Origin of the sequence: Pseudomonas caspiana (genome assembly GCF_002158995.1) — a bacterium.
GTDB classification, from domain to species: domain Bacteria; phylum Pseudomonadota; class Gammaproteobacteria; order Pseudomonadales; family Pseudomonadaceae; genus Aquipseudomonas; species Aquipseudomonas caspiana.
Genome location: NZ_LOHF01000027.1, coordinates 15,185 through 72,503, shown reverse-complemented (window position 1 = coordinate 72,503; position 57,319 = coordinate 15,185). Strand labels below are relative to the sequence as shown.

54 protein-coding genes and 1 pseudogene (1 of these 55 only partly in view) are annotated in these 57,319 nt (G+C 58.0%); 19 read left to right on the top strand and 36 right to left on the bottom strand.

Annotated elements, in window-relative coordinates; genetic code table 11:
* On the bottom strand, positions 1–326 hold the beginning of the coding sequence (locus tag AUC60_RS23935; protein WP_087273531.1) for an MFS transporter. Its footprint begins 880 nt before the window's first position; the window shows 326 of its 1,206 coding nt (coding positions 1–326); its start codon is at positions 324–326; its stop codon lies beyond the left edge, outside the window.
* A 106-nt stretch (positions 327–432) separates the two neighbouring features.
* Here AUC60_RS23935 and AUC60_RS23930 point away from each other — a divergent pair, with 106 nt between their 5' ends.
* Both AUC60_RS23930 and AUC60_RS23925 read left to right on the top strand, forming a co-directional pair.
* A complete protein-coding gene (locus AUC60_RS23930) occupies positions 433–1,008 on the top strand; it encodes a TetR/AcrR family transcriptional regulator (RefSeq protein WP_087273529.1) in 576 nt (191 codons plus the stop codon).
* Between the two features lie 3 nt (positions 1,009–1,011).
* The gene (locus AUC60_RS23925; protein WP_087273527.1) at positions 1,012–2,304 is read left to right on the top strand and encodes a leucine-rich repeat-containing protein kinase family protein; all 1,293 of its coding nucleotides are present in this window, start codon (positions 1,012–1,014) and stop codon (positions 2,302–2,304) included.
* A 58-nt stretch (positions 2,305–2,362) separates the two neighbouring features.
* Here the strand turns inward: AUC60_RS23925 and AUC60_RS23920 are convergent, their stop codons facing one another.
* Positions 2,363–3,067, bottom strand: a complete 705-nt coding sequence (locus AUC60_RS23920; protein ID WP_087273526.1) for a YebC/PmpR family DNA-binding transcriptional regulator — start codon at positions 3,065–3,067, stop codon at positions 2,363–2,365.
* A 336-nt stretch (positions 3,068–3,403) separates the two neighbouring features.
* On the opposite strand from AUC60_RS23920, the gene AUC60_RS23915 reads away from it, so the two are divergent.
* Entirely contained in the window at positions 3,404–5,383 is a 1,980-nt protein-coding gene (locus AUC60_RS23915; RefSeq protein ID WP_158099152.1) for a type VI secretion system Vgr family protein, read from the top strand.
* A gap of 5 nt (positions 5,384–5,388) precedes the next feature.
* Here the strand turns inward: AUC60_RS23915 and AUC60_RS23910 are convergent, their stop codons facing one another.
* The 4 genes from AUC60_RS23910 to AUC60_RS23895 form a co-directional block, all read right to left on the bottom strand.
* Positions 5,389–6,162 carry an enoyl-CoA hydratase gene (locus AUC60_RS23910; RefSeq protein WP_087273523.1) on the bottom strand — a complete coding sequence of 258 codons (774 nt, stop codon included), beginning with the start codon at positions 6,160–6,162 and terminating at the stop codon, positions 5,389–5,391.
* A 71-nt stretch (positions 6,163–6,233) separates the two neighbouring features.
* Positions 6,234–7,442: an acetyl-CoA C-acyltransferase gene (locus AUC60_RS23905; protein WP_087273521.1), complete on the bottom strand. Its 1,209-nt coding sequence runs from the start codon at positions 7,440–7,442 to the stop codon at positions 6,234–6,236.
* A 104-nt stretch (positions 7,443–7,546) separates the two neighbouring features.
* Positions 7,547–8,314, bottom strand: coding sequence for a 3-hydroxyacyl-CoA dehydrogenase (locus AUC60_RS23900; protein ID WP_087273519.1), 768 nt, complete (start codon positions 8,312–8,314; stop codon positions 7,547–7,549).
* Positions 8,315–8,373: 59 nt separating this feature from the next.
* The gene (locus AUC60_RS23895) at positions 8,374–9,429 is read right to left on the bottom strand and encodes an AraC family transcriptional regulator (protein ID WP_087273555.1); all 1,056 of its coding nucleotides are present in this window, start codon (positions 9,427–9,429) and stop codon (positions 8,374–8,376) included.
* Between the two features lie 163 nt (positions 9,430–9,592).
* Here AUC60_RS23895 and AUC60_RS23890 point away from each other — a divergent pair, with 163 nt between their 5' ends.
* Entirely contained in the window at positions 9,593–10,072 is a 480-nt protein-coding gene (locus AUC60_RS23890) for an LEA/WHy family protein (protein WP_087273517.1), read from the top strand.
* 33 nt (positions 10,073–10,105) lie between these two features.
* Here the strand turns inward: AUC60_RS23890 and AUC60_RS23885 are convergent, their stop codons facing one another.
* Positions 10,106–10,360, bottom strand: a complete 255-nt coding sequence (locus AUC60_RS23885; protein ID WP_087273515.1) for a hypothetical protein — start codon at positions 10,358–10,360, stop codon at positions 10,106–10,108.
* Between the two features lie 163 nt (positions 10,361–10,523).
* Between AUC60_RS23885 and AUC60_RS23880 the strand changes: the two genes are divergently transcribed.
* A complete protein-coding gene (locus AUC60_RS23880; protein WP_087273513.1) occupies positions 10,524–10,844 on the top strand; it encodes an ElaB/YgaM/YqjD family protein in 321 nt (106 codons plus the stop codon).
* 114 nt (positions 10,845–10,958) lie between these two features.
* Here the strand turns inward: AUC60_RS23880 and AUC60_RS23875 are convergent, their stop codons facing one another.
* Both AUC60_RS23875 and AUC60_RS23870 read right to left on the bottom strand, forming a co-directional pair.
* Positions 10,959–11,459 carry a hypothetical protein gene (locus tag AUC60_RS23875; RefSeq protein ID WP_087273511.1) on the bottom strand — a complete coding sequence of 167 codons (501 nt, stop codon included), beginning with the start codon at positions 11,457–11,459 and terminating at the stop codon, positions 10,959–10,961.
* Between the two features lie 111 nt (positions 11,460–11,570).
* A complete protein-coding gene (locus AUC60_RS23870) occupies positions 11,571–11,921 on the bottom strand; it encodes an SPOR domain-containing protein (RefSeq protein WP_087273509.1) in 351 nt (116 codons plus the stop codon).
* Between the two features lie 504 nt (positions 11,922–12,425).
* Between AUC60_RS23870 and AUC60_RS23860 the strand changes: the two genes are divergently transcribed.
* The 8 genes from AUC60_RS23860 (at position 12,426) to AUC60_RS23825 (ending at position 21,200) form a co-directional block, all read left to right on the top strand.
* Positions 12,426–13,493, top strand: coding sequence for a M4 family metallopeptidase (locus AUC60_RS23860; protein ID WP_087273506.1), 1,068 nt, complete (start codon positions 12,426–12,428; stop codon positions 13,491–13,493).
* Between the two features lie 20 nt (positions 13,494–13,513).
* Complete coding sequence (locus AUC60_RS23855; protein WP_087273504.1) at positions 13,514–13,813, top strand: protealysin inhibitor emfourin; 300 nt, start codon at positions 13,514–13,516, stop codon at positions 13,811–13,813.
* Positions 13,814–14,123: 310 nt separating this feature from the next.
* Entirely contained in the window at positions 14,124–16,235 is a 2,112-nt protein-coding gene (locus AUC60_RS23850; protein WP_087273502.1) for a putative bifunctional diguanylate cyclase/phosphodiesterase, read from the top strand.
* Between the two features lie 241 nt (positions 16,236–16,476).
* The gene (locus tag AUC60_RS23845; protein ID WP_238599633.1) at positions 16,477–17,097 is read left to right on the top strand and encodes a paraquat-inducible protein A; all 621 of its coding nucleotides are present in this window, start codon (positions 16,477–16,479) and stop codon (positions 17,095–17,097) included.
* A complete protein-coding gene (locus tag AUC60_RS23840) occupies positions 17,094–17,708 on the top strand; it encodes a paraquat-inducible protein A (protein ID WP_087273498.1) in 615 nt (204 codons plus the stop codon). Before AUC60_RS23845 ends, AUC60_RS23840 begins: the two co-directional genes overlap by 4 nt.
* Positions 17,701–19,383, top strand: a complete 1,683-nt coding sequence (locus tag AUC60_RS23835; protein WP_087273496.1) for a PqiB family protein — start codon at positions 17,701–17,703, stop codon at positions 19,381–19,383. Before AUC60_RS23840 ends, AUC60_RS23835 begins: the two co-directional genes overlap by 8 nt.
* Complete coding sequence (locus tag AUC60_RS23830; protein WP_087273494.1) at positions 19,380–19,991, top strand: PqiC family protein; 612 nt, start codon at positions 19,380–19,382, stop codon at positions 19,989–19,991. Before AUC60_RS23835 ends, AUC60_RS23830 begins: the two co-directional genes overlap by 4 nt.
* 396 nt (positions 19,992–20,387) lie before the next feature.
* Positions 20,388–21,200 carry a class I SAM-dependent methyltransferase gene (locus AUC60_RS23825; protein WP_087273493.1) on the top strand — a complete coding sequence of 271 codons (813 nt, stop codon included), beginning with the start codon at positions 20,388–20,390 and terminating at the stop codon, positions 21,198–21,200.
* A 2-nt stretch (positions 21,201–21,202) separates the two neighbouring features.
* On the opposite strand, the gene AUC60_RS23820 is transcribed toward AUC60_RS23825, so the two are convergent.
* From AUC60_RS23820 to AUC60_RS23790, 7 genes are all read right to left on the bottom strand, one after another.
* A complete protein-coding gene (locus AUC60_RS23820; RefSeq protein ID WP_087273491.1) occupies positions 21,203–22,468 on the bottom strand; it encodes a Zn-dependent hydrolase in 1,266 nt (421 codons plus the stop codon).
* A gap of 86 nt (positions 22,469–22,554) precedes the next feature.
* Positions 22,555–23,736: an amidase gene (locus AUC60_RS23815; protein WP_087273488.1), complete on the bottom strand. Its 1,182-nt coding sequence runs from the start codon at positions 23,734–23,736 to the stop codon at positions 22,555–22,557.
* Positions 23,733–24,740 carry an ABC transporter ATP-binding protein gene (locus AUC60_RS23810; RefSeq protein WP_087273486.1) on the bottom strand — a complete coding sequence of 336 codons (1,008 nt, stop codon included), beginning with the start codon at positions 24,738–24,740 and terminating at the stop codon, positions 23,733–23,735. The genes AUC60_RS23815 and AUC60_RS23810 overlap by 4 nt, the downstream gene beginning before the upstream one ends.
* Positions 24,737–25,780 carry an ABC transporter ATP-binding protein gene (locus AUC60_RS23805; RefSeq protein WP_087273485.1) on the bottom strand — a complete coding sequence of 348 codons (1,044 nt, stop codon included), beginning with the start codon at positions 25,778–25,780 and terminating at the stop codon, positions 24,737–24,739. Before AUC60_RS23805 ends, AUC60_RS23810 begins: the two co-directional genes overlap by 4 nt.
* Positions 25,781–25,782: 2 nt before the next feature.
* Positions 25,783–26,676 (bottom strand): ABC transporter permease, encoded by an 894-nt coding sequence (locus tag AUC60_RS23800; RefSeq protein ID WP_087273483.1) that lies wholly within the window; start codon positions 26,674–26,676, stop codon positions 25,783–25,785.
* 2 nt (positions 26,677–26,678) lie between these two features.
* The gene (locus AUC60_RS23795; protein ID WP_087273481.1) at positions 26,679–27,632 is read right to left on the bottom strand and encodes an ABC transporter permease; all 954 of its coding nucleotides are present in this window, start codon (positions 27,630–27,632) and stop codon (positions 26,679–26,681) included.
* A 156-nt stretch (positions 27,633–27,788) separates the two neighbouring features.
* On the bottom strand, positions 27,789–29,462 hold the full coding sequence (locus tag AUC60_RS23790) for an ABC transporter substrate-binding protein (RefSeq protein ID WP_087273480.1): 1,674 nt from the start codon (positions 29,460–29,462) through the stop codon (positions 27,789–27,791).
* A 326-nt stretch (positions 29,463–29,788) separates the two neighbouring features.
* Between AUC60_RS23790 and AUC60_RS23785 the strand changes: the two genes are divergently transcribed.
* The gene (locus AUC60_RS23785) at positions 29,789–30,811 is read left to right on the top strand and encodes a LacI family DNA-binding transcriptional regulator (RefSeq protein ID WP_087273478.1); all 1,023 of its coding nucleotides are present in this window, start codon (positions 29,789–29,791) and stop codon (positions 30,809–30,811) included.
* Between the two features lie 170 nt (positions 30,812–30,981).
* On the opposite strand, the gene AUC60_RS23780 is transcribed toward AUC60_RS23785, so the two are convergent.
* The 7 genes from AUC60_RS23780 to AUC60_RS23750 form a co-directional block, all read right to left on the bottom strand.
* On the bottom strand, positions 30,982–31,932 hold the full coding sequence (locus AUC60_RS23780; RefSeq protein ID WP_087273476.1) for a FecR domain-containing protein: 951 nt from the start codon (positions 31,930–31,932) through the stop codon (positions 30,982–30,984).
* Entirely contained in the window at positions 31,929–32,444 is a 516-nt protein-coding gene (locus tag AUC60_RS23775) for a sigma-70 family RNA polymerase sigma factor (protein WP_087273475.1), read from the bottom strand. Before AUC60_RS23775 ends, AUC60_RS23780 begins: the two co-directional genes overlap by 4 nt.
* 266 nt (positions 32,445–32,710) lie before the next feature.
* Complete coding sequence (gene araH / locus AUC60_RS23770) at positions 32,711–33,676, bottom strand: L-arabinose ABC transporter permease AraH (RefSeq protein WP_027902022.1); 966 nt, start codon at positions 33,674–33,676, stop codon at positions 32,711–32,713.
* A 63-nt stretch (positions 33,677–33,739) separates the two neighbouring features.
* Entirely contained in the window at positions 33,740–35,266 is a 1,527-nt protein-coding gene (gene araG, locus AUC60_RS23765; protein ID WP_087273474.1) for an L-arabinose ABC transporter ATP-binding protein AraG, read from the bottom strand.
* Positions 35,267–35,438: 172 nt separating this feature from the next.
* Entirely contained in the window at positions 35,439–36,455 is a 1,017-nt protein-coding gene (locus tag AUC60_RS23760) for a substrate-binding domain-containing protein (protein ID WP_087273472.1), read from the bottom strand.
* A 219-nt stretch (positions 36,456–36,674) separates the two neighbouring features.
* Positions 36,675–37,553 carry an SMP-30/gluconolactonase/LRE family protein gene (locus tag AUC60_RS23755; protein ID WP_087273470.1) on the bottom strand — a complete coding sequence of 293 codons (879 nt, stop codon included), beginning with the start codon at positions 37,551–37,553 and terminating at the stop codon, positions 36,675–36,677.
* A 76-nt stretch (positions 37,554–37,629) separates the two neighbouring features.
* Complete coding sequence (locus AUC60_RS23750; protein ID WP_087273468.1) at positions 37,630–38,352, bottom strand: FadR/GntR family transcriptional regulator; 723 nt, start codon at positions 38,350–38,352, stop codon at positions 37,630–37,632.
* A 342-nt stretch (positions 38,353–38,694) separates the two neighbouring features.
* Between AUC60_RS23750 and AUC60_RS23745 the strand changes: the two genes are divergently transcribed.
* Positions 38,695–39,843 (top strand): aldose epimerase family protein, encoded by a 1,149-nt coding sequence (locus AUC60_RS23745; protein ID WP_087273466.1) that lies wholly within the window; start codon positions 38,695–38,697, stop codon positions 39,841–39,843.
* Between the two features lie 133 nt (positions 39,844–39,976).
* On the opposite strand, the gene AUC60_RS23740 is transcribed toward AUC60_RS23745, so the two are convergent.
* The 13 genes and pseudogenes from AUC60_RS23740 to AUC60_RS23685 all read right to left on the bottom strand — a co-directional run bounded on the left by AUC60_RS23740 (position 39,977) and on the right by AUC60_RS23685 (position 53,368).
* Positions 39,977–40,870 (bottom strand): metal ABC transporter substrate-binding protein, encoded by an 894-nt coding sequence (locus AUC60_RS23740; protein WP_087273464.1) that lies wholly within the window; start codon positions 40,868–40,870, stop codon positions 39,977–39,979.
* A gap of 16 nt (positions 40,871–40,886) precedes the next feature.
* Entirely contained in the window at positions 40,887–41,756 is an 870-nt protein-coding gene (locus AUC60_RS23735) for a metal ABC transporter permease (protein ID WP_087273553.1), read from the bottom strand.
* A gap of 148 nt (positions 41,757–41,904) precedes the next feature.
* On the bottom strand, positions 41,905–42,648 hold the full coding sequence (aztA, locus tag AUC60_RS23730) for a zinc ABC transporter ATP-binding protein AztA (RefSeq protein ID WP_087273462.1): 744 nt from the start codon (positions 42,646–42,648) through the stop codon (positions 41,905–41,907).
* Positions 42,645–42,776, bottom strand: coding sequence for a hypothetical protein (locus tag AUC60_RS28295; protein ID WP_274521403.1), 132 nt, complete (start codon positions 42,774–42,776; stop codon positions 42,645–42,647). The genes aztA and AUC60_RS28295 overlap by 4 nt, the downstream gene beginning before the upstream one ends.
* Positions 42,777–42,851: 75 nt before the next feature.
* A complete protein-coding gene (gene metC, locus AUC60_RS23725) occupies positions 42,852–45,620 on the bottom strand; it encodes a cystathionine beta-lyase (protein WP_087273460.1) in 2,769 nt (922 codons plus the stop codon).
* A 209-nt stretch (positions 45,621–45,829) separates the two neighbouring features.
* Positions 45,830–46,426, bottom strand: a complete 597-nt coding sequence (locus tag AUC60_RS23720) for a cysteine dioxygenase family protein (RefSeq protein WP_087273458.1) — start codon at positions 46,424–46,426, stop codon at positions 45,830–45,832.
* Between the two features lie 126 nt (positions 46,427–46,552).
* Positions 46,553–47,389, bottom strand: coding sequence for an amino acid ABC transporter ATP-binding protein (locus tag AUC60_RS23715; RefSeq protein WP_087273456.1), 837 nt, complete (start codon positions 47,387–47,389; stop codon positions 46,553–46,555).
* Positions 47,376–48,167, bottom strand: coding sequence for an amino acid ABC transporter permease (locus tag AUC60_RS23710; RefSeq protein ID WP_087273454.1), 792 nt, complete (start codon positions 48,165–48,167; stop codon positions 47,376–47,378). Before AUC60_RS23710 ends, AUC60_RS23715 begins: the two co-directional genes overlap by 14 nt.
* Positions 48,157–48,891 carry an amino acid ABC transporter permease gene (locus tag AUC60_RS23705; RefSeq protein WP_087273452.1) on the bottom strand — a complete coding sequence of 245 codons (735 nt, stop codon included), beginning with the start codon at positions 48,889–48,891 and terminating at the stop codon, positions 48,157–48,159. Before AUC60_RS23705 ends, AUC60_RS23710 begins: the two co-directional genes overlap by 11 nt.
* Positions 48,888–50,105, bottom strand: coding sequence for an aminotransferase class I/II-fold pyridoxal phosphate-dependent enzyme (locus tag AUC60_RS23700; RefSeq protein WP_087273450.1), 1,218 nt, complete (start codon positions 50,103–50,105; stop codon positions 48,888–48,890). Before AUC60_RS23700 ends, AUC60_RS23705 begins: the two co-directional genes overlap by 4 nt.
* Positions 50,102–51,542, bottom strand: a pseudogene (locus AUC60_RS23695) (FAD-binding oxidoreductase). Before AUC60_RS23695 ends, AUC60_RS23700 begins: the two are co-directional and overlap by 4 nt.
* A complete protein-coding gene (locus AUC60_RS23690; RefSeq protein ID WP_087273448.1) occupies positions 51,539–52,378 on the bottom strand; it encodes a transporter substrate-binding domain-containing protein in 840 nt (279 codons plus the stop codon). The pseudogene AUC60_RS23695 and the gene AUC60_RS23690 overlap by 4 nt, the downstream one beginning before the upstream one ends.
* A 156-nt stretch (positions 52,379–52,534) precedes the next feature.
* On the bottom strand, positions 52,535–53,368 hold the full coding sequence (locus AUC60_RS23685; protein WP_087273446.1) for a transporter substrate-binding domain-containing protein: 834 nt from the start codon (positions 53,366–53,368) through the stop codon (positions 52,535–52,537).
* Between the two features lie 245 nt (positions 53,369–53,613).
* On the opposite strand from AUC60_RS23685, the gene AUC60_RS23680 reads away from it, so the two are divergent.
* From AUC60_RS23680 to AUC60_RS23665, 4 genes are all read left to right on the top strand, one after another.
* Positions 53,614–54,483: a LysR substrate-binding domain-containing protein gene (locus tag AUC60_RS23680; RefSeq protein ID WP_087273443.1), complete on the top strand. Its 870-nt coding sequence runs from the start codon at positions 53,614–53,616 to the stop codon at positions 54,481–54,483.
* Between the two features lie 268 nt (positions 54,484–54,751).
* A complete protein-coding gene (locus AUC60_RS23675; protein ID WP_087273441.1) occupies positions 54,752–55,972 on the top strand; it encodes a putative DNA modification/repair radical SAM protein in 1,221 nt (406 codons plus the stop codon).
* Positions 55,969–56,811 carry a TIGR03915 family putative DNA repair protein gene (locus AUC60_RS23670; protein WP_087273439.1) on the top strand — a complete coding sequence of 281 codons (843 nt, stop codon included), beginning with the start codon at positions 55,969–55,971 and terminating at the stop codon, positions 56,809–56,811. Before AUC60_RS23675 ends, AUC60_RS23670 begins: the two co-directional genes overlap by 4 nt.
* 123 nt (positions 56,812–56,934) lie before the next feature.
* Positions 56,935–57,276, top strand: a complete 342-nt coding sequence (locus tag AUC60_RS23665) for a helix-turn-helix domain-containing protein (RefSeq protein ID WP_087273436.1) — start codon at positions 56,935–56,937, stop codon at positions 57,274–57,276.
* The last annotated feature ends 43 nt before the right edge of the window (positions 57,277–57,319 follow it).

Genomic DNA, 57,319 nt, shown 5'->3' with positions numbered 1-57,319 from the left:
ATCCTTGCCGCCAGTAACCAACCGACATCAACGGCAAAAATGAACAGCAGCATGGAGACACTCTCCAACAGCAACGCCGCAAAGATCACAGGACGTCTGCCCAGATAATCGGACAGCGATCCAACCATCAGTAACGCTACCAGCAACGTAAACGCATACACCGCAAAAATCAGCGTCAGCATCGCTGCAGAAAAACCCCAGCCCTGCTGATACAAATGGTAGAGCGGCGTCGGCGCACTGGACGCTGCGAAAAAACACAGCGTCGTCAATGCCAGGAACCCCAAGGCGCTGTTTCCCCGGTCAGGGTTCTGCAATAGACGGGACATGGGTACACTCTCCGATCAGGCACATCATTAAAGCTAAGGTTTAGCGTTTCCGGATTGTGCGAGCTGACGCAGCTTAAAGCAAATACTTTGTGTTAAGGTCCGCCTCATGGCTATAAAAGAAGGAATACGCACCGGCGGTCGCAGCGCCCGCGTGCAAGAATCAATTCACAGCGCGGTTCGTGACTTGCTCGGCGAACACGATCGTGCCGCCTTGAGCGTCCCGATGATCGCAGCACGTGCGGGCGTCACACCATCCACGATCTATCGCCGTTGGGGCGACCTGACCACATTATTGGCTGATGCTGCCGTGGAGCGCCTGCGCCCGGACGAACCCATTGATTGCGGCAACCTGCGTGACGATCTGCGCACGTGGACCGAGATGTATCTCGATGAAATGAATTCCGCGCCAGGCCGGGAGATGATGCGCGATGTCGTGGCCAGCAGTGCGGCGACGTGTTCGGGCAAATGTGCAGGCATCACCCGTGATCAGTTGCAGATCATCATCGACCGGGCTCTTGCCCGTGGCGAGGCCGCCCCCGATGCCAATGAGCTCATCGATATGGTGGTTGCCCCCATGATCTATCGCATCTTGTACGCAGAAGCGCCCCCCAGCCTTGAGCGCGTTCATGTGTGGGTCGAGCGTTGCCTCAGCCTCCCTGCTGACACTACGGGTCTTCGCTAATCCATGCATACACTCGCGGACCTGCGCAGTGGCAAACTGGCCGGTATCAAACGTTTGGACCTGTCTTGCGGGCTGAGCGAGTTTCCAGTGGAAATCTTCGACCTGGCTGATTCGCTGGAAGTCCTCAATCTAAGTGGTAACGCTCTGACCAGCTTGCCCGATGACCTGTATCGGTTATCACGCTTGAAGGTGCTGTTCTGTTCCGACAACCCTTTTACTGAGCTGCCTGCCGCGATAGGTCGTTGTGAGAGTTTGCAGATCGTCGGGTTCAAGGCTAACCAGATCTCGCACGTCGCGGCTGCTGCACTGCCGCCTCGGCTGCGCTGGCTGATCCTGACCGATAACCAGATAGAGCAATTGCCGCAAGCGCTGGGCGAGTGCCGGTCGCTGCAAAAATTGATGCTGGCCGGTAATCGCCTGACCAGCCTCCCCGCGAGTCTTGCCCAGTGTCATCAGCTTGAGCTTCTGCGCATCGCGGCCAACCAGCTGACCGAACTGCCGGACTGGCTGCTGCAACTCCCCTCGCTGGCTTGGCTGGCCTTTGCCGGTAATCCGCTCTGCGCCGCGCTTGAGTCAAAGCCTGTCCGGCAAATCCCGTGGGCAGAACTGAGTATTCAACAGCAACTGGGCGAAGGCGCTTCCGGGGTGATCCAGCAAGCCGTGTGGCAACCGCCACAGCAGGCGGCCAGAACTGTCGCCGTCAAACTATACAAAGGCACTGTGACCAGCGACGGCTCGCCGCTCAACGAAATGGCCGCATGCATCGCTGCGGGGACTCACCAGAATCTCATCAAGGTTGAAGGCCAGATATTCGATCATCCTCAATCATCCGCGGGATTGGTCATGCAACTGATTGAACCGAACTTCGTTAATCTGGCAGGTCCACCGAGTCTGGATTCCTGCTCCAGAGACGTTTACCCAACGGGTTTGCATCTGACCAGAGACACTACATGGCGACTGGCGAACGGCATCGCGTCAGTCACTGCGCACCTGCATCGAAACGGTATGACTCACGGCGACCTGTACGGCCATAACATTCTCTGGCACGACGACGGCGATTGCTTACTGGGAGATTTCGGCGCGGCGTCGTTTTATTCCACGCCGGCACAGAGCCATGCCCTGCAACGCATCGAAGCGCGGGCGTTCGGGATTTTGCTGGGTGAGTTGCTGGAACGCTGTTCCGAGCCTGTAGAGGATGCCTTGTGGGCACTGCAGACTAGCTGTGTTCAGCCAACGGTCAGTCAGCGACCGACGTTGCAGGAGATAGAGCAGAGACTGGGTCAAGCCTTGCAATAAGTGCTCGCTCTGCAGGGGATCACGAGCCCCCACAGAGAAAGCGTTTACGCGAGTTTGCTTATCCCGCCAGACCTACATAAACGTTCTGCACGTCGTCGTTGTTATCGATGGCAGCCAGGAACGCTTCAACTTCGGCCATTTGCTCATCGTTGAGGCCATTAACGGTGCTTTTCGGGCGGTAGCCCAACTGAGCTGACTGCACGGTAAAACCGAACTCCGGAAGCTTTTTGCAGACTGCATCCATGTCGGTAGGCTCGGTCAGAAACAGGGTTGCGCCCTCTTCGCCCGGCTCACAATCCTGAGCGCCTGCCTCGATAGCCGCTTCGTCAGGATCAGCATCCGGGTTGATCGGCATCGCTTCGATCATGCCCTGATAGTTGAAGTCCCAGGACACCGAACCTGCTGCGCCCAACTGGCCCTTGCGGAACAACACGCGGATTTCAGAGACCGTGCGGTTGATATTGTCGGTCAGGCACTCAACGATCACCGGCACACGATGTGGCGCAAAGCCCTCGTAGGTAAGGCGTTCGAAGGTAACGTTTTCGCCCAGCAGGCCTGCACCTTTCTTGATTGCGCGTTCCAGGGTTTCCCGCGGCATGGAGGCTTTCTTTGCCTGCTCTACCACCAATCGCAGGCGCGGATTCATGTCCGGGTCTGCTCCGGCGCGCGCTGCAATCATGATTTCCTTGGACAGCTTGCCGAAGATACGTCCCTTGGCATTGGATGCTGCTTCTTTATGCTTGACCTTCCACTGTGCGCCCATGCTTGCTCTCTTGATCCGATTGCGTCTTGCCCGATGCGCCAGTACCGGTAAACGGAATGACTGCAAACCACGGCAAAACGTTGAAAATGAGGTAACCGATACGTCGCGATCGATGCTCGACGCCGCGCATTTTATACCCGATGACGCCAGATGAAACCCCTGCTGTCGCCCGATTGCACATCGAGGTCATCTCTCACCGGGGTTAGTGCACTGCAAAGCAACTAGCGACATTCCTCTTTAACCTGTAGTCCCTTTCTGAAAAATGCTGAAGCGATGCCTATGGCCCGTGGCATTTCGTACCCTCTGCCCCCTCAAATCAAGGTGGGAGCGATGTGGATGTCCGAAGGCCAACGTATGCCGATCACTCTGGCGATTGGCGATCACAAGACCAATCTTCCCGTTATCACCGTCAGCGGGCGGGAAGCTTTGAATGCTCCCTATCGTTTCGTTATTGATGTGCTCAGTACCGATCCGAATCTGCAATTGAAGGCGCTTGAGCAAACAGCAGCCTATCTGGCACTTGGCCCGGATCAAGGGGTGCACGGCAAGATAAGCAGCGCTGTCCAGTTGCATGCGGGGATCAAGACGAGCCTGTACCGCGTCACGCTTGGCCCTGCTTTGCTTGATCTGGAACAGCGTCGTCAGCGCAGGGTGTTCCGGGAACTGAGCGTGCCACACATCATTACCCGGCTTCTTGAGGAGCACCGCATTGACAAGGCCACTTGGCGCTTTGAGCAACTGGTGGGAATCTATCCGCCGCGAGAAGTGTGCGTACAGCACGATGAGACCGATCTGGAGCTGCTTTTACGGTTGTGTGAAGAGGAAGGCATTCATTTGCGTTTTGAACATCAGCATTTCTGTCATCTGCTGATCTTCGCCGACGACCCTGCCTGCTTCCCTCATCGATCATCTGCGGCCCAATTCAAACCTCCCGTATTGCAAGCAGTACATGCTCCTGCCATCTCGTACCTTGCCGAACAATGGGCGCTGCAGCCAGTCACCGCTGACCATAACGTCTTCTCACACCATCACCGGGCTCTGCCCACCCCGAAACTCGCCCGCGTTAATGAGCGGGATGCGAGCAATCAGCGCCTCGAGGCCAGCGTGCTTTCGCGTCTGCCCACCGAGCGCCAGGCCCATGAGCGGCAAATTGGCGCCCGCGTCCTGGAGCGTCAACGTTGCGAGCGGCGCACAATCCTCGGCCTGAGCACCGACTTGCCGATGACGCCAGGTCAGATAATCCAGGTACAGGCCCATCCCGAAGCGCGGTTCAACGACCAATGGCTGTTGGTTGAGGTCACTCATTTCGCCAGTCAACCTCAACTCTTGCCAAGCCGCGCGACAGAAGATGCTGCGCAGATTATCGAGGTTATCAAGTCCCTGGCGGCACGCTCGGAACCGGAGCTGAAGGACTTCAACGCAGAGTCTCATCGCGATGGCTATAGCAACAGCTTCCGCGTGCTGCCTTGGGAGATGCCTTTCCGGCCAGCGTTGAAGCATCGTAAACCTGCAGCCGGTGTTCAAACCGCAACCTTGCTGAGCCAGTGCAAGCAGACAAAAGATCAGCGACTGGACGGACGGCTACCCATTGGCTTCGACCCCGACTCTGCCGAGGCCAGCGCTGAGTTGTACGCGCATGCTTGTATTTCTTTGCCGCAGCTAAAGGCGCTGCGCATTGGCGCGACGTTAAGTGTGGGGCACTTTGAGAGCGACCCGCAGCGACCGATTATTCTTGGCGTGCCTGACGAGCATGGCGCATCTTTGCCCAGTCAATCTATGGACAGCTTGCCGAGCGCTGAACAGGTTCATCTGGACCTGCCGCAAACCCTGCACCTGAGTGCCGGGCGGGAACTGCAACTCGCCACGGTAGATGCCAGATTCAGACTGACTGCCACACGCATCAGCATGACGGGCGCACCGCCTTTACTGGTCGCCAAAGACCGTTCTATGACAATGGACGCTCACAGGCAACATGCTGCGCTGACTTTTCTTGATGCCGATTTGCGCCTGACCGAACAGCCAGGCCTGCGCGGTGCGCCATTGGCCCATTGCTTGTGGTACATCGTGCGGATGCGCGACGCGGGACTGCAATTCCTCGCCAGGCTGCAACCCGAGCATTTCCTGTTCGAAGGCAAGACCGACAAACACGGTTATTGCGGACTCGGCCCTCAACAGTTACGTGAGCTGGCAGATGCTTACCGCAAGAGCCCGGATGACCTTTGCCTGGTCCACCCGGGGCAATGCATCAAGCTGCAGACCTGGTTTGAGCAGAACTGGCCGAAACGGTTGCATCAAGCATTCCGTCAGCATCGCTGACGGATTTATCGCCCCTTGAAACGGGGCTCGCGCTTCTCAATGAAGGCAGCCATGCCTTCTTTTTGGTCTTCGGTCGCGAAAGCAGCATGAAACACCCGGCGTTCGAAGCGGATACCTTCGGCGAGACTGACCTCGAACGCCCGATTGACGCTTTCTTTGACCATCATCGCCACGGGCAGCGATTTTTCCGCAATGGACGCGGCGACTTTCAACGCCTCACCCAGCAACTCGTCGAGCGGCAATACGCGCGCCACCAGCCCGGCGCGCTCGGCTTCCTGAGCGTCAATCAAGCGGCCGGTCAGGCACATTTCCATGGCCTTGGCCTTGCCTACCGCGTGAGTCAAACGCTGGGTGCCGCCCATACCCGGCAAGACACCGAGCTTGATTTCAGGCTGGCCGAACCGGGCATTATCCGCCGCCAGAATGAAGTCGCACATCAAAGCCAGTTCGCAGCCGCCACCCAACGCAAATCCGGCAACGGCAGCGATCACTGGCGTACGTCGGGAAGCAACGCGATCACTGTCGCTAAACAGGTCGTCCAGATAAATTTGCGGATACTTCAGTTCAGCCATTTCCTTGATATCTGCGCCTGCGGCAAAGGCTTTGCTGGAACCGGTCAGCACAATACAACCGATATCACGATTAGCGTCCAGATCGTCCAGAGCGTGGTTCAGCTCGCTGATCAATTGCGCGTTGAGCGCATTCAAGGCCTGCGGACGGTTAAGCGTAACAAGCCCCACCCTTCCTCGAATCTCTATCAGGATACATTCGTAACTCATTGATTGTTCGCCCCTTTATCCAATTATCTATTCTAGAATCTACATTAACTTTGAATCATGACTTATTGCTTTTAATCGACTAGTTCCAATGCCATAGCGGTTGCTTCGCCGCCACCAATGCAAATGGCGGCAACGCCTCGCCGCAGCCCTTGTCGGCGCAAGGCACCCAGCAACGTCACAAGAATGCGGGCACCCGAAGCGCCAATGGGATGCCCGAGGGCACAGGCGCCGCCATGCACATTGACCTTGTGATGCGGCAGATTCAGTTGGCTCATGGCCGCCAGCGTTACGACGGCGAAGGCCTCATTGATTTCGAACAGGTCAACCTGCTCCAGCGTCCATCCAGTGCGCTGCATGAGGTTGGTGATCGCCCCGATGGGCGCCACGGGAAACAGTCCCGGCTCATCAGCAAAAGCGCTATGGCCGTGGATCACTGCCAAGGGCTTGAGGCCGTGCAGTGCAGCTGCAGAACGACGCATCAAGAGCAACGCGGCGGCCCCGTCGGAAATGGAGCTGGAATTGGCCGCGGTCACAGTTCCGCCCTCGCTAAAGGCAGGTTTAAGTGTCGGGATCTTATCCGGCCGGGCCTTTGGCGGCTGCTCATCGTGACTGACCAGCCGCCGTTCCTTACCCACGGTGACGTTCAGCGGGATTATTTCATCCGCGAACCAGCCATTGTTGATCGCATCCTGTGCTCGGCTGAGTGATGCCTGCGCAAATGCATCCTGTATTTCCCGGGTAAAACCGTGGCTCTGTGCGCATTGTTCGGCGTAAGTCCCCATCAGCCGACCTGGCTCGTAAGCATCCTCAAGGCCGTCGAGAAACATATGATCGAGCACTCTGCCGTGCCCCATGCGGTAGCCGCTGCGTGCCCGGTCCAATAAATACGGCGCGTTGGACATGCTTTCCATCCCGCCCGCCACCACCACTCGGGCGGTACCGGCCAGCAACTGGTCATGGGCCAGCATCACCGCTTGCATGCCTGACCCACACATCTTGTTCAGCGTTGTGCATAGCGTCGATTTGGACAGCCCTGCACCCAATGCCGCTTGCCTCGCGGGGGCCTGGCCCAACCCGGCGGGCAACACGCAACCAAACAACACCTGTTCGACCTCCTCGGGCGATATACCTGCACGGGCCACGGCAGCGCGAATCGCTGCGGCACCCAGCTGAGGCGCCGTCAGGCTCTGCAACTCGCCCTGAAAACCGCCCATGGGCGTGCGCATGGCACTGACGATCACTATAGGGTCGTCGTTCAATGATGAGCGTTCTGAAGTCATGATTAATTACCTTTCAAAAGACGCCTAACCAATTGATTTATTAATGATAAGTATGGATTACGGGCAGTCGCAGCCGTCGACAGCCCTACAGACAGCTGCGTCGCCTATCGCGCCGCCATACGCAAGGCACCATCCAGACGAATCACTTCACCATTGAGCATAGGATTTTCGATGATGTGCCGGACCAGCGCGGCGTACTCGTCCGGTTTACCCAGCCGTTGCGGGAACGGCACGCCTGCGGCCAGGGACTCGCGCACCTGAGGTGTCATGCCCGCCATCATCGGTGTTTCGAAAATACCGGGGGCGATGGTCATGACACGGATCCCGAAACGCGCCAGCTCTCGGGCTGCGGGCAGGGTCATGCTGACTATTGCGCCTTTGGAGGCGGCGTAAGCGGCCTGGCCGATCTGGCCGTCGTAAGCCGCTACGGAGGCGGTGTTGATGATTACGCCACGTTCGCCGACCTCATCTGCGGTATCGCGAGACATGGCTTCACTCGCTAGTCGCAAGAGGTTGAAAGTGCCTATGAGGTTGACGTCGATCACCCGACGAAAACCGGATAGATCGTGGGGGCCTTCTTTGCCAAGGATTTTCTGCGCACCCACAATACCGGCGCAATTGACCAGCCCATGCAGTGCACCGAATGCCTCGATACAGGCTTGCACGGCAGCCTGCGCGGACGCCTCCTGGCTGACATCGGTGACAACGGCCCGAACATTTGCGCCCATCTTGTCCGCCTGAGTGGCCAAGGCCTCGGCATTGAGGTCGGCTAGCACCACCCTGGCCCCGGCATTGACCAGCATCTGTGCAGTGGCGGCGCCCAGCCCGGATGCACCACCACTGACCAGGAACACTTTGTCGCAAATATCCATGAGTGACCTCTATTCGGCATTTTGTTTTTGTTACCGAAATAGTCGCGCTGCACTTCCCTTCAGGCAATGGCCAAAGTGCTCAGTGTGGATGACCGGTTTTGACTCGTGCTGCCCAAAACGACGTCCCGGTAATGGCCAGGATTACTCCCCGACCATTTGCGAAAGGCTTTCTGGAATGAACTGGCGTCAGCGAAGCCCAGGCGACTGGCAATAGTGGCGAAATCCAGCTGTTCGTCGGTCAACCAGCCAATGGCCAGATCCTTGCGCACCGAATCCTTGAGTGCCTGATAGCTCTGCGCCTCTTCAGCCAACCGACGGCGTAAGGTCGAGTTCGACATGAACAAGCTGGCAGCCAGCTCGGCACTGGTCGGCCATTGCTCGGCGGGAAGGCTGCGCAAGTGCTGACGGACTCGGCTGGCCAGACTCTGCGGGTCACGGTACTTGACCAGTAGATTGCCGGGGAGCGCTGCGAGAAATGCTTGAAGTTCGTCGACGCTGCGCCGGATAGGTAAATCAAGGCAATCCGCCGCAAAGATCATTCTTGAGCGCGGCCGCTGAAAACGCAGGTTTTCGGAGAACATCACTTTGTAGTCATCAATGTAGTCCGGCTGCGCGCAACGCAGTTCAATGCCCAGAATGGGCACCCGTCGCCCGCACAGCCAGCAGGCGACACCGTGCACAATCATCCAGAACGTGAAGTCTGCGAATGCCCGGGATACCGGATCGCCCTCCTGACCAATGACGATCTCGGCCACGCTTTGCTGACGAATTAGCTTCGAATCGAAATGCTTGAGCATCAATCCGAGAAAATCCAGCGCTGACTCAAGCCCCGCGGTCAGGGTCGGTTGAGCGATGGCCGAACGGCAAAGAAACGCAAGGCTGCCCTGGCGCAGCGGGCGTGGATCCATGCCAAAGAACAAGTCGTCGCTGCCCTGCTCCAGCGTCCGCCACAAAGCCGCGTAGGCGCTGACCGACACTCGGGCATCGCAGTCAGCGAGCACATCAGGAGCAATGCCGGCCTGGGTCAAAAGCACTTGTCGGTTGCGCACGGACAGGCCGCTTTGCAGCAATGCTTCGCGCACCATTTCGACGGAGATGGTGTGCTTTGCAGTCAAAGCTGCAACCGGTGGCGCTGTTTTTTGGTAGTTGGGCATCTGCGACTCGTCGACATGCAGGTCCCGCAGCATAAGCCAGCGCCAGCTGAAAACGAATCTCTGCGCATGCGTGGGGTCTGACACGGATAGTGCAGGTCCTGTCACGAATGCAAGGAAAACACCGATGCCCCTACGCCCGACTCGTATGTTGTTGGTCAGCTTGTTGCTGTTGACCCTGAGTGCCTGTGCACTGCTGCCCAACCGCGATCCGCTGAACATTAACGTCGTCGGTATTGAGCCTTTGCCAGGCCAGGGGCTGGAGGTGCGATTGGCGGTCAAGTTGCGACTGCAGAACCCTAACGAGACCGCCATCGAGTACAACGGCGTTGCCCTGGACCTGGATGTAAACGGCAAGCTGTTGGCGTCGGGCGTAAGTGATCAGCAAGGTTCCATCGGACGGTTTTCCGAAACGGTGCTGGTGGTGCCGGTCAGCGTTTCAGCCTTCGCCGCCCTGCGCCAGGCCGTTGGCCTGACGCAAACCCAGAGCCTCGACAACCTGCCGTACACACTGCGCGGCAAACTGGCCGGTGGGTTATTCGGCACCATGCGCTTCAAAGACAGCGGAGTATTGAACCTGCCGCAGCCCGTCGATGGGAGCTGGTAAGTCCCAGCAGTAAACGGGAATAAGAAGACGTGCTTACTTGTTGGCTGCCATGAGCCGATTGACTTCACTGCGGACCATGTTGGCGTACTCAGGCGGGCTCATGGCATCAAGCTCGGAGCGGACCCATTCGGACCATTTGCCCTTGCGCTTGGCGCGTTCCCCGAATAACCGGGCAGCGTCGCCTTTGGCCTTGCCCAGATTGCTCTGCCATAGATCAAAGAGGCGGGATTTCTCGTCTTCGAGCGCAGCACGCTCCGGGAGCGGCCGATTGGCCAGATTGAAACTCATAACGGTCACCTGTGACTAAAAACCGGAAGCATCTTACACCCGTATGGGTATATTTCCGGCAAATTCCACAAGCAAAATGACGTGCGTCGCACAGACTTCTGCAACTTTTCGTCAGCCGCAAGACTCCATTGCTCACTGCCATCATCAACGAAAGGAAAACATCATGGCTCGTAAAACTGCCGCTCAAAACACTGCAGAACAGATCAAGGACCAGGCTTTCAGCGAACTGCAGGCCCTGATTGAAGAGTCCGACAAGCTGCTCAAGGACAGTGCCGCACTGGTCGGCGAAGACGCCGAAACCCTGCGCGCGCAACTGAGCCTGAAGCTAAAACAGGCGGCCGAATCCGTAGCCAGCGTACGCGAGCGTACCAAGCCAGTGGTTGAAGCGACTGAAACCTATATCGGTGGCCACCCATGGCAGACCGTAGCCATTTCCGCAGGCTTTGGTCTGGTGGTGGGTTTGTTGCTGGGTCGTCGCGACTAAGCCTGGACCACTAACGGTCAAGCCTTGAAATGTGTTGAACCTGTCGCTGGCAAGTACCGCTCCCCCGCAAGATTGCATTCATGGGGGGGAGCAGCTTTGCCAGCGACGCTGGTTTTAGACTGGACTCCCCGGCACCAACGCTTGTAACTGCCTGGCAAAATGATCTGCCGTAAATGGCACCGCCTCGGACTCTTTCACGCCGATGCGCTTCTTCTCCATCCACTGCACACCTTGTGTAGCGTCGACACAACTCAGTGACACCTGTTCCTGAGCATGCAGGCTAAGGCCTGTCGCCGAAATCGACACCGATCCTTTAGGGCCCATCGCATCGGGAATCAAGGCAACCTGCCGCCCCGCAATGGTCAGCGTCATACGTTGAGTGCGAAAGGGAGAGTTTTCGTCCGGATAACCCTTGCTCTGCGCAAGATGCGGCTCGTACTCCACTGCAATCTGACCACTAGCCGTTAATGGCTTGAGCCAGATTTCGATCTGTTCGTAGAGTTTGAGAATGCTTGCCTGCCATTGCCCAAGGCCGGTGTGGAATTGCTGGTGTTTATGTTCTTCATGGCGTTGATTGGCGGTGAGTAACTCGCCCAATCTTTGAATTTCGTCCATAACAGCGCTTCCCGGTTCACGCCTCGAATGATTCGAAGCGCGTGAACCGAGGGTGTCACAGCGATGATCAAGTGTCTTGCTGCATTCTCGACAAAGGCCGGCTAACAGCTATCAAGGCGCCCGCTGAATGACGACCGGCGCTGCTTTACGGTGGGATTTTGCGATTTTGGCCAGCAGTTCAGTGCGAATCTTTTCTGCCTGCTCCTGGCTCGTGTACGGCCCGATCAATAATTGCTGCTTACCGTCAATCGTCACCAGATAAGGCGGGTAGCTACGCTCAAGCAGCCAGGCACTGATATCGCTGAGTGCCTCATTGGCATTGATCTGAATTTCCCATTGCGGGGCAGCCTGCGGAGCCTGCACAGCGGTTGCCGCCTGCACCTTGGGGGCTGGCGGAGTCGACTTGTCGACATCACATCCAGCCAGTGCCAGCACCGCCATCATCATTGCCAAATTGCGCACGTCTGCTTGCTCCTTTCAAAAGTGGGCGCAAGTTTAGCACTGCTGTCATCGACAGCGGTCCATTCGGGCTGGCGACACTTCGTCGCTCTCAGACATTAAACAATTGACCAGATCACGCCCAACGGCCGCACCCGCGTGGCGCGCCTCATCGACTGACTGATAGCCCCAGTTACAAATTCTAACGATTGGAACAACTGTACGGCCCGGCATTGTCACTTTTACATGCGCCACAAACTCAACCAGTTCTCCGATGCCCGGCGCACGTATCACCTGGATTTCTATCACCTGTTCACGATAGATGTCCGAAAACGTTCTCTGCGACCTATTCATTTGGATATCGTCCAGTGAATGGGTGAACTGTTTGGACAGCTCCGCACGCCAGACGTTGTTAAAAGATATCCGGGTGAATGGTAGGAATGTCATTGGCAGCTATGCTGCCTAAAACCTGTACAGCCTGAAACCAGACCTTGACGGTTCAGCAACAATGCCCAGGGAGATTCGCGTATGTGCCATCGAAACCCGCTGCATTGCATCATTCCCCCTTACATTCTTGAGCATCTCGCTCAATCGCCTCACGCCCGGGTCAGAGCATTGGCCATCACCAACCTGGCCAGCGGCTCGGCGTTTGTTGCATTTCGCACTTCAGCACAGGCGATGCCGACCCTGCTGGCAAGCAAGTCACCCAACGGCAAAAAAAACCGGCTGACGTACGACGCCAAAGGTACCAACAGCCTGCCCGGCAGTCTGGCCCGCGCTGAAGGCCAGCCGGATACCACTGACGCTGCTGTGGATGAAGCCTTCAATGGCTCGGGCGATGTCTACGACTTCTACGAACAACTGTTTGGTCGCAATTCGCTGGACGACAACGGCATGACATTGATTTCCAGCGTCCACGTCGCGGAAGTGGATTTTCAGGGCGGCTTTGTGCCTATGAACAACGCGTTCTGGAATGGCCAGCAGATGGCCTATGGTGATGGCGACGGTGAAGTGTTCGAACGTTTTACCGGCAGTCTGGAAGTCATCGGCCATGAGTTGACCCATGGCGTACAGTCTTTCACCAGCAACCTCAGCTACCAAGGACAATCCGGCGCGCTTAACGAGCACTTTGCCGACGTGTTCGGGATTCTGGTTCGCCAGTGGAAAGAAGGCACTAGCGCCGCTGAATCAAGCTGGGTGATTGGCAAAGAGCTGTTGGTCCCGGCCCCGACCCGCCGCGGTATTCGCGACATGGAAAACCCCGGCACGGCTTATGTGAACGACCCGGACCTGGGCGACGACCCTCAACCCGCCACCATGGCCGACCTGTACACCGGCCCCAAGGATAACGGTGGCGTACACATCAATTCTGGTATCGCCAATCGGGCTTTCGTGTTGAGCGCCAAAGCGCTGGGCGGTAATGCCTGGGACGTAGCGGGCAGGATCTGGTACGAAACGCTTCTGCAACTACACAGCACAAGCCAGTTCATCGATTGCGCCAGAATCAGCGTACAAGTGGCAAGCGGCAAGCAATACGGCAGCGCTGCAAGAAAAGCCGTCAAAGCTGCCTGGAAGAAGGTCGGTATCACCGTTTGAGTCTAGTGAGGAGCGTCATCATGAGAGTGTGTTACGTGCAATCCGGCGGATTTATCGGGGCGATTAAAAGCTGCGAAGTGAATACGGCTGACCTGGAGCCACCTGAAGCAGACCAGGTAAAGCGCCTGGTGCGCGACAGCGGATTTATCCAGTCCGGTAACTTCCTTTCCGAACAGACTCGGGACCATAAGCAGTACGAGATCACCATTGAAGATGACACCAATGCGATCTGCGTGTCTTTTGATGAGCACAATATCCCTCCAGAAGCGCAAACGTTATTGAGCTACCTGCAAAAGCACGCAAAACCGGGGAAGCTTTGATTAGAAAATGCAACGAGCTGAATTAAGATACCGCTACTGCAGGAGATGGCCCGCCGTCCATGGCAAAGCACTTGGTGCAGCAGACGCGGGAGATGCAGGAGTGAGCTTGCTCGCGATAGGGTCAGTACAGGCAATACATTCAACGACTCACAGACCGAATCGCAAGCAAAGTGGAGCGCCACGTTTACAACACCAGGATCAAGGCAACCCAAATAGTGGCTATATGATGCTATAGTATTGCCCGGATCCCATCCAGCAGCCCTTCCCGACCTTGCTGTTGCTGGTGCGCCGATCCCATTTAGAGGACGAAATGATCGCACCCATCCTGGCTCTGTATTTCATCTCCACGGGAATATTGGTCATGGGCGCGTTCAATGCCGCCTTGCTGGCCCGCAACAGCGGATACACGCGGGCCTGCTGGATGTTTTCGGCCATCTGCCTGGTGTTCACCCTGTTCCAGATATCCAATGCCCTGCAGTACTCGGCGCAGACCGTTCAAGCGGCGCTGTTCGCTCATAAATGGGTGAACTTTTTTTCGCTGCTTTTAGTTCCGCTCAGCAGTTACCTGATAGCGGCATTGGAAAACCGGCCCAAGGCGTATAAAGCCTCTTACCTGGTCGCTGGCGTAGCGCTCTTTGCGATCATCTTCAACGCTGCGACACCGTTGGGCTATCGCTTCAACAGCTTGCACTCCGATAGCCCGAGCGCGTTTGCCTGGGGAGAACAGCTCTACATCCTTTCCGGCGAGCCAACCTTTATTTATCAGATCATGCGCGTGCTGAACTTCACGCTGCTGGGCTGGGTCACGCTGTTTTCGCTGAGAATCCGCAAACAGGCCGGATTACTCTCGAATATTGTGATCTGGACCTCCGTTGTCCTGTTACTGACGGCCACCGTCCTGACCACTCTGGCCGACGCAGGCGTGATCAAAGTGCCCTATCTGGGTGGCTTTGGCTTCCTGTTCCTGGCTGTCTGGTTTTCGGTCATGGTCAAGGCAAGGATATCCAGAAGCAGGCGGGAAAAAGCACGTATTGATCAGGCGCTTGAGCAAGAGATCAACAGTCACAGAATCGCCAGCGAGCGCTTCGAACATGCACTTCACAACGATCCACTGACTGAACTACCCAATCGTTCCGGAGCATTGGTCCGGCTGCAAAGCCTGATAGCGACCAATAAAAAGAATCAAACCAGGCTGGTGGTGTTTCTGCTGGAGCTTGACCAACTTGCGATCGTCAACGGCACACGCGGCCACAAAGCGGGCGACCAGTTGCTGATCAAAACCGCACAACGCCTTCAGCTCACGACGCGCGACAGTGATCTCATTGCGCGGGTTGGCACCGGCCAATTGTTGGTGGGCGCAAGCGGCGTCAAGAACGACCAGGGTATTACCCGACTACAAGAGAAGCTGTCCAAAGCGCTGGCGTCGTCCTTCGATGTCGCGGGCAGCCCATTGAAAATCACCTCCAGCGCCGGTGTCGCGGTGTTCCCCGAAGATGCCAGCCAGCCAGAGGACATCCTTGGCGCGGCGGAACTTGCGCTGCATGAGGCCAAGAGTTTCGGCCCTGGCAATCTGCGGGTCTATCATCCAGCGCTCAAAGAAAATATTCAGGAACGGGTCGACTTCGAGGCAGCGCTTGGTCTGGCCCTGGAAAAAGGACAGTTTTTCCTCTGCTACCAACCGCAAGTGCTCGCGTCAGACGGCCGCACGGTATGCCTCGAAGCACTTATCCGCTGGCAGCATCCTGAATATGGTCTGGTCATGCCGGATCGCTTTATTCAAATTGCAGAGTCAATGGGCATCATCGCCGACATGGGCGCCTGGGTGATCGATACCGCCTGTGAGCAACTGGCCCGCTGGCATGCCATGGGGTTTGCCGACCTCAAAGTGGCGGTCAACCTGTCAGTACAGCAGTTGTTGGTCACAGACCTCGAAGCAACGGTCACCAACGCCCTGCAGCGGAGCAATCTTCAAGGTCATCATCTGGAACTCGAAATCACCGAGTCGGTACTCATGCAGGACCCCGAGCGCTCTATCGAGCGGCTTCGTGATCTGCGCCGACTGGGGGTGAGGTTGTCGATCGATGACTTTGGTACCGGCTATTCCTCACTGGGCTACCTGCGAGTCTTGCCGGTGCACGCTTTCAAGCTTGATCGCAGCTTTGTCCGCGATATAGGCAACGGCGGCAAGGATCTGGAGATTTGCGCCACCGCCATTGGCCTGGCAATAAACCTTGGCCTGGAAATCGTCGCCGAAGGCGTTGAAACCTTAGAGCAAATCGAGCAACTGCGAGCGTTAGGCTGCCATTTTCTGCAGGGATACTTTTTTGCCAGGCCACTGAGCGCGCAAGCGGCCAGCGACTTTCTTGTAACGGAGTTCCAGCGTCTGGAGAGCGCTTCTTCCCGGCACACCGCAGTGATTTGATAATTGCACTTGCGAATGGCCTTATATGAAGGCCTGGTTCGGTCTTCCCATGCTGTAATCTGTCGCCGCTCAAATAATGGCTTAGTGACATGTGAACGTAGGCCAGCGCCCGAGGTCCATGTTTCATACCATTAAAAGGAGAGGCTGATAAATGGAGCCTTATATGCGCCGGGCAGATATCTTCTCGCCTTCGAGCCTCTTGCGTTATCCTCTGCGGCCCACGGCGTAGATGAACAGCACCTTGCCTGACACCATACAACCCAGCGATGTCATTATTTGCGAGCATTGCGACTCGCTCTACGAGGCTGTGCCTTTGCAAAAAGGTGAGACAGCTTCCTGCGCCCGTTGCGGCGCAGTTCTTGAGCGGGCCCATCGTCTGAGCCTCGAGCAATTGCTGGCACTGACCATCGCCGCTGCTGTGCTGTTCGTTTTTGCCAACGTTTTCCCGGTGATCGACATCAGCATGAAAGGTCTTAGCAACGAGGTCACTCTCTGGTCTTCAGTCGAAGCGCTGGCTCAGGGACGCATCACGTTAATTGCGCTGGTTGCCGGACTGTCGATCATTTTTGCGCCGATGCTACAAATCATCCTGCTGTTCTGGGTCCTTTTGCATGCCCAGAAAGGCACCGTGGCTCCGGGTTTTAAAATGTGCATGCGCGCCCTGGAGCATCTACGGCCCTGGAGCATGCTGGAAGTGTGCATGCTGGGCATCCTGGTGGCGATCGTGAAACTCTCGGGCATGCTCGACGTGCATGCCGGGGTTGGCCTGTGGGCCATGGCGATGTTGATGGTGTTGATTATCCTGATTGCCGGTAAGCACACCCGTCGACTGTGGACCGAGTTGGGAGTACAACCTTCTTGAACGGCATTCCCTTCGCTCGCGAGCGCGGCTTGGCGTTGTGTCATATCTGCGGCTTTGCCTGCCCGGAACACATTCACGAATGTCCTCGGTGTGAATCTGCGGTCCACACTCGCAAGCCCAACAGCATCGTTCGCACCTGGGCGTTTTTGATTGCCGGGCTGATTTTCTATATTCCCGCCAATACGCTCCCGGTCATGTACACCACGATGTTTGGCAATAGCAGCCAGAACACCATCATGAGTGGCGTCATCGAGTTTTTCAAAGGTGGCTCGTGGGACATTGCTCTGCTGATTTTCATCGCCAGTGTCGTGGTGCCCAGCATCAAGTTCGTCGTCCTGGGATTGCTGCTTGTAACCTGCCAGCGGCGCAGTACCTGGGCGATGCGCGAGCGCGCAAAGCTATATCGTTTTATCGAGCTGATTGGCTATTGGTCAATGCTTGACGTGTTAGTCGTAGCGCTGGTTGCCGCCCTTGTGCAGTTTCATGAGCTCAGCACCATCGAGCCTCGAATTGGCATTCTGTTTTTTGGTTTGGTAGTGGTGATGACGATGTTCGCCGCCATGAGTTTCGATCCCCGGCTCATCTGGGACGCAGAGGTTGAAGATGTCTGACAATACCCTCCCCCCTTCCTCATCGGCCCCACGCCGCCCGGATATCACGCGGCGCCGCGTGCGCGTATCGCTGGTCTGGCTGGTGCCAATCGTCGCCGCGTTGATCGGTCTGTCGATGGCGGTCCATGACTGGATGTCCATCGGCCCGAAAATCACCGTCAGCTTCCAGACGGCAGAGGGGCTGGAGGCTAACAAGACCCAGGTCAAGTACAAGAACGTAGTCATCGGCGTGGTGACCGGGATCGAACTCAGCGAGGACCGGACTCACGTCCTGGCGACTATCGAGCTCAACAACAGCGCAGGCCCGTTCACCCGCGAAGACACTCATTTCTGGGTCGTGCGGCCACGTATCGGCGCGCAAGGCGTGTCCGGGGTGGACACCCTGTTGTCCGGCGCATTCATCGGTGCGGACGCGGGCAGTTCGGAAAAAACCAAGGCCGACTTCCAGGGACTGGAAACACCGCCGCCAGTGACCTTCGGGGACAGAGGCAAGCGTTTCAAACTGCACACGGACGATCTCGGCTCACTGGATATTGGCTCACCGGTTTACTACCGCCGCATTCAGGTTGGGCAGGTTGTTTCTTATGAGCTGTCAAAAGACGGTAAAGGCGTTGATATTCAGATCTTCATCAACTCGCCTAATGACCAATACATCTCCACTGACACGCGCTTCTGGAATGCCAGCGGCGTGGACGTGACCGTGGGTGCTGCGGGTCTGAAGATTGACACGCAATCGATGGCATCAATCCTTTCCGGCGGCATAGCCTTCAGAGAACCCAACTGGAGCCCTGACGCTAAACCAGCCGATGAAAATGCCGAATTCCGAATTTTCGATGACCAGGCTGCGGCACTTGCGCCACCCGATGGCGAACCGCGTTATATACGGATGCGATTCGAGCAATCCCTGCGCGGTCTGGTGGTTAATGCCCCCGTTGATTTCCTCGGTGTGAATGTCGGTCGCGTCGTGTCCGTGGATCTGGATTATGACCCCGCGACGCAGACCTTTCCCGGGATTGTCGGTGCGGTCATCTACCCGAAACGCCTGGGCGCAGCGGAAGAAAAGCTCCAGCAGTTAGGCGGCACCGGCGACCTTGATCAGCAATCGGCGCGTATTCTGGGAGCATTTGTTTCCCGGGGCCTGCGCGCCCAGATCCGCACGGGCAACTTGCTGACTGGCCAGTTGTATATCGCCATGGACTTTGATCCAAAAGCACCGAAAGTGGTGTTCGACCCTAAAGCCCGGCCACTGGAAATACCGACCGTGCCGGGTAGCTTCGATAAGCTGCAAGAACAGTTGCAAGCCTTCGTCGAGAAGCTCGGCAGGCTGCCTCTCGATGATTTGGCAAAGAATCTCAACGGCAGTTTGAGCGAGTTGCAGAAAACCCTGAAAACCGTCAACGGCACCGTTTTGCCAGAGATGCGCGGCACTCTGCAGCAGGCGCAGAAAACCCTGGGCACGGCCAACGACAGCCTGGCTGAAGACTCCCCTGCTCGCCAACAACTGGGCCAGGCCATGGATGAAGTGCAGCGCACAGCCCGCTCGGTCCGTGTGTTGACCGACTTCCTCAGCCGTCACCCTGAAGCATTGCTGCGTGGCCGCACTGACGATGCCGCCCCCAGTTCTTACAAATCCCCGTCCTCATCCCGTGCCATCAGACAGGAGCCACAACAATGAGTCTGCGTTTGAAGTTCATGGCATTGGCCGCCGCGCTGGGACTCAGCGCCTGCTCCTCAACGCCGACCCACTATTACACACTGATTGCGCCCATGAGCTCGGCACCGCCTCCTGTCGCAAGCCCTGCTCCGTTCCAGTTCGAAATGCTGCCAGTGTTGATGGCTGTCCAGGTTGATCAGCCGCCGTTAGTCGTGCGCCAAGGCGACGGCAGCCTGGCCATACTGGATGCGGAACGCTGGGGGTCGCCGCTGGGCGACGAGTTCCATGACGCGCTCACGCCACAGCTGGAGCGCCGTTTCGGCAGTCGCGATATGGCCGGGTTGCCGAAGGATCCGTCTCAACCGGTGTTATCACTGCGCGCTGATGTACGTCGCTTCGAGTCGGTGCCAGGCCAGTACGCGTTGATTGATGTCGTGTGGACCTTGGGTTTACGCAACAACGACGCCAAGCGTCAGAGCCTGACCTGCAGCAGTATTATCCGTGAGCCCGCTGGCCTGGGGATGGAGAATCTGGTGCTGGCGCATCAGCAGGCCGTTTCCAGGCTGGCGGACAGCATCGCCAGAACCGCCACAACGTGGTCACAACAGACCGGTGCACGCTGCCCTTGAAGTTTTGAGCCACACGTCGCGGCCCTTAGAGGGCCGCAGAGACGCAGAATCTTCCCTTCAGACCCCACTTTGCAGAAGTTGCCGCACAGCTAATCAGCCCCCAAAAGGGCAATTAGCTACGTGTGATTCTGTGTGTTAGCAACTAGCGGTTTGTTTCCGTCACATCACGATTGAATTGAGCCGGCGTCTACGAACCAGGTTCTGGTTATGACACTTATCGCCATTCCCTATATCCGACCGGCCGCCACCGCTTGCAACTTGTTTATTTGAAGCGGTTAACTCTAGTGCGAGGCGGTGCGGATTGCGGTCGTTATCAGGTTATCCACTTGTTACCTTCTTCTGCGTCCGGCAAGCCCATTGCCACCCCTGCTCCCAGAAGACAGGAAGAACAAAACCATGGAACAGCCTCTCGATTTACCCGCCCTGAAAACCCGCCAACAAGCTGCCTGGGCCAGTGGCGACTACGCGGTAATTGGCACTACGTTGCAACTGGTTGGCGAACTGTTAGCCGAAGCCTGTGATCTGCGCTATGACGAAACAGTGCTTGATGTAGCCGCTGGCAACGGTAATGCGACGCTGGCGGCAGCACGACGGGGTTGCCGTGTCACCTCAACCGACTACGTCAGCGGTTTGCTCGAGCGCGGTCGGGAACGTTCTCGAGCGGAACATTTTGACGTCACGTTCCTTGAAGCAGACGCCGAAGCGCTGCCCTTTGAAGACGCTACTTTTGATGCAGTGCTGTCGACGTTCGGCGTGATGTTCACCCCGGATCAGCAACAGGCAGCGACGGAGTTGGCCCGTGTCTGCAGACCGGGAGGACGTATTGGTCTTGCCAACTGGACACCTGCGGGCTTTGTCGGACAGGTCTTCAAAACACTCGGCAGGCATTTGCCTCCTCCCCCTGGAGTTAAACCGCCTTCCTTGTGGGGCACTCAAGCGCATCTACGCACACTCTTCAGCGACACGGCTGACGACATTCGCATAGAACATCGGCATTTCAACTTTCGTTACCGCTCTGCGGAGCACTTCATTGAAGTCTTCCGCACCTGGTATGGTCCGGTGCACAAAGCCTTTGCCGCGCTCTCAGAAACAGGCGCGGTGACACTGCACCGAGAACTTGCCGAACTCCTGACCCGCCTCAATCGTGGGGGAGAATCCTCGCTGGTGGTACCCAGCGAGTATCTGGAAGTCGTCATTACCCGACGCTGAGGCTATTGCGCGGTGCTGACCATGGCCCGAAGCAGCACCGCGCAACCTGCCGCGAGATCTTCCGGCGTCGCATTTTCGATTTCGTTGTGGCTAATGCCACCCTCGCACGGCACGAAGATCATCCCGGCAGGGCCCAGCTCTGCGATAAAAATAGCGTCGTGCCCGGCGCCACTGACGATATCCATGTGGCTCAGCCCTAACTGGGCCGCACTCTGGCGCACGGCATCGACACACAAGCTGTCGAAGTCCAGCGGCGGAAAATCTGCGGTGGGTGTTAATTGATAGCTAAGACCGTGTTGCGCGCAGGCGCTTTCAATGACCTGCTTCAGCTCGTCAACCATTGCCTGCAACTTGTCAGCTTGCAGGTGACGGAAGTCGATGGTCATTTTCACTTCGCCGGGAATCACATTACGCGAGCCCGGATGGATATTAAGACAACCCACCGTGCCACAGGCATGGGGTTGGCTTTGTAACGCGATGCGGTTTACCGCACTGACCACCTGCGCCGCACCGACCAACGCATCCTTGCGCAAAGACATGGGCGTAGGCCCTGCGTGGGCCTCAACGCCTGTCAGGGTCAGGTCAAACCACTTCTGGCCCAGGCAGCCCATGACCACCCCAATGGTTTTCTGCTGATCTTCGAGAATCGGCCCCTGTTCGATGTGGGCTTCGAAATACGCGCCTACCGGATGACCGAGCACCGCCCTGCTCCCCGCGTAGCCAATACGCTGCAGCTCCTCACCCACTACCAGGCCTTGTTCATCCTGTTTGGCCAGGGTTTCGGCAAGACTCAACTGGCCTGAGAACACCCCCGAGCCCATCATGCACGGTGGGAAGCGCGAGCCCTCTTCATTGGTCCATACAACTACTTCCACGGGAGCTTCGGTCTCCAGACCGAGATCATTCAGGGTGCGAATCACTTCAAGCCCGGCCATCACACCAAAGCAGCCGTCAAACTTGCCGCCGGTGGGCTGGGTATCAATATGGCTGCCGGTCATCACAGGCGCGCGATCCGGATTACGACCCGGGCGGCGGGCAAAAATGTTACCGATGGCGTCCACGCTCACAGTGCAACCGGCCTCCTCGCACCATTTGACGAACAAGTCGCGTGCCTGACGATCAAGGTCGGTAAGCGCAAGGCGACAAACCCCGCCCTTGGTTGTTGCGCCGATTTGCGCCAGATCCATCAATGATTGCCAGAGGCGCTGGCCATTGATCAGCGGTGCGTTGGAGGTGAGCAATGTTGAAGAGGTGAACGGGGTGGTCATGATCGTTTCTCCAATCTAATGGGCACTGACTTTCAGGACTGCAATAAATGCAATCCTTCAGGATGGGAAATGCACTTCCTGTAGGGTCAGGCCGCGCTGAAACCGGCGATCTTCACTGCCAGCTTCACCAGGCTTAAGTCACTGCCCACCGGGCCCATCAGGGAAATGCCCAGCGGAGCTCCGTCTTTCATGGTCAGCGGCATGCTCAACTGCGGCGTACGGCAGAGCACGGAAATGGCCAGCAGGTGATGGGAAATGCGTCGGGTTTCTTCTATTTCTTCATCTTTGGCGCTGAGCAACGGCGCGATATCAGGAACGGTAGGCATCACCAGTACTCGGTCGCCTAGCAGCGCTTTCCAGTGCGCAGCAAATCGTTCGCGCAGCGCGCAGGCATCGTTGTACTGCTCGTCAGTGACAGCCTTTGACCAGGCAAAACGGGCCGCGACGTCCGGTCCCAATGCCAACCCTTCACGCTCGATCAGCTCGCCTTGAGCCTGCCACGCTTCCCGACCCTGGATGTAACGGAATGCCCAATAGGCATCAGTCAACGAAGGCAGCTCACCTTCCAGTTTTTCCAGCGGGCCGCAGCAGGCGTTGATTTGCGCAATGGCCGGTGCCAGAGCGTCCAGCGATGCTGCCGGCAGCAGTCCGAACAGCGCATCACTGATCACCAGTTGCGGCACCTCCGGCAACGGTGCCGGATCCTCCCCCAGCAAGCACTCACCGACCAGACCGAACACTTTGGCCTCACGAGCGAAATACCCTGCGGTGTCCATGCTTTCGCACAGCGCCTGAGTATTTGCCAGCGACACCCGGCCATGACTCGGACGCAGCCCGAACAGCCCGCAATAACTGGCCGGGGTGCGCACCGAACCGCCGGTGTCGCTGCCCATGGCGAAATCACACAAGTGGTTGGAGACCGCAGATGCAGAGCCCGACGACGAGCCACCCGGAATCCGGTCGTGGGCCGCACCGTTGCGCGGCGTGCCGTAATGGGCGTTTTTGCCACTCATCGAGAACGCCATTTCATTGGTGTGCGCCTTGCCCACCAGTTCGGCCCCCGCGTCCAGCAAACGCTGGATGGTGGGCGCAGTTAGTGTCTTGACACCGGACATGGCCAGCACATGAGGATTACCTCCCCCGGTTGGATAACCCGCTACGTCAAACAGATCTTTGGCGGCAAAGGTGTAACCCGCCAAAGGACCGCTGACCGCACGAGGTACATCAACGTGGGGATAAGGCATGAAAGCAAATGCAGAATCGGTCATGTCATGGACTCACAAACGGAATGAACGGGAGCCTGACTCCAGTGATGGCAACTCACGGAGTGCTCAGCAAGAATCTCTTCGATGGCCGGAACTTCGCTGCGGCAAATATCGCTGGCACGCGGGCAACGTGGCGCGAAGGCGCAGCCTGCTGGCAAGTTGGCTAAATCAGGAGGCGCGCCGGGAATGCTGATCAGCCGCTCGCCCTTGCGCAGCCCGTCCTTGGGGCGGGTGCCGAGTAAAACCTGGGTGTAGGGGTGCTGAGGATTATCCAGCAGCTCAGCCAGCGGTGCCTGCTCAACGATGCGCCCGCCGTACATCACCGCAACCCGGTCAGCGACCTCAACGGCAGCGCCAATGTCGTGGGTCACGAAGATGATCGACAGACCCAGTGCCTGCTGCAATTCACGCAGCAGGATCAGAATCTGGATCTGTACCGTGGCGTCCAGCGCCGTAGTCGGCTCATCGGCAAGTAGGATCTGTGGTTTGCAAGCGAGCGCCAACGCGATCATCGCCCGCTGCCGCATACCGCCCGACATCTCGTGGGGATAAGCATCCAGACGTTGTTCAGGACTAGGAATACGCACACTGCGCAAGGCTTCAAGTGCCGCCGCGCGGGCTTCAGCCTTGGACATGGAGCCGTGACGGCGCAGCGCCTCAATGATTTGCTGACCAATCGTGTAAACCGGGTCAAGCGCCAGCAGCGGTTCCTGAAAAATCATCGAAGCCACCGGCCCGCGCAACGCTTGCAGTTGGCTGCGGGACAGCTTCATCAGGTTCTGTCCGGCGATATCGATCTGCCCTTCGATCGTGGTGGAGCGTTCCGAATGCAGGCGCATCAACGCCCGCAAGGTGACACTTTTGCCTGAGCCCGACTCGCCAATCAGCGCCAGCACTTCACCGCGAGCCACTTGTAGGCTAACGCCGTTGACCGCCGATAATGTCTGCCCGCCGCGCTTGAAACGGACCTTGAGGTCACGCACGGCAACCATGGGTTGTTCGCTCATGCCAGTGCTCCTCTGTGAATCAGTTGCGCCGATGGGCTGCGGCTATGCCCGCCGCCTGGCTGAACCATCAGGCAGGCCGCCTGATGCCCTGCACCTGTCTCGGTCAGCGCGGGGGCGGTCTGCCCGCAAATCGCTTCTGCGTGGGGGCAGCGCGTGTGAAAACGACAGCCTGAAGGCGGATTGATCGGGCTGGGTGGGTCGCCGGATAGCGGCGAAACCAGCGTGCGATGGGCCGGATCCATCGACGGCATGGAGGTCAGCAACGCTTGGGTGTACGGGTGCTGCGCGTCGGAGAACAACGCTTCAGCCGGGCCAATCTCGACGATCTCGCCCAGATACATGACCATGATCCGGTCGGACAGGTAACGCACCACATGCAAGTCGTGGCTGATGAAGACATACGTGAGTTGCAGACTGTCCTTGAGGTCCAGTAGCAGGTTCAGAACCTGCGCCTCAACCGACTTGTCCAGCGCCGAGACTGCCTCATCGAGGATCACCAGCCGTGGATCCACCGCCAGTGCCCGGGCGATATTCACCCGCTGACGTTGACCGCCGGAAAGTTCATGGGCGTAACGACCGGCGAAGCGCGTCGGCTCCAGCCCTACCCGGCCCAGCAGGTCACGGGCGCGCAGCAGTGAGTCTTTCTGGCTGACGCCGTGTACGGACGGACCGAACGCGACCGACTGTTCCATGGTGAGGCGTGGGTTCAAGGACGAATAGCTGTCCTGGAAGACCATTTGCACCTGACGCCGGTAATCACGCAACGGCAACTGATGGCCGCCAACCGTCATCGCGTCGAAGACCAGTTCGCCGCTGTCGTGCTCAATCAACTGCATCAACAGCCGTGCGGTAGTCGATTTGCCGCAGCCGGACTCACCGACCACGCCAAGGGTTTCGCCCTTGTGCACAGCGAAGTTGATGCCATCCACGGCACGAACCACGCTGCGTTTGCCCAGTGCGCCTTTGACCGGGAAGTGCTTGACCAGATTTCCCACTTTCAGCAGTGGCTGCGCTGGACCGCCAATATCGCGCTTGGTCATCGTCAGCTCCTGATTGCCATGGCTGCCCGCAACCGGTCGGCGAGCACGTTGAAAGAAATCGAAGTGATGAAGATCATTGCCCCCGGCAAGGCTGAAACCAGCGGTTGGGTGTAGATCGCGGTGCGAAGGGTATTGAGCATCAGGCCCCACTCAGGCTCCGGCGGCGTGACGCCCAGCCCGAGAAACGACAAGCCCGAAGCGAGGATCATCGACACCGAAATCAGCCCCGTGGTGAACACGAAAATCGGCCCCAGCACATTGCCCAACACCTGAGTGCGAATAATCGTGAATGAACCCGCCCCCGAGGCACGCGCCGCTTCGATGTAATCCCGATTGCGCACCTGAGTGGTCACGCTTTCAGCAATCCGCGCCACTTGCGGCACGAAGACCAGCGTCAGTGACAGCAAGGCGTTGTTGACCCCGGCGCCCAACGCTCCCGAGAAAGCGATCGCCAGCAACACCGACGGGAATGCGTAGAACACGTCCACGGTGCGCATGATCAGGCTATTCAGCCAGCCACCGAAATAACCGGCAATGACCCCAATCGCGCCGCCTATAAAGAAGGCAAAGATCACCGGTGTGATGCCCATGAACAACGACAAACGTGCACCCAGCATCAGACGCGACAGCAGATCACGCCCCAATTCATCCGTGCCCAACGGGAAGCCTTCGGTGCCGATCGGCTTCAGGCGCTTGAACATGGAAGTAGTAAACGCGTCGCCCGGCACGATCCATGGCCCGAACACAGCAAGCAGCAGCAACACGAAAATGATCGTGCCGACCAACAACGCCACCGGATCGCGGCGCACGCGGCCAAACACTTCACTCCAATAGCCCGGCGAGCTTTCGACGGGGGCAATGACCGGCGCGGCCGGCCGCAAAATCGACAGGTTCATGCTCAGCCCCTTTTGATACGTGGATCGAGCAACGTCTGCAGGATGTCCACCAGCAGATTGAGTGCCACGAAAAATAGAGCCAGGACCCAGATCGTGCCCTGCAGCAACGGCAAGTCACGCTGAAAGATTGCCGAGTTGAGCAGCAAGCCAGTGCCGGGCCACGCGAACACGGTTTCCACCAGAATCGAGCCGCCCATCAAGTAACCGATCTGCAAGCCCATCACCGCCATCGCGGTAGGCGCTGCGTTTTTCACCACATGGCGGAACAGGCCCCATTCACTCAGGCCCTTGGCGCGCAAGCCGATGATGAATTCCTGAGCGAGGGTTTCCGCTACCTGAGCGCGCACGGTGCGGGCGATGATTCCGGTGGGGATGACCGACAAGGTAATCGCCGGGAGAATCATGAACTGCAGATGCGCCCAATCCCACGCCCACGCGGCTTGCCCCAGCGGGCCACCCCCAGTTGCGGGCAGCCAGCCCAACTGCGAAGAGAAGATGATCACCATCAACATGCCGAGCCAGTAATGCGGGACGCTGACACCCACCGCAGAAATAGCCGACGCTACGCGATCAAGCCAGCTGTCCTGAAAATAGCCGCCGACGAAGCCGAACAGGCTGCCCAGGACAAAGCCGATCAGGGTTGCCAGCAACGCCAGCCGCAAGGAGTAACCCACTGCGCCCATCACTTCGGCAGTGACCGGACGGCCACTGGCAATCGACATGCCCAGGTCACCCTGTACGGCATGCCATAGCCAAAGGCCAAACTGCACCGGCAGCGGTTTGTCGAATCCATAGGCCTGGATCAACTGCATACGCAATGCTTCGGACGCATCAGGCGGCATGACCGAAACCAGCGGGTCGCCTGGAGCCATTTGCACGAGCATGAAACACACCAGCGCCACGCCCAGCAAAATGGGCGTCGCCAGTAGAACGCGACGCAAGATATAGGAAAGCATAAGGTCGCCTCACACGGTTTTTATGTGGGAGCAGAGCTTGCTCGCGATAAACGAGGACGCGGTATGTCTTCCAGATACGTCTCATGCATCGCGGGCAAGCCTCGCTCCCACAGGTTCTGCGCTATCCTGGAGGAGCGGCTGAAGGTCTCAGGCTTCTCAGTCCTGTTTGGAGACCAGCGTCAGGTCGATGAACCAGCTCTGCGCCGGCACCACGCCTTTGATTTTTGGCGAAATGGCACGTGGGCCTACGTCGTGCGCGACGTACAGGAACGGTGCCTCATCGACGATCGCGGCGTTGAGCTTACCGGCTGCTTCATCCAGCGCTTTCGGGTCGAAGGAGTTGCGCACGGTCGTGATCAACTTCTCCACTTCCGGGTTGGCGAAATAGCCCCAGTTGTTGGAGACCGGCGGGAAGGCTTTCTCGCTGGCAAAGCGCACCATCCCGAAGTACGGGTCCATAACGGCGGCACTGACGTTGATCGCATTGGCGCCCTGCGCCGCCGGGTCTTTAGCGCCCAGACGCCAGCCACTGAACAGGGTGTTCCACTCCGTGACCGCAATTTCCACATCGAAGTAGCAACCCTTGAGGCTCTGCTGGATGTACTCGTTCATCGGCAACGGCTGCATTTGCCCCGAGCCGGAAGCCGAGGTCAGCACCTTGACCTTAATCGGTTTGGCTTTGCTGTAACCCGCCTCGGTCATCAGTTTCTGCGCGGCCTCCTGATCGTATTTGATCTTGAAGGACGGGTTGCCGTACCACGGCGAGTCCTTCTCGTAGGTCCCGGTGGCTTCCTGCATGTAGCCGCCCAGATAAGCCTTCAGTTCACTGCGGTCCAGACACAGGTTGGCTGCCTGACGGACACGCTTGTCCAGCCATGGCGAACCCGGTGCGAAGGAGAACTGCCACGGCCACAGGTGCGGCTGAGCGTTCGAGTAAATCTTGAAATCCTTGCTTTTGATCTGATCCATGGCGTCCGGCGCCGGTGCTTCAATCCAGTCCACCTGACCGGATAACAGCGCCGCCGTACGGGCGTTGGCCTCTGGCAACGGGATCAACTCCACGCGATCAACCTTGGGCACACGCTTGGCGTCCCAATAGTCCGGGTTCTTGTCCAGCACCAGTACCTGACGCGGCACCATGCGGTTCATCTTGAACGGGCCGGTGCCCGAGGAGTGGCTGGCGAACGCAGTCCAGGCTTGCTTGGAGCGCTCGGCGGGATCGGTTGTAGTGGCTGGCACAGCGTCGAAATCTTTCTGCCAGGCCACGGGCGAAGCCATGAACAGATTGGTCAGGTTGTACGGCAGCACCGCGTCCGGCTCGCTGGTGGTCAGCTCGACCGTCAAGTCGTCGATCTTCTTCGCACTGCGCAGGGTCGGCATGCGGGATACGGTCACACCGATTTGCCCTGGGGCATATTGCGGAGCCTGTTTGTCGAGCACCTTGTTGACGTTCCAGACCACCGCATCAGCGTTGAAAGCCGAGCCGTCGTGGAACTTCACACCGGGACGCAGCTTGAAAATCCACTTGGTGTGATCATCCGGGTTGACCGCCCACTCGGTGGCAAGCCCCGGCACCAATGCGCTGGGCTTTTCGGCCTGGGACAAATCCCACTCGACCAATGAGTCAAACATGGTGATACCGGTGAAACGGTTGCCTTCATACCCCTGATCCGGCTGGCCGTGAGTCAGCGGGATGTCTGCTGCGGTCATGGCAATACGCAAAGTGCTGTCGGCCATCGCCGCCAATGGCGACATAGCACTGATCGCTACCGAGCAAGCAAGAGCCAGTCGGGTCAAACTACGTGCGCGGGTTACTGAAGCATGCGTCATGGCGAGTTTCCCATCAGTCAGGTAAGAAGAGCTGACAGGTGCAACGCAATGGGCATACCAACTTTTTCCAGCGCAAATAGCATCGCGCAGCATTTAGAGAAATAAATGATGCTTTTCAGTCAGTTACAAAACATTAAAAAACACTGAAAAAAATAACCCAAACGTTTGGGTAGTGTTGCGCAGCGGTTCGTGCAATCTTTTGGTACGCAGCGCTCCATGCTGGCGCAAAGACCCTGCGCACATCAGAATTCGCGACAAAGCTGCGTGAATCATTTGGCGAAATGCGAACATTGCGCCCTGCTCATCCGCGTTACGAGGCAGCCCCTATGAACAGACGCCCAGCCACGCTTCGCGGTATAGCCCAGCAACTCAACGTGCATGTCTCAACCGTGTCCCGCGTGCTCAATGGCACTCTGGATCATGCGGGTCGGGCGGCGTCCAAGGACACTATCGAACGCATTCGCGCCCTCGCCGCCAGCCTTGATTACCAACCCAATACCCACGCACGCACCCTGAAAACCCGGCACAGTCGAGAAATCGCGATACTGGTCCCGAGGCTTTCAGATATTGTGCTGGCCACGGTTTATGAAGGCATCGACGAAGCCGCCAGCGCACGTCGTTATACCTCGTTCGTCGCCAATACCCTCGATCGCCCGGAACGCCAGCGCGAACTGGCCGAACGCGCCTTGGCGCGCAATGTTGAAGGCTTGATCATCAGCGATGTGCATTGCACCCCGGAACCGGGATTTCTAGAGGAACTGGCGGAGCGGCAAGTACCGTTCGTGCTGGTCAGCCGCCGACGTGGTCAGCATTGCTCAGTGACCTCGGACGACGAGATGGGAGGTCGCCTCGCCGCAGAGCACTTGTTTACTCAAGGCCATACTCGCGTCGCGGTGATCGCCGGCGAAGCGCACAGTAGTAACTCCAGTGAACGCACCGCGAGCTTTGTCGCTTACTACCGCGAACGCGGCATTATCGTTGCGCCTGAATGCATTGTGCCTGGTCACTTCGACACCGAAGCGGGTTTCAGCACGGGCGAATACCTGCTCAATCTTGCACAACCGCCCACGGCGATCTTTGCGGTCAACGACTTCCTGGCGATCGGCCTGTTCGGTGCCATGCGCAATCGCGGTCTGGTCGCTGGACGGGATATCGCGGTGGTCGGCTATAACGACACGCCGCTGGCTGCGCACCTGCAACTGACCAGCATCAGCACCAGCATGCATGCGCAAGGCGTACGCGCGGTAGAGACCCTGCTGCAACGCATTGCCGGTGAACCGGTAAACTCGCATCGCTTCCCGACCGTGCTCACCGTGCGGGCTAGCAGTTGTTGTAAACCAATGAGTTGAAATACCTCACTCATCAAACAACATGCAAACTGCTGGATTGAAATGCATTTCCTGTAGGAGCTGCCGAAGGCTGCGAAGCATTTATCCTGACACACCGCGATCGCAGCCTTCGGCAGCTCCTACAGGTCATGTGTTTGCCGCACAACGCCTGTAAAGACCAGTCTTCCAACTCACGCAGCAACCTGGCGCGCCGTTAGCGTCACCCAATACCGCGTCCGGGTTTGCACTTGCAAAGGCAAGGTAGCAGCGAGCAGGAACAGGATCTTGTCAGTGTCATCCAGGCGGAAGGTACCGGTGACCCTCAACGATTCCAGCGCTGGGTCCCAGCGCAGGATGCCTGGTCGATAGCGGCTCAGATTTTCCAGAAAGCGACCCAGCGGCTGGTTTTCCACGCTTAGCACTCCCTGCCGCCAACCAGGCTGCCGGGTATCGAAAGGCTGCACCGAGGTAATCGCGTCTGCGCTCATGGTCGCTCGCTGGCCGGCCTGCAAACGCATCGACTGACCCTGCTGCGGAGTGAGTTCAACCATGCCGCGCCAAACCGAGACCTGACAGCTTTGTCCGCGCTGACGGATACACAACTCGGCGCCAGTCGCCAACACCAGCCCTTGACCGGTCTTGATGGTCATTGCCGGGGCATTGCTGGCCATGTTCAGCGCCATCTCGCCCTCAATCAGCGACAATAGCCGCCTGCCCTGCTCCAGATCCATATTCAGAGCAGTCGCGGTGTCCAGCTGAAGCAGGCTGCCATCTGGCAAACGTAAGTCTCTGCGCTCCCCCGATGCAGTGCGCAGGTCAGCGCGCCACGCGGCAACCGGCGTTTGCTGGGCCAGCAACCAGCCAGCAGGCAACAAAGCGGCGACTATCAACGTGCGTTTGAGCACCGCACGACGTCCAGAATCGGGTCGATCAAGACTGGCCATCGCCAACTCTGGCGGCAACCCGGCAAAACGCTGACGCAGGCCCTGAGCCTTCTGCCAGGTCTGCTCGTGATGAGTGGACTGCTCGCGCCAACGCTGCAAGCGTGCCCGATCTTCGGCATTGGCGCCGCCGGACTCCAGCAGGACCAGAAAGTCTGCTGCGTCTTCAGCAATCTGCCGGGACTGCGTAGCGCTGTTCATAGCTCGACCATCAGGCAATGAGTGTAAGCCTGAGCCATGTAGCGTTTTACCGTGCGCTCGCAGACCTGCAAGCGCTCCGCAATCTGCGAGTAATTGAGACCTTCCAGTTGCGCCCAGAGAAATGCACGGCGCACTGGCAACGGCAGCGCGTCGAGCAGTTCATCGAGTGCTTGCAGGGTTTCCAGCAGAACCCAACGCTGTTCAGGTGACGGAATCACATGTTCGGGCAACGTCGCCAGCGCTTGAAGATAGGCCTGCTCGACGCTGCGACGCTGGTAGTGGTTGATCAGCAGGCGCTTGCCCACCGTCAGCAAGTAAGCCCGCGGCTCACGCAATGAGCTCAGTGGTTCGCTGTGCTGGCTGGCCAGCACTTTGACGAACGTATCCTGACTAAGATCGGCAGCATCCCATGCATTGCCAAGGCGACCGCGCAGCCAGCTTTCCAGCCAGCTGCGATGATCGCGGTAGAAACTTTCCAGGGTAGGCTCCAACGGCCCTGCTGCTTCCCTCATCGTCAACCGCTCACTGTGAGTCACTACTTAAAATGAGAATCATTCTAATTAGTTCGGAGGCGAGCGCCAACTTTATTTGCTGAGTTTGCGGTGTGTGCCAGTTTTGCGGCGCCTGCATCGTCCGGATGCGGCCCAGACCAAGCACCGCTTCCACATTAGATCGCACTCCCCCTTGTGGGAACGGTGCTTGGTCTGGGCCGCATCCGGACGATTTAGGCGCTAAAAATCTGTCCTGAAATAACCTCTCAGGAAGTCCCCCCGACACCTCAACGCCGCTTCATCCGGTCAATGATCACCGCCAGCAACAGGATCGACCCGCGGATCACGTACTGATAAAACGTATCGATGTTCTTCAGGTTCATCGCATTTTCTATGATTGCCAGAATCAACACCCCGGCAATCACATGGCGGATCATGCCAATCCCGCCACTCAGCGACACGCCGCCCAGCACGCAAGCGGAAATCACCGTCAGCTCAAAGCCCTGCCCGATCATGGGCTGACCGGACGTCATCCGCGACGCCAGCACCACGCCCGCCAGCGCACCGATCAAACCATGCACCGCGAAGATAATGATCTTGGTGCGATCCACATGCACGCCGGCCAGCAACGCCGCTTCCTGGTTACCACCAATCGCCAGGGAGTTGCGCCCGTAAGTCGTGTAATTCAACAGCCAGCCGAAAAAGGCAAAACACACGATGGTTATCAGAATCGGCACCGGTACGCCGTACAGCTGGCCGTTACCGAATACGAAGAAATCTTCGTTGGAGACGCCCACCGCCTTGCCGTTGGAAAAGATGTACGCAAGGCCACGAACAATCTGCATCGTCGCCAATGTCGCGATCAGTGCGTTGATGCGCAGCTTGGCAATCACAATCCCGTTGATCAGCCCTACTACGAGGCCCATGGCCAACGCGGCGGAGATGCCGAGAAACAGGCTATCCGTATCGCGAATCACGATCCCGGCGATCACGCCTGAGCAAGCCAGCACCGAGCCCACCGACAAATCGAAATGCCCGGATGCCAGGCAAAACAACATGGTGCAGGCGGCGATGCCCACGGTGGAAATCGCCAGCCCCAGACCACGCATGTTCAGGGGTGACATGAAGTTATCGATGAGAAGCGTGCAGAGCACAAAGATGCCCACGGCGGCCATCAGCATCGCCCAGTCATCAATGAAACGACGCACGTTAAGGCCCTGACGCGGAGCCGTCAGACTGGATTCGGTAGACATACGCACCTCTTTCTTGTTTTTCATTCTTGTTTTTCTGCTTGTGCGACACGTAGCGGGTCCGTGTCAGACACGGGTTCGCGGCAATGCCAGTTGCAACAGACGCGCTTCATTTGCTTCGTCGCGATTCAGCTCGCCGGTAATAGCGCCTTCACTCATGACCAGAATCCGGTCAGCAATACCCATGACTTCCATCAAGTCACTGGACACTACGATTACCGCAATCCCGTCAGCCGCCAGGTTATGGATGATCTGGTAAATCTCGGACTTGGCACCGATATCGATGCCTCGCGTCGGCTCATCCAGCAGCAGGACTTTCATGGGCATCGACAGCCAGCGCCCGAGGATCGCCTTTTGTTGATTGCCCCCGGAGAGAAACAGCATTTGCTGATCCGGCGAAGGGGTTTTGACGTTCATCGCCTGAATCTGGTGTTTGGCGTTGCTCTTCTCCCAGCGGCCCTGAATCAGGCAGCCCATCGTCACGTGGCGTGGACGCGCACCAATGTTGATGTTTTCGGCAACGCTGGAGAGCGGCACGATGCCTTCTTTCTTGCGGTCTTCTGGGCATAGCAGGATTCCTGCAGCAATCGCATCACGAGGGGAACGAAGCTCAAGGTTCTTGCCGTCGATCTGCAACGTACCGGACTTGCTGCGCGTCAGGCCCGACAACATGCGGAACATCTCGGTACGACCAGCCCCCACCAATCCAAAGAAGCCCAGCACTTCGCCTTTTTGCACGGCGAACGTCACCGGTTCCTGCAAACCAGGCCCCAGTAGTCCGGTGACCCGCAAGCCGGGCCCGTGATGCTGTCTTGGCCGATAGTTGTAGATGTCCTGAATATCGCGACCGACCATGCAGGTCACCAACCGGTCGTGGTCCAGCTCAGCCATATCTTCGAAGGTGCGCACGAAGCGTCCATCCTTGAACACCGTGACGGCATCGCAAACCCGGAAGATTTCTTCCATGCGATGGGACACATAAAGGATCACCCGGCCTTCGTCCCGCAGCTTGACGATGATTGCCATCAAGCGATCAATTTCCCGCGCTGACAGGCTGCTGGTGGGTTCATCGAACGCAATCACATGGGCGTTACGTGACATGGCCTTGGCGATTTCCACCAGTTGCCGTTGACCAAGAGACAGGTCGCCCAGCCGGGTCGACGGATCAATCTCGTCAGCCAGCCCTTTGAGCAGCTCCCGCGCCTGACGCAACATGGCGCGGCGGTTGACCATGCCCCAGCGGCTCGGCATGTGGCCCAGCAGCAGGTTCTCGGCGACGGACATTTCAGGCACCAGTTGCAGCTCCTGGTGAATCACAGCAACACCGGCAGCAATGCTGTCGGCGGTGGATTTGAAGGTGTACGCCTGCTCACCAATCGACAAGTTGCCGCTGCTCGGCTGATAGGAGCCGCCAAGGATTTTCAACAGCGTGGACTTGCCCGCGCCGTTCTCGCCCATCAGCGCATGAACGCTGCCGGGACGTGCTTCAAAAGTGATCTCCGACAGTGCGCGCACGCCGGGAAAGGTTTTGCCGATACCGTTAAAGCGCAGGCTGCCTGCGGGGAGCTGCTGTTCAATTGCTGCTGGTTGCATGGAACCTCCTGTCCGGACCGAAACACCAATCTTTGTAGGAGCGCACGAGCACCGCGGGGCCGCGATGGCGGTGTATCAGGCAGACGCTGTCGCTGCCTTGCGGTGCTCGTGAGCTCCTACAGATTTTCGATGTAGCATGAGAAACGCAGAGCGCGAACCTCACGCAGCTCTACTACTTCCAGAGACCAATCTTGGTCAGTACTTCCTGGAAGTTCGCCCGGGTGATCAGTGTCACGTCATCCATCGCGGTGTATTTAGGAGGCTCTTCGCCGGTGGTCACCCACTTGTACATCTGCAGCGCGGTGTTGTAGCCCTCTTTATCCGGGCTTGGCAGCATCGAGCCGAAGAAGCCGCTTTCCTTCTTCTTCAATTCATCGATGGCGTCAGTGCCGTTGATACCGATACCGATCACGTTCGCAGGCTTGAAGCCCGCGCCGGCCGTTGCACGTACACCACCCAGAACGGTGTTGTCGTTCATACCGCCGATGATCAGGTTCTTCGCTGCGGCAGGCAGTTTGGGCAATGCCGAGTTGGTGGAGTCCATACTGCCGGGTACGTCGAGGGTCTTTTGCGCTGTGAAGAGGATATGGTCTTCCGGGAGGCCTGCTTTCTTCAGTGCATCTACCGAACCATCGGTGCGCTTCTTGCCGGTATCCAGCTCGTTATAGGTGTTGATAATCGCGTAGGTTTCTTTCCAGTCCCAGTTACGATTCTTCGCCTCGGCGACCATGGCTTCGCCCTGTTTCTGGCCGACTTCGAACGCGGCCATGCCCAGGTACGGGACGTCTTCCATGAACTTGCCACTGGAGTCGACAAATCGATCATCCACGGCCATGACTTTCAAGCCGTTGGCTTTGGCCTTGGCAACAATGGCAGGGCCAAGCGATACATCGGGCGGGCAGATGACGAAGCCTTTGGCACCGTTGGCGGCCAGGCTATCGATAGCGGAAAGGGTTTTTTCACCGTCAGGGACGGCAATTTTGATCACTTCAAAACCATGGTCCTTGCCAGCTTTCTCAGCAAAGGCCCATTCGGTTTGAAACCATGGCTCTTCGGCCTGTTTGACGAGGAAGCCGATTTTGACAGGCTGGTCGGTAGAGCCTGCAGCAGAAACTCCACCCGACAGACCCAGCACAGCAGTAGCAACAGCGGCACAGCAAAGGGAACGGATCCCATGACGACTCAACATAGCTAACTCCTTATTTTTATTGAATAGCTACAGCGTCCAGCGATGAGTTGTATTGAGGTCATCCGAACCCGAAGGCAATGTGGATGGACATCAAAACAAGAACAAAACAGTCATATCATATTATCAATGACCGGAATGTAACCTAGTGTCACGTCTGTTAAAGCACCGACATGGAACGCTCCTTTTCGAGAAATGAAACAAGTCTTTTGATAACCGCCGTCAGCCCGCGAAACGCGTCGATGCCAGGCCCTGTATGCCAACATCGGCCGCCAATAGCGCGCCGTCGAATTGCCCGTGAGCATCGCCCGGTGCCGCGCTGGTGACATACAGCGTGGTCATGTCCGGGCCGCCAAACACGCAACTGGTGGGATGACTGACCGGCAGTTCGACGATCCGCTCAACACTCCCGTCCGGCGCAAAGCGGATCAGGCAGTTGCCGCCCCAACGGGCATTCCATACATAGCCTTCAACATCCATCGCCGAGCCGTCCGGCACGCCGCGAGCGTGCTCGGACGCCCATATCGAGCGCGATCCAAGTTTTCCATCGGCAAGAATCGGGTAGCGATAGATCACATCATCAAGACTGTCGGCGCTGTAAAGCTCATCGCCTTTGGCAGTCCACAACAGCGTATTGACGATGCCCTGGCCTTCAAGCAAAGGCGTGACTGAAGTATCGGCATCTACCCGGAACAAGCCGCCGGAACGTCGAGTGATCGGCAAATCGCCGCCCTCCTCGTCGAGATTGTTCTGCATGGAGCCCAGCCACAAGCGGCCTTGCGCATCGCAACGGGCTTCATTGGCGCGATTTCCGGCAACCGGATCGGCCTTGCACAACAGCGTGAGGTTTGGCGTATAGCCAGGAGAATCCAGATCAAGGCGATAGACGCCGCTGGCCAGCGTCACCAACGCATCGCCCCGGCGAGTGGGGATAAAGGCCGAGACCGGCTCGGGCAAATGCCACTGCTGATACTGCTCGTCGAACAGACGGCAGGCCAGTCGGGCCGCAATGTCGACCCAGTACAGGGTCTGGGTTTCTGCGTCCCAGAACGAGCCTTCGCCCAACATGAAACGGTGCGCTGAAACAGGCAGCCATTGCATATGAAAATGTCCTTTGTTCTTGTTTTTTTAGGTGCTTCTTACAGGTGCTTCAGGGTGTTCGTTTATCAGTGCAACGTTAGTCGGTGAAGCTGTTTGATGCCAAAGCCTGACGGGCAAACGATTCGGCAATCACCCCGGCGGCTTGCTCGATCAAGGTCATGCAGGCCCAGACGCCACGTGCCGCATCACGACTGGCAATCGCGTCGGCGAGGTCCTTGTGCAGTGGCAAGGTTTTACCCAACTCACCTGGCACCGCCGAAGACACCTCGAACGACACCGCCAACAAGGCACCCAGCGCAGGCAGCATCTGCTCGATGAAGCGGTTATGGCTGGCCGCCAGAACTGCTTCATGAAAGCGCCGGTCGGCCAGGTTGTAATCACCCATGTCCGCTACCGATTCTGCCAATGCCGCATACGCCAACTGAATCTCGCTGATCTGCTCGGCGCTGGCCCGCTCGCACGCCCAACGCACCGCCATGGGCTCGATGGTCCTGCGCAAATCCAGCAAATCCTTCACAAAATCTTCTGGCAATCCTTTGCGTGCCAGCCAACTCACTACCTGCGGGTCGAACAGATTCCAGTTACGCAACGGTAAAACCCGGGTGCCCACCTTGGGCCCTACTTCCAGCAGTCCCTTGGCGACCAGTGTCTTGATCGCTTCACGGATCACTGTCCGGCTAACACCCAACTCTTCAGCCAACACGGCTTCGACTTTCAACACCTGACCCGGCAGCACGTTGCCAGCCGCGATCCACGCCCCCAGCCAATCGACTGTGGACGCATGAAAATTATTGCTCATGTGCTGCGCCTCACTACGCGGTCACTTCCGCGATTTGAGGCTAATCATCACATGATTAGCTGTCAAACCTGCCTATGGCGTTGCTTGTAGGAGCTGCCGCGGGCTGCGATGGCTCTAATACTGGTGAAACACCAAATCGCAGCCTTCAGCAGCTCCTACAGAATCGATGCGACCATCAAATAGTATTACGATTAAATTTTCAAGTGACGTTTTATCGGCTATAAATCCTGATAACTCGCTTTTATAGGATGAATAGTCAGACCAATAAACCCAATGAGTAAGAACCCGGCCCGCATCGAAGGTTCGGTGCAGCCCACCACAACAACAAAAAAGGTACATTCAATGAAATCCTCTTCACTGCTCAGCAGCTTCGGACTGTCCTTGATGATCGCTACCCTCACGGCCAACGCGGCCAGCCTTACCAATGAACACAGCGCTTTTGGCAAGACAGCCGATGGCACTGCCGTCGAGAAATACACCCTGCGCAACAGCCACGGCGTGGAAGCCAACATCATTACCTACGGCGCGACCCTGCAATCGCTGCTCCTGCCGGACAAGAACGGCAAGGTCGAGGATGTGGTGCTCGGTTTCGATGATGTAAAAGGCTATCAAGACAACGGCACTGTATATTTCGGCGCAACCATCGGCCGTTTCGGCAACCGTTTGGCCGATGGCAAATTCAGCCTGGATGGCAAGACCTATCAAGTGCCGCAAAACGACAAGACCAATGCCCTGCACGGTGGCACTCAGGGTTTTGACAAGCGGGTATGGAAAGCCGAACGCAGCAATGAAAACGGCTGGGTGGGCGTCAAACTCACCTACGTGTCGCCGGATGGCGAGATGGGTTTCCCCGGCGAGCTGAAAACCGAGGTGACTTACAGCCTCAATGAGAAGAACGAGCTGCGCATCCACTACAACGCCACCACCAACAAGCCCACCGTGCTGAACCTGACCAACCACAGCTACTTCAATCTGGCGGGCGCGGGTAACGGTGATGTACTCAAGCAAGTCGCCACCCTGCACGCTTCGCATTACACGCCGGTCAACGAGAAGCTGATCCCCACCGGCGAACTGCCTGCGGTCAAAGGCACACCCATGAATTTCCTGACGCCTACGGCCATCGGCAAGAACATCAAGGCGGACCATCAGCAATTGAAATATGCCGAGCCGAAACAAGGCGGGTTTGATTTCAACTGGGTCCTGGACACCAAAGGCGACGTCAGCAAACTGGCTGCCGAAGTCAGCGACCCGCAATCCGGTCGACGCCTCCAGTTGTTCACCAGCGAGCCTGGCGTGCAGCTGTATACCGGCAACTTCCTGGACGGCAGCATCCATGGCAAAGGCGGCAAGGTCTACCCGCACTGGGGTGCCTTCACCCTGGAAACCCAGCACTACCCGGACGCACCGAACCAGCCGAAATTCCAGAGTACCCGGCTGGATCCGGGCAAGGCGTATACCCAGACCACCGTGTTTAAGTTTTCAGCACACTAAAAGTTCAAGGTACCACGCTGTCTCGCGGTGACCGTTGGACCTGTAGGATCTGCCGAAGGCTGCGATAGCGGTGTGTCAGGATGAATGCTTCGCAGCCTTCGGCAGCTCCTACAGAAAATGCATTTCAATAGGGTTATTTACCCTGCATCGCCGCGACCAACTGATCAACGTTGTACCTGAACATCTGCACATAGCTCGCCGCTGGCCCGTTGGCTGGCGACAGCGCTTCCACATATAACTCGCCACCCGGCTTGGCACCGCTGGCGTCGGCGATCTGTTTCACCAGGCGCGGATCACCGGAGTTCTCAAAGAAGTACGCACTGACATGCTCCGCCTTGATCTGCCGGATCAGCTTGCCCACATCCGCTGCCGAAGCTTCAGATTCGGTGGAGAAACCCAGTGGCGACAGGAACGTGACGCCATACGCATCGCCAAAGTAGCCAAAGGCATCATGTGAGGTCAGCACTTTGCGCTGCGCCACCGGGAGCGACTGGATTTGCGTCCGTGCGTAGCTGTCCAGCGCTTTAAGCTGCTCGGTGTAGCGTTCGCCATTGGCCTGATAAACGCTGGCACCTGCGGGGTCGGCCTTTTCCAGCGCGGCAACGATATTGCGCACGTAAATCACCGCGTTGGCGGCGCTGTTCCAGGCGTGTGGGTCGGTGATGCGCTGGCCGTCCTCTTCCATGCTGCGGGTCTTGATCCCGTTGGACAGCACCACTGGCTCGCCTTTGTAGCCTGATGCCTTGATCAGCCGATCCATCCAGCCTTCCAGATGCAAGCCGCTGACAAACGCCAGATCAGCTTTCTTTAGCGCCTGAGCGTCGGCCGGGCTGGGCTCATAGACATGCGGATCACCATTGGGACCGATCAGCGACGTGACATGCACCCGCTCGCCGCCGACGTTCTGCACCATGTCGGCAATGACTGTAAATGACGCGACGGCTTCCAGCGGTTTGGCTTGAGCCAGAACACTGAACGCGGACAGCACAAGGGCTGCCATCGAACTCAACAGCATTGATCGTTTCATGACGTTCCTCTTGAAATCAGTGGGTCAGGTGGGATTGGGGAAACAGGCCGCGCAGGATGCCCGTGCGGCCGAACAACAGAGAAAAGCCATAAAAAGCGCTAGCGGTCAGGACGATGGCGGGTCCAGAAGCGACGCTCATGTGGTAGGAAATAATCAGTCCGATCAGCCCTGACAATGTCGCTACCAGCGTCGAAATGGCCACCAGTGCGCTCAATGAAGTGGCCCAGAAGCGCGCCGCCGTCGCCGGGAGCATCATCATGCCGACCGCCATCAAGGTGCCCAGCGCCTGAAAGCCTGCCACCAGATTGAGCACCACCAACAACAGAAAAAGTACGTGATACAGCGAGCCACGCCCGCCGACGGCTCGCAGGAATCCGGGATCAAAACACTCCAGGACCAGTGGCCGATAAATCAGTGCCAGCAGGATCACGGTGAACGAAGCGATGGCGCCGACCATGTAAATCGCATCGGCGTCGATGGCGAGAATGGTGCCAAACAGCACATGCAGCAGATCCACATTGGAGCCATGCAGAGAAACGATCATTACTCCGGCTGCCAGCGAGGTCAGGTAGAAACTGGCGAAACTGGCGTCCTCACGCAGGGCGGTCAAACGGCTGACCAGGCCCGACAGCAGCGCGACCGCCAGACCAGCGATCAAGCCGCCGATGCCCATGGCAGGCAGCGACAAACCAAAAAACAGAAAGCCCAATGCGGCACCTGGCAACACCGCATGACTCATGGCATCGCCCACCAGACTCATGCGCCGCAGCATCAACAACACGCCCACCGGCCCCGAGCCAATCCCCAGCGCCAGACACGCCACCAGAGCTCGGCGCATGAAGCCGAATTCGATGAAGGGTTCGATGAGCAAGGTGTAGAGGGTCATGAGAATGCCCTCAAAATCCTGAATGAAATCCGATTCCTTGTAGGAGTGAGCTTGCTCGCGATGCGGTACATCGGCCAACAGGTGAGCGTCTGACCTGACGCCATCGCGAGCAAGCTCACTCCTACAGAACCTGGCACTCCCAAATACATCATTGAGCCTGCCCCCCACACAACTCCGCATCTGCACTCCAGAACTCGGCCATGTTCCGTGCCTTGCGCAGGTTTTCGACGTTGAGCACGTCTGCAGTAGCGCCCCAGGCAATGGCTTCTCGGGCCATCAACAGGGTTTGCGGAAAGTGCTGACGCACCTGATCGATGTCATGCAGCACTGCGATGACGGTTCTGCCCTGTCCGTGCCAGACACGCACCAGCTCCAGCAGATCGCGGGTGGTGCGTGCGTCAATCGCGGTGAAAGGTTCGTCGAGCAGGATAACGGCCGCATCCTGCAGCAACAGCCGGGCGAACAGCACCCGCTGAAACTGTCCGGAAGACAGCGAACCAATGCTGCGAGACTCAAAGCCTTCCAACCCCACCGCTTGCAGTGATTCCTGCGTGCGCTTCGCCAGGTCGCGCGTCAAGCCACGGAACGCGCCGATGCTGCGCCACGCGCCCATCGCCACGGTGTCTGCCACGCTCAATGGAAAGCTGCGGTCGATTTCCGCGGCTTGAGGCAAATAGCCCAGGGTTTTGGTCGCCAGATTGCCACGCTCCACCCGCCCTGACGCCGGCTTCATGGTGCCGGCGATGGCTTTGATCAGGGTCGATTTGCCCGCGCCGTTGGGCCCGACAATCGCCGTCAGGCTGCCCGCTTCGAAACAGCCATTGATGTGATGCACCGCAGGCCGACGTTCGTAGGCGACGGTCAGGTTCTTGAGGGAAATGGCGGCGCTCATGGAATGGCCACCGCCCAGATGATGGCCAACCACAGTAAAACCAGCGTGCCCAGAGCGAGCACGACTCGCTTCCATGCCGATTGAGTGAGAACCGAACCGGCGATGGAAGGAACACGGGGTGCTTTCATGAATCAGTAACCTGCAACGATTCGTTACAGTATTACATATCAGAAAATCTAAATGTTATGAAATAACATTTATGTTCACCATGTACCGATTGCGACAAAGCCTTTTTGCAGATCTTCGATCAACGCCGCCACATCCTCCAGACCAATGTGCAAACGCAGCACCGGGTTCAGCGCCTTATCCGCCAGATTCTCCCGATCACTCAAATCGGCAACTGTGATCAAGCTCTCGTAACCGCCCCACGACGCACCCAGTCCAAACAGACTCAAGGCGCCGATAAAAAGGTCCAGTTGAGCAGGATCGGCATTCACCAGTTCGAACGACAACAAACCGTTGCTGCCACTGAAGTCGCGCTTGAACACCGCGTGATCCGGATGCTCCACCAGCGCCGGATGGAAGACCCTTTTGACCAGAGGTTGCGCCTGTAGCCAATGGGCAATTTCCAGTGCCTGACGCTCATGCACATCCAGCCGCGAGGCCAGCGTCCGGGCGCCGCGCAATACCAGATAAGCATCGTCAGGGCTGACGGTGTTGCCGAAGGTTTCGCTCATTCGCCCCAAAGCTGGCCACACCTCCTTGCGCGTGCAAACGCTGCCCATCACCACGTCGCTATGGCCGCAAATGTACTTGGTCAACGCCATGATCGAGATGTCGGCACCCAGCGTCAGCGGCCGATACAGGTAGCCCGAACCCCAGGTGTTATCGACGGCCAGCAGAATGCCCCGTGGTTTGCACAGTGCTGCGATGGCAGGCAGATCACAGAGTTCGTAGAGCAACGAACCCGGCACCTCGGCGTAGACCATTTTGGTATTGGCTTGCAGCAGCCCTTCCAGCCCGCGTCCATCGGCCGGGAAATAACCGACCTCGATACCGAACGGGGCAAGAAACTCTTTCGCCAGTCTGCGCACCGGGCCATAGACCGCGTCGGTGAGCAGCACATGATCTCCCGGGCGCAGATACGCCAGAAAGGTTTGCGCCGCAGCCGCCAGTCCGGTCGAGAACAGCTTGGTGCGATACCCGCCTTCCAGCTCGGTGACAAGATCTTCCAGGGCAAACCCGGTCGGATTACCCCGCGCGCCGTAGCTCAGAACGCGTTCCGTATCGCGACGCTTACGGATGTCACGCATCTGGCTGAGGCTGTCGAACAGCACGGTGCTCATTCGGGTCACCGGAACATTGACTGCGCGCCCGCCGCTGCCTTTTTCAGTGCGCGCGGCGTGGACCAGCCGTGTCCGCACATCAGAGGTAGAGGACGGGCGCTCAGGCTTTTTTGCGTGCAAAGGCTTCAGACTGTTGATTTCCTGTTCGGTCATTTGCGCCAGCAAGCCTATTTCCCAGGCCAGATACTGACGTGCCGCGTCCTTGTTGCCGGAATGCCGGTCGTGAGTGAAGAACAGGAAGTCGATGCACTGGGCGTCGGCCAGCGCCGTGGAGCTCTCTACCAGCGGCAAGCCCGCTGCTTGCCAGGCTGCAAAGCCGCCCTCCAGCAAACGCACTGTCGCACGTTGCGCTTCAGGTAGTTCAAGAGCCGCCAGTTGCGCGACTTCATGGTTGTCGGCCAGTAAAACCAGCGGTCGTGTTTCATCAGCCACCGCGTTAGCCAACAGTGGGCGAATCGACCAGCGCGAACCTTCGATGTGCGCCTTGCGGAAGCGGGTGCTTGGGCGCAGATCGATCAGGGCAATGGCGTCATCCTTCAAGGCATCAAAGGCGGCCGCCGGTTTGATAATCGGCAACGGTGCAGCCTCCAGGCGCTGAGCGACTGGCAGCGCCAGACCACTGTTGACACCGTCGGCCAGCACGTAAGCCTGATGCCCCAACTGGCGCAGCCAGCCGGCAATAATAGGTGCACGAATGCCATCGGAATCAATCAGCACAACACGCGCATGGCGCACGCCGACGTACAGATCGGTGGACTGAATCAACTGCCCGCCCGGCGTATGTTGCGCGCCCGGCAAGGTCGCTGCGGCAAACTCTTCAGCAGTGCGCACGTCGCACAGGAAAAGACTACGGGTTTTATCTTCTGCCCATCTGGCGACCTGCTCCGCGCTGACGGTTTCGACACCGGTTTTTTGCGCCAGTGCATGAGCGGCTTTGCGCTGTTTGCCAAGGGATTCGACCGCCACCTGATCGGGATAACGTCGAGTGCTGCCATGCTCCAGTTGCAGGTCAGCCAGATACCACCCTTGAGTGCCGTTTTCCAAGGCGTAAACCGGGTTTTTCACGCCCAGATCGATCAGCGTTTGTGCACCGATGATGCTGCGGGTACGCCCTGCGCAGTTGACGACAATTGGCGTGACTTCATCGTTGATCAACGCCGGCAGCCGATAGCCCAGTTCGCCATTGGGGCAGCAAATGGAACCGGGAATGGTCATTTTGCGGTATTCATCGAACGGCCGACCGTCGAGCACCAGCAACGGCTCGCCGCGAGCCTGCCATTGCGCCAGCTCACCAGCGGTGATGTGTGGCGTGTGGCTGGCCTCTTCCACCAGTTCGCCAAATGCCTTGGAAGGCACGTGAACACCGGCGAACAGCTGCAAACCCGCTGCCTGCCAGCCATCCGCGCCGTCTTGCAGGATGTGCACCTGCTGATAACCCAGCGCCGCAAGACGAGCGGCTGCACGTGGGGCCACGTCGCTGCCGGTCTGGTCATAGATCACCAGACGTACGGCAGGATTGGGCGCCAGACGCGGCGCTTCAATTTCCAGTCGGCTATACGGCAGATTCTGCCCGTGGAACAAATGTGCCTCGCCGTATTGGCCGTGCTCACGCACATCAAACAGGGCAATTTCCTGTCCGTCGAAAAGCCACTGCTGCAGTTGTGCTGGAGTGATGGTCTGGCTCATGGAATCTCACAAATTGTTGTATTGACGCAGGGCCTGTTGGAGCTGGGCTTGTGTGCGATAAACGATAACTCGGTGCGACTTCTATCCGCGTTTCATGCATCGCGGGCAAGCACCGCTTCCACAGGTCCTCTGCTCGCTCCAGAGCGGCAGTGGCATCTGAAAAGTTATCGTCGGCGCGCTGCCACAGGCATGCAAACAGAGCAGTTCAATCACGCATAGGCCTTGATCGAAGGCTCCATCTGCGAGGCGTTGTAATTCAGCACACGGCCTTCTTCGTTCACGCCAAACCGGCCGTTCAACGACTCCAGCGGGCGGCCATACAAATGGAAATGCAGAGTCGGCGTTTCACCGTCCACACGAATACCGTGCAGGTCTTCGCCGAGGAAACCGATTGGCGTGCCCGGCTGCACCACGACCTCTTTTTCCAGTTCGAGTCTGGCGTATTCAGGATTGCTGCCGTCGTCGGTACGGGCCCAGACGTAGTTGATCTCCTGGCCTTGCACAGCAACGATCACGGCCCAGGTCTCATGATTGTGCGGCAAGGTCTTTTTGCCTGGCAGCAGCGAGTTCATGTAAAGCGTTGGCGTATTGCCGTCGTCGTTCAGGCGATAGCGAAAAGCCGTCGAGCCAGCGCCCGGCACCGGTGATGGAAACGTGTCGAAGTTGAACAGGTCATGGCGAGTGGCGAGGCCTTCAAGCAACCCAATGATCTCCTGCAACGCCGCCCGGTCTACGCCGCGGTCGTTGATCACACGCACTTGCTGCAAAAGGGTTTCGATGGCTTCGGCACGGTTTTCAATGGTCATAAATACTCCTGGATTATTTGTTGAATTGGAATGCGATCTTCCTGTGGGAGCGGTGCTTGCCCGCAAGCCCAGCTCCCACATGGGAAAGCATTTCAAATCAAAACAGTTGGGGGTCCTCTTAAAGCCTCAAACAGAAATGCTGTACCGGCCCAGATTGCCCAGCACATACGGATCATTCTGTGCTGCCGGACGGCGACCGGAATCACCCAGCGCATGACGCAGAAACTCCTGGGTACGCTCGCTGATCGGCCGCTGGAAAATCTGCTCGGCGCTGCCGTGTTCAACGATCAGACCGTTTTCGGTGAAATACACCACGTCGCTGATTTCTTCGGCAAAGCGCATTTCGTGGGTGACCAACACACAGGTCATACCCTCCTCCGTCAGCTCGCGGATCACGGTCAGTACCTCGCCGACCGTTTCCGGGTCCAGCGCGGAGGTCACTTCGTCAAACAGGATCAATTCCGGCCGCATGGCCAACGCCCTGGCAATCGCCACCCGCTGTTGCTGACCACCCGACAATTGGCCGGGATAAGCATCCGCCTTGTGTTCCATGCGGACCTTGGCCAGCAGCGCACGAGCCTGTTGCTCAGCCTCGGCTCGGCTGACACCCAGCACCTTGCGCGGCGCGATCACCAGGTTCTCCAGTACCGACAGATGCGGAAACAGGTTGTATTGCTGAAACACAAAGCCAACCCGCTTACGCAACTCGATGCGGTCGGCTTCGGTGGCCAGCTTGTTGACCTCCGTTGCACCGACCTGGATGGTCCCGCGCTGGGTCTGCAGCAGACCGGTGATGCAACGCAGGATGGTCGATTTACCCGAACCTGAAGGCCCGATAATTGACACCGCCTGCCCCCGTTGCACTTCCAGATCAATACCTTTGAGGACATGGTTGGTGCCGAACGATAAATGCAGATCGCGCAGGCTGACCAGAGGGCTGGACGCTTTATCAGTAGAAGGCATAACGGCGCTCCAGACGTTGAGTCAAACGGGAAATCGGATAGCAGTAGGCAAAAAACAGTGCCAACAGGCTCAGGTAAATCAGCACCGTGAAACCGGTCTGATTCACGGTATTACTGGCGATCTGTGCGGTGTCGATAACATCGTGCACACCCACCAGCGAAGCCAATGCCGTGCCCATGGTGATCACCGCATAGAGGTTCATCCACGGCGGCAACATCCGCTTGAAGCACTGCGGCAGGATGATCGACGTGAAAATCTGCCAGCGGGTGAACGCCAGTGAGCGTGCTGCTTCCCACTGAGTGCTCGGGATCGAGCCAATCGCACCACGGAAGATCTCCGCGACGTTGGCGCTGGCAGGCAATGCCAGGCCGATGGTGACCTTGACCCAGTCGGGAAACGCTATGTAAGAGCTGCCAATGTGAATTTCGAACGGGAACACGTACGTCGTGAAATAGATCAGCACCAACCACGGCGCATTACGGAAGATCTGCACCCAGATTCGCGCCGGAAGACGCAATATCCAGGCGGGCGACAAGGCCAGCGCACCGATCAAAAGCCCTGCGACAGTACCCAGACCAATCGCCACCAGGCTGATCAGAATGTTCTGCCCGAAGCCCTTGGCCAACGCGGGCGACCATTGCACCAAGGCCATAAACACCGGGCTTTGCGGCGCCGCGAATATCAGCCAGGCCACCACCAGCACCGCCAGAAGAAGCTTGCCCAAGTGGCGACGTGGCCAGGCCACCGGCGCCGCTGCTGTGGAAGAATCAATGGCCATAACCAGGCATCCTCAGGCGCGCTTCGAGGGCGCGGCCTACACAATTGACGACGAAGCTCAGCAAGCCAAAGAACGACAGAATCAGGATCATCAACTCCAGCACGTTGTCGCTCTGGGTCCAGATCATGATCGCCGCGTAGGTGATGTCGCCGACGGCAATGGCCGACGCCACAGCGGTCATCTTCACCAGATCAATCAGGTTGTTGATCAGTGACGGCAAGGCAAACCGTAGCGCCAGCGGCAACTGCACATTCCATAGCAACTGACGGCTGCTGAATGCCAGCGAGCTGGCGGCTTCCATGGTGACTGACGGCACTGCCTCGATACCGGCGCGTAATGCCTCGGCATGAAACGCACCCTTGTGCAGGGAGATCACGATCACCACCCAGGCAAACGGCGTCAGCGGGTTCGCCGCGCCGACCGCCTGAGTCAGCAACATGTTCAGCACCAGAAACGCGCAATACAGCTGGACGAGCGTCGGCGTGTTACGGGTAACTTCAATGAAGATCCGCGCCGGAGTTGCCAGATAAGCCTTGCCCGAGGTGAGCATTGCCGCCAGCACGACACCCACCAGCAAACTGCCGACAATGGTGAATGCACACAGCAACAGCGTAGTCAGCGCACCGTCCACCATGGATCCGCGCTGATAGGCATCCAGCAAGAAGTTGTAGTTGAGCCCGAACCCGGCGGTCCAGTGCACGAACAGTTCCAGCCAATGACTCATGCCGGGACCTCGCTGTGCAAACGTGCGCAGGCTGCGGCAATGCGCCGTCCGGCTTCGGCAACGCTGGCCGTTGCTGTGGCAATCGACAGGCGGAACCAGGGCGACAGTCCATAGGCGCTTCCTGCGACGCCAGCAACGCCGGACTCAAGCAGCCAGTCGACCACATCGGCGTCGCTATCAATGCGCTGACCGTCCGGACGATAACGGCCGAGCAAACCGGCGCAGCGGACAAACACAAAGAATCCGCCTTGTGGCTCCAGCACCTGTAAGCCATCCACATCGCGCAATGCAGCAACCAATAGATCGCGACGCTGGTGATAAGCCGCGACTTGCTCCGGCAGGAAACCCAGGCCACCTTCAAAGGCCGCCAGTGCCGCAGCCTGCCCCACCGACGATGCGCCGGAGGTGGACTGCGACTGGACGACGGTCATGGCGGTCGTCAGTTGTTGCGGACCGGCACCAAAGCCGATGCGCCAGCCGGTCATGGCGTAGGTTTTGGACACCCCACCCACCAGCAGGCAACGCGATTGCAGATCCGGCGCGACGTTGAGCAGGTTCAACGCCTGACGGTCATCAAACCGAATGTGCTCATACAGCTCATCAAGCAGGACCAAAACCTGCGGATAGCGGCGCAGGACTTGGGCCAGCGCCAACAGTTCGGCTTCGCTGTACACCGCGCCGCTCGGATTTCCAGGCCCGTTGAGAATCAGCCAGCGAGTGCGCTCAGTGATGTGGCTTTCCAGTTGGGCTGGCGTCAGTTTGCAGCCCTGCTCCAACGGACATTCGATGAACACCGGTTCGCCGCCACTGAAACGTACGCTGTCAGGGAACGACGGCCAGTACGGTACCGGCACCAGCACTTCATCACCGTCATCCAGCGTCGCAGCGAAGGCGTTGTAGATAATCTGTTTGGCACCATTGGCAATCACGATAGAGGGCAGCGTGTAGTCCAGACGGTTTTCCCGTTTGAGTTTGCGCTGCACGGCATCACGCAAGGCCTTTACGCCGGGAGTCGCTGTGTATTTGGTGTCGCCCGCCGCAATTGCCGCATAGGCGGCCTGCTTGATGTGTTCCGGGGTATCGAAATCCGGCTCACCGGTAGTCAGGTCGAGAATATCGACTCCGGCTTCGCGCAAGGCGGTGACGCGGGATTTGGCTGCGGCATTGGCCGACAGCGTGACGCGCTGCACGCGTTTTGACAGACGCACACTCATGGCGCTTCTCCCTGTTCGCCAACCACCAGGACTTTGCCGGGGTTGAGCAGGTTTTTCGGGTCCAGCGCCTGCTTGATGCGACGCATCAGGTCCAGCTCTACCGGGCTTTTATAGCGGGTCAGCATCTGTAACTTGCGCTGACCGATGCCGTGCTCGGCGCTGATCGAGCCGCCGAAGGCATGGGCACTGTCGTGCACCAGTGCACTTAAAGCGGCGTAATTAGCCATATGCGCTTCAACTGTCGAATCCAGCGGATGGGCCACGTTGTAGTGCAGATTGCCGTCGCCCAGATGGCCGAAAGTGAAGTTGCGCACGCCGGGGAAATGCTTCTGCAACAAGGCATCGGTGTGGGCAACGAACTCGACCACACGGGAGATCGGCACAGAAATGTCATGCTTCATGTTGCGACCGGCGCGTTTCTGCGCGTCACTCATGTTCTCGCGCAGCAACCACAGAGCTTCGCTTTGAGCGAGGCTTTCGGCGATCAACGCGTCGGCCAACAGATCGCGTTCAAACGCAGCGCCCAACACGTCTTCAAACGACTGTCGGGCATGAGTTTCGCTGTGGTTGTCAGACAGCTCCAGCAGTGCGAACCAGGGTTGCACTGAATTGGAAAAGGGCTTGCTTGGGACCTTCCGGGAATTGTTCGCGCAACAACGCCAGGCAATCCGCCGTCAGTAATTCGAAAGCCGTCAGGCTTGCGCCAAATCCGGCACGAGCGTGGGACAGAAAGCTCACCGCCTGATCCAGCGACTCAAACGCCAGGAACGCCGTTGCCTGCGCTTTGGGCAGAGGAAAAAGCTTCAAGGTCGCAGCGGTGATAATGCCCAGCGTGCCTTCGCTGCCGATGTACAAATCACGCAAGTCGTAGCCGGTGTTGTCTTTACGCAGGCCACGCAAGCCATGCCAGATTTCGCCTTCGGCAGTTACCACTTCCAGACCCAGGGTCAATTCTCGGGTGTTGCCATAACGCAACACCGCAGTGCCGCCTGCGTTGGTGCCCAGATTGCCGCCGATGGTGCAACTGCCCTCTGCACCCAGGCTGAGCGGAAACAGACGGTCGACGCTGCGCGCCACGCCCTGCAGGTTTTGCAGGATGCAACCAGCCTCGACGGTGAACGTGTCGTTGTCGGTATCAATGGCACGCACGCGATTCAGACGATCGAGCAGTAACAGCACGGCGTTTCCAGTCTCATCGGGTGTCGCCGCGCCCATCAATCCAGTGTTGCCGCCTTGCACCACAATCGGTGCTTCATGGGCGACACACAAACGCACAACCGCTGCGACCTGTTCGGTGTCGGCCGGATGCACGATAGCCACCACCCGCCCGACATAACTGCCCTGTTTGTCGGTCAGTTGCGGCGCGGCGTGTTCACCGCTTTGCACGTGGCTGGCGCCCAGCAGGTGCTGCAACGCTTCGAACAGGTCTGCACTCATTGCTTGACGGCCAACGGCGCAGCGTTACGGAATTTTTCATGCAGGTCGCGCAAGGCCTGGGAAGGTGCCATGCCGGTGCGCTCACCGACTTCGATCAACCAGCCGCTGCGGTGCCAGTCACGCACAATGGCGTCAAGTCTGGCTTGCACGTCATGTTCGCCCTTGCGAATCCAGATCACCGAGTTGGACGGGATCAGGTCGGTCGGCAAAGGAGTCGAATAATCAGCCCACTCCGCTTCGCTGAGCAGCGCATGCATGGTCGGACTGACGTGCACCGCCGCTACGCAACCGTTGCCGCGCAGGGACAGCAGCGATTCGGACTGACTGCGGAACGCCTTGATCTGCGCACCGTAGGTCTCCTGCAATGGCTTGATGAAGTTGCTGCCCTGGGACACGCATACCGGCTTGCCCTTTAGGTCTTCCCATTTGCTAATGCCCGAGCCTTTGCGAATCAGTGCTGCGCCGCCCACTTCTTCATAAGGGGTCGGCACGTAATCGAGAATCTCGGCGCGCTCATCGGTGTACTGCATGTTGGCGATCAGCAGATCGACTTTGCCCTGCTGCAGGAACTGCACACGATTGGGTGCAAGTACCGAAACGGTTTCCAGCTCGACGCCCAGTTGTTTGGCGATCCCTTTGGCCAGCTCGACGTTATAGCCAAGATGCTCGCCGGTGGTGGGGTCGATGGTGCCGAATGGCGGGCCACTGAGAATCACGCCGATGCTGATCTTGTGACGCTGCTGGATCTTGTCCAGCGTCGCGTCGGCATGTGCCAGCCCGGCACAGAGCACCAGGCCGAGGGCCGTAAGGGTTTTGCGGGTGAAGAAGGTGTTCATGGGTGTTTCCTAGGTAACCGAAGTCGGTCATTTGGAATAGTGCATCCTGTGGGAGCGGTGCTTGCCCGCGATAAACGATAACGCGGTGTCTCTTCCATCCGCGTCTCATGCATCGCGGGCAAGCCTCGCTCCCACAAAGGGTCAACAAATCAAATCTCAGCCCTTGAACTGCGCATGCAGCTCAACCAGCGCAGGCGATGCCGGGGTGATGTTGTGGCGCTTCTCGGCCTCGATCAGAAAGCCGGTGCGGTGCCAGTCCTTGACGATGGTGTCCAGCTTGGCCTGGGTGTCGGTTTCGCCCTGACGGGTCCAGATCACCGACGGCGCCGGGTTGAGTTCCGGAGAGATGGCGCGGTAGTCCTTCCATTCAGGATTGCTGGCCAACAATGGATTGATCAGGGTGGAGTCATGAACTGCAGCGACGCAGTTGTTGCCGCGCAGCGCCAGCAGCGATTCGGAAGAGCTTTTGAACGCCTTCAGTTCAGCACCGAACTCAGTCAGCGGCTTGACGTAGCTGCTGCCCTGGGAAGTGCACACTGGCTGACCTTTAAGGTCTTGCCAAGTATTGATCTTGCTGTCCTTCAATACCGCTGCCGTGCCGCCAACCCGATAGAAAGGTGTCGGCACAGAACCCAGAATCTGGCCGCGCTCGGCGGTCCATTCCATGTTGGCGATCAACAGGTCGACCTTGCCCTGCTGCAGGAACTGCACACGGTTGGCTGGCAACACCGGCACCAGCTCCACTTCAGCACCCAGACGGCGACCGATGTCTTCGGCCAGATCGACGTTCAAGCCCTTGGGTTTCTGGCTGGAAGGGTCGATCGAACCGAACGGCCCACCGGAAAGCAGAACCCCGACCACCAGCTTGTGCCGGGCTTCAATCTTGTCCAGCGTGGCATCGGCCTGGGCCATACCGCTAACGGCGAGCGAAACCAAAGCGCCCAGCATGACGGGCATGAAACGAGAAACTGGAGAGCGAGTGGTCGGCATAATCATTCCCTGTTAATGGTCGGCGTACCCCGACCTGATGTGTGGGCATCCTAGGTAGCGCCGACGATTAACGGAAATTCAAATATCAAATATGGTTATAACTTTCTGTATTCCAGATTTAAGCAAAAACGCTATAAGCTCGTAAAACCTAGCGTTCGTGGAGTTTCTCAAAAACACCGAACGACATTACATAAAAATACGTAATGTATTGGGTTGCCTGAATGATATGAACCGAGCCATTCCCCATGCCGAACAACCCGTCCAGCCCAACCCTTGACCTTGAATTGCTGCGCACTTTCATCGCAGTGGTCGATCACCACAGCTTTGCTGAAGCCGGAGCCCGATTGGCACGCACGCAATCCTCCGTGACCCAGCACATGCAGCGTCTGGAACAACAAGTGGGGGTCAGCCTGTTTCAGAAGCAGGGCCGCCAGAAACAGCTCACCGAACCGGGCCGTCAGTTATTGCGTCATGCCCGGCAAATGCTGGCGCTCAATGACGAAGCACTCAACTCCCTGCGCGAGGACAGCTTGAGTGGCGTCCTGCGCATCGGCTCGCCTCACGACATCGCCGATACAATCCTGCCGCCGATCCTCAGCCATATCGCCCGTTCAGCACCCCGCCTGCGGCTGGAAATAGACGTCGGCCGCAGCCCGTTTCTGATGGACGATTTGCATCGCGGCAAAGTGGATCTGGTGATTTCCACTCGCGAAGATCCTGACCTTGAAGGCTTCGCTTTACGAACATCGCCGGTGTGGTGGATCTGTTCTGCCGGGTACATTCACGAGCCAGGCGAGCCGCTACCCTTGATCCTGATTGATGAGCCGAGCATTTATCGGCGTTATGCGCTGGAAGCGCTGGAGCGCGCAAACATCCCTTGGCGTCAGGCGTACCTTGCATCCAACCTGATCGGTGTCAAGGCCGCCACCCGCGCGGGGCTCGGGGTCACTGCAAGAAGCATGGAGATGCTTGGCCCGGACATGCGCGTGCTGGGTGAAAACGACGGTCTGCCGCGTCTTCCGGACGTCACTTACCATCTATGGATCAGGCCCAACACGGTCAACCCGCTGGCGCGGCGGGCGTATGATCTGATTCGCGGGAGTCAGGGGTTGTAGGGGAAGTTCTGAGGAGTGGCAGAGGTTTTCAAGTGAAGATTTTGCTCATTTAAATTGAAATGGGATCGTATGTGGGAGCGGTGCTTGCCCGCGATACAGGCAACGCAAATCGCGGGCAAGCACCGCTCCCACATGGGATTGCATTCCAACTCACAATATCCATCCATTCCATTTCTCATAACTGATAAAGCCCATTCACCCGACCGCAGGACATTGCCTCGCGCAATCGAACCCTATACTGTACATGCAAACAGTATCGGAGTTTCCCATGCAGCTGATCGACAAGCTCAGCATCCTCGCTGACGCCGCCAAGTACGATGCTTCATGCGCCAGCAGCGGCGCGCCCAAGCGCAGTTCGGAAGGCAAGACCGGCCTTGGTTCGAGTACCGGCATGGGCATTTGCCATAGCTACACGCCCGACGGACGCTGCGTTTCGCTGCTCAAGATCCTGCTAACGAATTTCTGTCTGTACGACTGCCAATACTGCGTGAATCGCCGCTCCAGTGATGTCCCCCGCGCACGCTTCAGCCCCGAGGAAGTGGTCACCCTGACGCTGGACTTCTACCGCCGTAACTGCGTTAGCGGGCTGTTTCTCAGTTCCGGCATCATTCGCTCGTCCGACTACACCATGGAGCAGTTGATCGAGGTGGCGAGACAGCTTCGGGAGGTCCATGAGTTTCGTGGTTATATCCACCTCAAGACCATCCCGGACGCTGACCCGGCGCTGATCGAAATGGCCGGCAGATACGCGGATCGCTTGAGCGTCAACATCGAACTGCCCACCGATGACGGCTTGAAAACACTGGCACCGGAAAAAAACGTCGTCACGATCAAGCAGGCGATGCAGACCATCCATACCGGGCAACAGACGATCCTCAACGAGCCGCGCGCGCCACGCTTCGTTCCCGCCGGGCAAAGCACGCAGATGATCGTCGGCGCCGACGAAACCGACGACAGCACTATCCTTGGCAGCGCTGAATCTCTGTACGGCAATTACGGCCTGCGCCGGGTCTATTATTCCGCGTTCAGTCCGATCCCCAACAGCCCGAAAAGTGTTCCCCTGGCCGCCCCGCCATTGATGCGTGAACATCGCCTGTATCAGGCAGATTTCCTGTTGCGTGGTTACGGTTTCAAGGTCAAAGAACTGTTTCAGGGCGCGGGTGATCTGGCGCTGGACATCGATCCAAAACTCGCCTGGGCGCTGAACAACCGCAGTCTGTTCCCCATGGACCTCAACCGCGCTGATGCTTCACAGATTGCGAGAATTCCGGGCATCGGTATCCGCACGACCAATCGTTTGGTGGAGCTACGCCGTCAACGTCGAATCCGCTACGAAGACTTGACCCGCATGCGTTGCGTGCTGGCCAAGGCCAAGCCGTTCATCATCACCTGTGACTACCACCCGACTCAGGCAGAGAGCAGCAGCGAGTCACTGCACATGCTGTTGCGCGACCGCCCTGCTCCGCAGCAGATGGGGTTGTGGGGATGATTTGCCTGGATTGCGACGACCTGTTCGACACCTGGCGGCAGCAGGCACGCTGGCTGCTCAGTCATGAGGTCGATCCCAGTCAGGTGAGCTGGAAGTCCAGCGACGGTAGTGACCTGTTCGGCTCTGATCACAGCTACCCGGAACAACAAGGGCCCTTTCAGGCACGTATTCCGCTGGCATTGCTGCAACTACTGGAAAACGCCGCGCAGTTTCGAGGCGATCAACGCTGGAGCCTGCTGTACGAAGTGCTATGGCGAGTCAGCCATGGGGATCGCACTGCAATGCTGGCGGGCGACAAACTGGGCAGCGAGCTGCATCGACGGATCAAGCAGGTCAGCCGAGAGGCGCATCATCTGCATGCGTTTCTGCGTTTTGTTGCATTGCCTGGCTCTGAATTGCCGGAGCAATACGCGCAGCCGCAGTATGTCGCGTGGCACGAACCCGCCCACGACATCCTCCACAGCGCCAGCCAGCATTTTGTTGGCCGCATGGGTCAGCATCGCTGGATGATTGCCACGCCCAAAGACGGCGTGTATTACGACGGCCAGCAACTAATCCATCAGCGCATCTGCCCGCCTGCCTGGCAACAACTGGCGCGCAACGCTGACGACCCGGGTGGCGAGTTGTGGCTGACCTATTACAGCCACATCTTCAACCCTGCACGGCTGAATCCGAAAGTCATGGAAGGCCATTTTCCAAGTCGTTTCTGGAAAAATCTGCCTGAAGGACCTTTAATTCCAGCGCTGATCAGTGAAGCCAGAACCGGAAAGCAGCGCGACGGTCAAGCCAGCCAGATTGCTGCCAGGCCTGGCAAGCGCATCTCTCGCGGCCCGAGCTAGAGAGGCTTCGTGAATAATCAGCAAGGATCAAAGCCATCACACATCGAGGGCTTCTGTTAATCTGCTGTACACCTCATACACAACGACCTCTTCACGAGAGCGGTCGGCATCAGGACTTATCGAATGGAAGGCATGGGCCTGAGACTGAAGCTGGAAAGAAAGCGACTCGATCTTTCACAGCGTGATTTGGGGCTGATTGGCGGGGTTGAGGCCAATGCCCAAGGGCTTTACGAAAGAGGCAATCGCTTTCCGAATGCTGAATACCTCAGGGCCGTTGCCAAAGCCGGAGTCGATGTGTTGTTCGTGATAACCGGATCGCGGGAACTGCTGGCGATTGACTCCATTTCGGCGGGCGAAACAAAAGTCCTGAGCGAGCTGGACGGCTTGCCATCCGACGTGCAGGAAGACATCAAGCGCCTGATCAGCACGCTTTCCGTAGGGGAAGAGCAAGCCCCTAAGTCCTGATCAAGTCTCAAACCTTGTAAGAGTTCACAAGCACCGCGAGGCA

Bases quoted from the DNA above. Each gene is read 5' to 3' on its own strand.
- AUC60_RS23930 (WP_087273529.1), top strand. From the start codon at position 433: ATGGCTATAAAAGAAGGAATACGCACCGGCGGTCGCAGCGCCCGCGTG.
- AUC60_RS23925 (WP_087273527.1), top strand. From the start codon at position 1,012: ATGCATACACTCGCGGACCTGCGCAGTGGCAAACTGGCCGGTATCAAA.
- AUC60_RS23920 (WP_087273526.1), bottom strand. From the start codon at position 3,067: ATGGGCGCACAGTGGAAGGTCAAGCATAAAGAAGCAGCATCCAATGCC.
- AUC60_RS23915 (WP_158099152.1), top strand. From the start codon at position 3,404: ATGTCCGAAGGCCAACGTATGCCGATCACTCTGGCGATTGGCGATCAC.
- AUC60_RS23910 (WP_087273523.1), bottom strand. From the start codon at position 6,162: ATGAGTTACGAATGTATCCTGATAGAGATTCGAGGAAGGGTGGGGCTT.
- AUC60_RS23905 (WP_087273521.1), bottom strand. From the start codon at position 7,442: ATGACTTCAGAACGCTCATCATTGAACGACGACCCTATAGTGATCGTC.
- AUC60_RS23900 (WP_087273519.1), bottom strand. From the start codon at position 8,314: ATGGATATTTGCGACAAAGTGTTCCTGGTCAGTGGTGGTGCATCCGGG.
- AUC60_RS23890 (WP_087273517.1), top strand. From the start codon at position 9,593: ATGCCCCTACGCCCGACTCGTATGTTGTTGGTCAGCTTGTTGCTGTTG.
- AUC60_RS23885 (WP_087273515.1), bottom strand. From the start codon at position 10,360: ATGAGTTTCAATCTGGCCAATCGGCCGCTCCCGGAGCGTGCTGCGCTC.
- AUC60_RS23880 (WP_087273513.1), top strand. From the start codon at position 10,524: ATGGCTCGTAAAACTGCCGCTCAAAACACTGCAGAACAGATCAAGGAC.
- AUC60_RS23875 (WP_087273511.1), bottom strand. From the start codon at position 11,459: ATGGACGAAATTCAAAGATTGGGCGAGTTACTCACCGCCAATCAACGC.
- AUC60_RS23860 (WP_087273506.1), top strand. From the start codon at position 12,426: ATGTGCCATCGAAACCCGCTGCATTGCATCATTCCCCCTTACATTCTT.
- AUC60_RS23855 (WP_087273504.1), top strand. From the start codon at position 13,514: ATGAGAGTGTGTTACGTGCAATCCGGCGGATTTATCGGGGCGATTAAA.
- AUC60_RS23850 (WP_087273502.1), top strand. From the start codon at position 14,124: ATGATCGCACCCATCCTGGCTCTGTATTTCATCTCCACGGGAATATTG.
- AUC60_RS23835 (WP_087273496.1), top strand. From the start codon at position 17,701: ATGTCTGACAATACCCTCCCCCCTTCCTCATCGGCCCCACGCCGCCCG.
- AUC60_RS23830 (WP_087273494.1), top strand. From the start codon at position 19,380: ATGAGTCTGCGTTTGAAGTTCATGGCATTGGCCGCCGCGCTGGGACTC.
- AUC60_RS23825 (WP_087273493.1), top strand. From the start codon at position 20,388: ATGGAACAGCCTCTCGATTTACCCGCCCTGAAAACCCGCCAACAAGCT.
- AUC60_RS23820 (WP_087273491.1), bottom strand. From the start codon at position 22,468: ATGACCACCCCGTTCACCTCTTCAACATTGCTCACCTCCAACGCACCG.
- AUC60_RS23815 (WP_087273488.1), bottom strand. From the start codon at position 23,736: ATGACCGATTCTGCATTTGCTTTCATGCCTTATCCCCACGTTGATGTA.
- AUC60_RS23810 (WP_087273486.1), bottom strand. From the start codon at position 24,740: ATGAGCGAACAACCCATGGTTGCCGTGCGTGACCTCAAGGTCCGTTTC.
- AUC60_RS23805 (WP_087273485.1), bottom strand. From the start codon at position 25,780: ATGACCAAGCGCGATATTGGCGGTCCAGCGCAGCCACTGCTGAAAGTG.
- AUC60_RS23800 (WP_087273483.1), bottom strand. From the start codon at position 26,676: ATGAACCTGTCGATTTTGCGGCCGGCCGCGCCGGTCATTGCCCCCGTC.
- AUC60_RS23795 (WP_087273481.1), bottom strand. From the start codon at position 27,632: ATGCTTTCCTATATCTTGCGTCGCGTTCTACTGGCGACGCCCATTTTG.
- AUC60_RS23790 (WP_087273480.1), bottom strand. From the start codon at position 29,462: ATGACGCATGCTTCAGTAACCCGCGCACGTAGTTTGACCCGACTGGCT.
- AUC60_RS23785 (WP_087273478.1), top strand. From the start codon at position 29,789: ATGAACAGACGCCCAGCCACGCTTCGCGGTATAGCCCAGCAACTCAAC.
- AUC60_RS23780 (WP_087273476.1), bottom strand. From the start codon at position 31,932: ATGAACAGCGCTACGCAGTCCCGGCAGATTGCTGAAGACGCAGCAGAC.
- AUC60_RS23775 (WP_087273475.1), bottom strand. From the start codon at position 32,444: ATGAGGGAAGCAGCAGGGCCGTTGGAGCCTACCCTGGAAAGTTTCTAC.
- araH (WP_027902022.1), bottom strand. From the start codon at position 33,676: ATGTCTACCGAATCCAGTCTGACGGCTCCGCGTCAGGGCCTTAACGTG.
- araG (WP_087273474.1), bottom strand. From the start codon at position 35,266: ATGCAACCAGCAGCAATTGAACAGCAGCTCCCCGCAGGCAGCCTGCGC.
- AUC60_RS23760 (WP_087273472.1), bottom strand. From the start codon at position 36,455: ATGTTGAGTCGTCATGGGATCCGTTCCCTTTGCTGTGCCGCTGTTGCT.
- AUC60_RS23755 (WP_087273470.1), bottom strand. From the start codon at position 37,553: ATGCAATGGCTGCCTGTTTCAGCGCACCGTTTCATGTTGGGCGAAGGC.
- AUC60_RS23750 (WP_087273468.1), bottom strand. From the start codon at position 38,352: ATGAGCAATAATTTTCATGCGTCCACAGTCGATTGGCTGGGGGCGTGG.
- AUC60_RS23745 (WP_087273466.1), top strand. From the start codon at position 38,695: ATGAAATCCTCTTCACTGCTCAGCAGCTTCGGACTGTCCTTGATGATC.
- AUC60_RS23740 (WP_087273464.1), bottom strand. From the start codon at position 40,870: ATGAAACGATCAATGCTGTTGAGTTCGATGGCAGCCCTTGTGCTGTCC.
- AUC60_RS23735 (WP_087273553.1), bottom strand. From the start codon at position 41,756: ATGACCCTCTACACCTTGCTCATCGAACCCTTCATCGAATTCGGCTTC.
- aztA (WP_087273462.1), bottom strand. From the start codon at position 42,648: ATGAGCGCCGCCATTTCCCTCAAGAACCTGACCGTCGCCTACGAACGT.
- AUC60_RS28295 (WP_274521403.1), bottom strand. From the start codon at position 42,776: ATGAAAGCACCCCGTGTTCCTTCCATCGCCGGTTCGGTTCTCACTCAA.
- metC (WP_087273460.1), bottom strand. From the start codon at position 45,620: ATGAGCCAGACCATCACTCCAGCACAACTGCAGCAGTGGCTTTTCGAC.
- AUC60_RS23720 (WP_087273458.1), bottom strand. From the start codon at position 46,426: ATGACCATTGAAAACCGTGCCGAAGCCATCGAAACCCTTTTGCAGCAA.
- AUC60_RS23715 (WP_087273456.1), bottom strand. From the start codon at position 47,389: ATGCCTTCTACTGATAAAGCGTCCAGCCCTCTGGTCAGCCTGCGCGAT.
- AUC60_RS23710 (WP_087273454.1), bottom strand. From the start codon at position 48,167: ATGGCCATTGATTCTTCCACAGCAGCGGCGCCGGTGGCCTGGCCACGT.
- AUC60_RS23705 (WP_087273452.1), bottom strand. From the start codon at position 48,891: ATGAGTCATTGGCTGGAACTGTTCGTGCACTGGACCGCCGGGTTCGGG.
- AUC60_RS23700 (WP_087273450.1), bottom strand. From the start codon at position 50,105: ATGAGTGTGCGTCTGTCAAAACGCGTGCAGCGCGTCACGCTGTCGGCC.
- AUC60_RS23690 (WP_087273448.1), bottom strand. From the start codon at position 52,378: ATGAACACCTTCTTCACCCGCAAAACCCTTACGGCCCTCGGCCTGGTG.
- AUC60_RS23685 (WP_087273446.1), bottom strand. From the start codon at position 53,368: ATGCCGACCACTCGCTCTCCAGTTTCTCGTTTCATGCCCGTCATGCTG.
- AUC60_RS23680 (WP_087273443.1), top strand. From the start codon at position 53,614: ATGCCGAACAACCCGTCCAGCCCAACCCTTGACCTTGAATTGCTGCGC.
- AUC60_RS23675 (WP_087273441.1), top strand. From the start codon at position 54,752: ATGCAGCTGATCGACAAGCTCAGCATCCTCGCTGACGCCGCCAAGTAC.
- AUC60_RS23670 (WP_087273439.1), top strand. From the start codon at position 55,969: ATGATTTGCCTGGATTGCGACGACCTGTTCGACACCTGGCGGCAGCAG.
- AUC60_RS23665 (WP_087273436.1), top strand. From the start codon at position 56,935: ATGGAAGGCATGGGCCTGAGACTGAAGCTGGAAAGAAAGCGACTCGAT.